At 63.8% G+C, this 54,493-nt stretch carries 62 protein-coding genes (2 of these 62 running past the window's edge); 32 read left to right on the top strand and 30 right to left on the bottom strand.

From position 1 onward, the window contains the following. The 3 genes in view from ACO07D_RS12595 to ACO07D_RS12585 are tightly spaced (each overlapping or abutting the next) and all read right to left on the bottom strand, a layout consistent with a single transcriptional unit that may run on beyond the window. Positions 1–950, bottom strand: the start of a protein-coding gene (locus tag ACO07D_RS12595) for a DUF4159 domain-containing protein (RefSeq protein ID WP_421705029.1). Its footprint begins 1,801 nt before the window's first position; the window shows 950 of its 2,751 coding nt (coding positions 1–950); it begins with the start codon at positions 948–950; its stop codon lies beyond the left edge, outside the window. Further along, positions 950–1,816 (bottom strand): DUF58 domain-containing protein, encoded by an 867-nt coding sequence (locus tag ACO07D_RS12590; protein WP_421703294.1) that lies wholly within the window; start codon positions 1,814–1,816, stop codon positions 950–952. Before ACO07D_RS12590 ends, ACO07D_RS12595 begins: the two co-directional genes overlap by 1 nt. Then, positions 1,813–2,814 carry an AAA family ATPase gene (locus tag ACO07D_RS12585; RefSeq protein WP_421703293.1) on the bottom strand — a complete coding sequence of 334 codons (1,002 nt, stop codon included), beginning with the start codon at positions 2,812–2,814 and terminating at the stop codon, positions 1,813–1,815. Before ACO07D_RS12585 ends, ACO07D_RS12590 begins: the two co-directional genes overlap by 4 nt. 61 nt (positions 2,815–2,875) lie before the next feature. Here ACO07D_RS12585 and ACO07D_RS12580 point away from each other — a divergent pair, with 61 nt between their 5' ends. The 6 genes from ACO07D_RS12580 (at position 2,876) to ACO07D_RS12555 (ending at position 7,080) form a co-directional block, all read left to right on the top strand. Then, positions 2,876–3,442: a DUF1285 domain-containing protein gene (locus ACO07D_RS12580; RefSeq protein ID WP_421703292.1), complete on the top strand. Its 567-nt coding sequence runs from the start codon at positions 2,876–2,878 to the stop codon at positions 3,440–3,442. 150 nt (positions 3,443–3,592) lie between these two features. Beyond that, a complete protein-coding gene (locus ACO07D_RS12575; protein WP_421703291.1) occupies positions 3,593–4,354 on the top strand; it encodes a hydroxypyruvate isomerase family protein in 762 nt (253 codons plus the stop codon). Further along, the gene (locus ACO07D_RS12570; RefSeq protein ID WP_421703290.1) at positions 4,351–5,388 is read left to right on the top strand and encodes a hypothetical protein; all 1,038 of its coding nucleotides are present in this window, start codon (positions 4,351–4,353) and stop codon (positions 5,386–5,388) included. Before ACO07D_RS12575 ends, ACO07D_RS12570 begins: the two co-directional genes overlap by 4 nt. Before the next feature lie 64 nt (positions 5,389–5,452). Beyond that, positions 5,453–5,836 carry a VOC family protein gene (locus ACO07D_RS12565; RefSeq protein ID WP_421703289.1) on the top strand — a complete coding sequence of 128 codons (384 nt, stop codon included), beginning with the start codon at positions 5,453–5,455 and terminating at the stop codon, positions 5,834–5,836. Continuing rightward, complete coding sequence (locus tag ACO07D_RS12560) at positions 5,836–6,525, top strand: helix-turn-helix transcriptional regulator (protein ID WP_421703288.1); 690 nt, start codon at positions 5,836–5,838, stop codon at positions 6,523–6,525. The genes ACO07D_RS12565 and ACO07D_RS12560 overlap by 1 nt, the downstream gene beginning before the upstream one ends. Positions 6,526–6,648: 123 nt before the next feature. Further along, complete coding sequence (locus ACO07D_RS12555) at positions 6,649–7,080, top strand: hypothetical protein (RefSeq protein ID WP_421703287.1); 432 nt, start codon at positions 6,649–6,651, stop codon at positions 7,078–7,080. A 3-nt stretch (positions 7,081–7,083) separates the two neighbouring features. Here the strand turns inward: ACO07D_RS12555 and ACO07D_RS12550 are convergent, their stop codons facing one another. The 5 genes from ACO07D_RS12550 to ACO07D_RS12530 form a co-directional block, all read right to left on the bottom strand. Beyond that, a complete protein-coding gene (locus ACO07D_RS12550; RefSeq protein ID WP_421703286.1) occupies positions 7,084–7,779 on the bottom strand; it encodes an SGNH/GDSL hydrolase family protein in 696 nt (231 codons plus the stop codon). Beyond that, on the bottom strand, positions 7,761–10,547 hold the full coding sequence (polA, locus tag ACO07D_RS12545) for a DNA polymerase I (protein WP_421703285.1): 2,787 nt from the start codon (positions 10,545–10,547) through the stop codon (positions 7,761–7,763). The genes ACO07D_RS12550 and polA overlap by 19 nt, the downstream gene beginning before the upstream one ends. 44 nt (positions 10,548–10,591) lie before the next feature. Then, the gene (locus ACO07D_RS12540; protein ID WP_421703284.1) at positions 10,592–10,786 is read right to left on the bottom strand and encodes a zinc-finger domain-containing protein; all 195 of its coding nucleotides are present in this window, start codon (positions 10,784–10,786) and stop codon (positions 10,592–10,594) included. Positions 10,787–11,134: 348 nt separating this feature from the next. After that, on the bottom strand, positions 11,135–11,518 hold the full coding sequence (locus ACO07D_RS12535; RefSeq protein WP_421703283.1) for an HIT domain-containing protein: 384 nt from the start codon (positions 11,516–11,518) through the stop codon (positions 11,135–11,137). Between the two features lie 20 nt (positions 11,519–11,538). Beyond that, on the bottom strand, positions 11,539–13,116 hold the full coding sequence (locus ACO07D_RS12530; RefSeq protein ID WP_421703282.1) for a DUF5928 domain-containing protein: 1,578 nt from the start codon (positions 13,114–13,116) through the stop codon (positions 11,539–11,541). 151 nt (positions 13,117–13,267) lie between these two features. Here ACO07D_RS12530 and ACO07D_RS12525 point away from each other — a divergent pair, with 151 nt between their 5' ends. Both ACO07D_RS12525 and ACO07D_RS12520 read left to right on the top strand, forming a co-directional pair. After that, positions 13,268–14,086 (top strand): sulfotransferase family protein, encoded by an 819-nt coding sequence (locus ACO07D_RS12525; RefSeq protein WP_421703281.1) that lies wholly within the window; start codon positions 13,268–13,270, stop codon positions 14,084–14,086. A 36-nt stretch (positions 14,087–14,122) separates the two neighbouring features. Next, entirely contained in the window at positions 14,123–14,539 is a 417-nt protein-coding gene (locus ACO07D_RS12520; protein ID WP_421703280.1) for an OsmC family protein, read from the top strand. 748 nt (positions 14,540–15,287) lie between these two features. On the opposite strand, the gene ACO07D_RS12515 is transcribed toward ACO07D_RS12520, so the two are convergent. Continuing rightward, entirely contained in the window at positions 15,288–16,280 is a 993-nt protein-coding gene (locus ACO07D_RS12515) for an adenosine kinase (RefSeq protein ID WP_421703279.1), read from the bottom strand. Beyond that, entirely contained in the window at positions 16,277–16,921 is a 645-nt protein-coding gene (gene nth, locus ACO07D_RS12510) for an endonuclease III (RefSeq protein WP_421703278.1), read from the bottom strand. The genes ACO07D_RS12515 and nth overlap by 4 nt, the downstream gene beginning before the upstream one ends. Before the next feature lie 99 nt (positions 16,922–17,020). On the opposite strand from nth, the gene ACO07D_RS12505 reads away from it, so the two are divergent. From ACO07D_RS12505 to ACO07D_RS12490, 4 genes are all read left to right on the top strand, one after another. Continuing rightward, positions 17,021–18,067: a Hint domain-containing protein gene (locus tag ACO07D_RS12505; RefSeq protein WP_421703277.1), complete on the top strand. Its 1,047-nt coding sequence runs from the start codon at positions 17,021–17,023 to the stop codon at positions 18,065–18,067. A gap of 66 nt (positions 18,068–18,133) precedes the next feature. Beyond that, positions 18,134–18,991, top strand: a complete 858-nt coding sequence (locus ACO07D_RS12500; protein ID WP_421703276.1) for a methylated-DNA--[protein]-cysteine S-methyltransferase — start codon at positions 18,134–18,136, stop codon at positions 18,989–18,991. Between the two features lie 132 nt (positions 18,992–19,123). After that, positions 19,124–19,768: an OmpA family protein gene (locus tag ACO07D_RS12495; RefSeq protein WP_421703275.1), complete on the top strand. Its 645-nt coding sequence runs from the start codon at positions 19,124–19,126 to the stop codon at positions 19,766–19,768. Positions 19,769–19,988: 220 nt separating this feature from the next. After that, complete coding sequence (locus tag ACO07D_RS12490) at positions 19,989–20,744, top strand: FadR/GntR family transcriptional regulator (protein ID WP_421703274.1); 756 nt, start codon at positions 19,989–19,991, stop codon at positions 20,742–20,744. A 3-nt stretch (positions 20,745–20,747) separates the two neighbouring features. Here the strand turns inward: ACO07D_RS12490 and ACO07D_RS12485 are convergent, their stop codons facing one another. The 6 genes from ACO07D_RS12485 to ACO07D_RS12460 form a co-directional block, all read right to left on the bottom strand. Then, on the bottom strand, positions 20,748–20,957 hold the full coding sequence (locus ACO07D_RS12485; RefSeq protein WP_421703273.1) for a YgaP family membrane protein: 210 nt from the start codon (positions 20,955–20,957) through the stop codon (positions 20,748–20,750). A 168-nt stretch (positions 20,958–21,125) separates the two neighbouring features. After that, on the bottom strand, positions 21,126–21,683 hold the full coding sequence (locus ACO07D_RS12480; RefSeq protein WP_421703272.1) for a F0F1 ATP synthase subunit B: 558 nt from the start codon (positions 21,681–21,683) through the stop codon (positions 21,126–21,128). A gap of 4 nt (positions 21,684–21,687) precedes the next feature. Next, positions 21,688–22,218, bottom strand: a complete 531-nt coding sequence (locus ACO07D_RS12475) for a F0F1 ATP synthase subunit B' (RefSeq protein ID WP_421703271.1) — start codon at positions 22,216–22,218, stop codon at positions 21,688–21,690. 80 nt (positions 22,219–22,298) lie between these two features. Then, the gene (locus ACO07D_RS12470; protein ID WP_093973261.1) at positions 22,299–22,535 is read right to left on the bottom strand and encodes a F0F1 ATP synthase subunit C; all 237 of its coding nucleotides are present in this window, start codon (positions 22,533–22,535) and stop codon (positions 22,299–22,301) included. Positions 22,536–22,597: 62 nt separating this feature from the next. Next, on the bottom strand, positions 22,598–23,398 hold the full coding sequence (locus tag ACO07D_RS12465; protein WP_421705027.1) for a F0F1 ATP synthase subunit A: 801 nt from the start codon (positions 23,396–23,398) through the stop codon (positions 22,598–22,600). A 37-nt stretch (positions 23,399–23,435) separates the two neighbouring features. Continuing rightward, positions 23,436–23,765, bottom strand: a complete 330-nt coding sequence (locus tag ACO07D_RS12460) for an AtpZ/AtpI family protein (protein WP_421703270.1) — start codon at positions 23,763–23,765, stop codon at positions 23,436–23,438. A gap of 229 nt (positions 23,766–23,994) precedes the next feature. On the opposite strand from ACO07D_RS12460, the gene ACO07D_RS12455 reads away from it, so the two are divergent. After that, positions 23,995–24,318 carry an ArsR/SmtB family transcription factor gene (locus ACO07D_RS12455; protein WP_421703269.1) on the top strand — a complete coding sequence of 108 codons (324 nt, stop codon included), beginning with the start codon at positions 23,995–23,997 and terminating at the stop codon, positions 24,316–24,318. Positions 24,319–24,400: 82 nt separating this feature from the next. Here ACO07D_RS12455 and ACO07D_RS12450 read toward each other — a convergent pair whose 3' ends face one another. The 10 genes from ACO07D_RS12450 to sucC all read right to left on the bottom strand — a co-directional run bounded on the left by ACO07D_RS12450 (position 24,401) and on the right by sucC (position 35,768). After that, entirely contained in the window at positions 24,401–25,258 is an 858-nt protein-coding gene (locus ACO07D_RS12450; protein ID WP_421703268.1) for a TerB family tellurite resistance protein, read from the bottom strand. A 205-nt stretch (positions 25,259–25,463) separates the two neighbouring features. Then, complete coding sequence (gene lpdA, locus ACO07D_RS12445; protein WP_421703267.1) at positions 25,464–26,849, bottom strand: dihydrolipoyl dehydrogenase; 1,386 nt, start codon at positions 26,847–26,849, stop codon at positions 25,464–25,466. Between the two features lie 3 nt (positions 26,850–26,852). Beyond that, the gene (locus ACO07D_RS12440) at positions 26,853–27,716 is read right to left on the bottom strand and encodes a class I SAM-dependent methyltransferase (protein ID WP_421703266.1); all 864 of its coding nucleotides are present in this window, start codon (positions 27,714–27,716) and stop codon (positions 26,853–26,855) included. 84 nt (positions 27,717–27,800) lie between these two features. Next, positions 27,801–28,388 (bottom strand): hypothetical protein, encoded by a 588-nt coding sequence (locus ACO07D_RS12435; protein WP_421703265.1) that lies wholly within the window; start codon positions 28,386–28,388, stop codon positions 27,801–27,803. 97 nt (positions 28,389–28,485) lie between these two features. Continuing rightward, positions 28,486–28,755 (bottom strand): hypothetical protein, encoded by a 270-nt coding sequence (locus tag ACO07D_RS12430; RefSeq protein WP_421703264.1) that lies wholly within the window; start codon positions 28,753–28,755, stop codon positions 28,486–28,488. 2 nt (positions 28,756–28,757) lie between these two features. Beyond that, on the bottom strand, positions 28,758–30,245 hold the full coding sequence (gene odhB / locus ACO07D_RS12425; protein ID WP_421703263.1) for a 2-oxoglutarate dehydrogenase complex dihydrolipoyllysine-residue succinyltransferase: 1,488 nt from the start codon (positions 30,243–30,245) through the stop codon (positions 28,758–28,760). A 3-nt stretch (positions 30,246–30,248) separates the two neighbouring features. Beyond that, complete coding sequence (locus ACO07D_RS12420) at positions 30,249–33,218, bottom strand: 2-oxoglutarate dehydrogenase E1 component (protein WP_421703262.1); 2,970 nt, start codon at positions 33,216–33,218, stop codon at positions 30,249–30,251. A 63-nt stretch (positions 33,219–33,281) separates the two neighbouring features. Next, positions 33,282–34,163: a succinate--CoA ligase subunit alpha gene (sucD, locus tag ACO07D_RS12415; RefSeq protein ID WP_421703261.1), complete on the bottom strand. Its 882-nt coding sequence runs from the start codon at positions 34,161–34,163 to the stop codon at positions 33,282–33,284. Between the two features lie 2 nt (positions 34,164–34,165). Continuing rightward, positions 34,166–34,570, bottom strand: a complete 405-nt coding sequence (locus ACO07D_RS12410; RefSeq protein ID WP_421703260.1) for a hypothetical protein — start codon at positions 34,568–34,570, stop codon at positions 34,166–34,168. 4 nt (positions 34,571–34,574) lie between these two features. Then, complete coding sequence (gene sucC / locus ACO07D_RS12405; protein ID WP_421703259.1) at positions 34,575–35,768, bottom strand: ADP-forming succinate--CoA ligase subunit beta; 1,194 nt, start codon at positions 35,766–35,768, stop codon at positions 34,575–34,577. A 220-nt stretch (positions 35,769–35,988) separates the two neighbouring features. Here sucC and ACO07D_RS12400 point away from each other — a divergent pair, with 220 nt between their 5' ends. Both ACO07D_RS12400 and ACO07D_RS12395 read left to right on the top strand, forming a co-directional pair. After that, a complete protein-coding gene (locus ACO07D_RS12400; protein WP_421703258.1) occupies positions 35,989–37,035 on the top strand; it encodes a glycosyltransferase family 2 protein in 1,047 nt (348 codons plus the stop codon). A gap of 68 nt (positions 37,036–37,103) precedes the next feature. Next, on the top strand, positions 37,104–38,141 hold the full coding sequence (locus ACO07D_RS12395; protein WP_421703257.1) for a glycosyltransferase family 2 protein: 1,038 nt from the start codon (positions 37,104–37,106) through the stop codon (positions 38,139–38,141). Positions 38,142–38,184: 43 nt separating this feature from the next. Here the strand turns inward: ACO07D_RS12395 and mdh are convergent, their stop codons facing one another. Next, entirely contained in the window at positions 38,185–39,147 is a 963-nt protein-coding gene (mdh, locus tag ACO07D_RS12390) for a malate dehydrogenase (protein ID WP_421703256.1), read from the bottom strand. A gap of 159 nt (positions 39,148–39,306) precedes the next feature. On the opposite strand from mdh, the gene ACO07D_RS12385 reads away from it, so the two are divergent. After that, positions 39,307–40,065, top strand: coding sequence for a sulfite exporter TauE/SafE family protein (locus tag ACO07D_RS12385; RefSeq protein ID WP_421703255.1), 759 nt, complete (start codon positions 39,307–39,309; stop codon positions 40,063–40,065). Positions 40,066–40,070: 5 nt separating this feature from the next. Here the strand turns inward: ACO07D_RS12385 and ACO07D_RS12380 are convergent, their stop codons facing one another. Then, entirely contained in the window at positions 40,071–40,400 is a 330-nt protein-coding gene (locus ACO07D_RS12380; RefSeq protein WP_421703254.1) for a hypothetical protein, read from the bottom strand. A gap of 333 nt (positions 40,401–40,733) precedes the next feature. Between ACO07D_RS12380 and ACO07D_RS12375 the strand changes: the two genes are divergently transcribed. The 14 genes from ACO07D_RS12375 (at position 40,734) to ACO07D_RS12310 (ending at position 50,039) form a co-directional block, all read left to right on the top strand. Further along, entirely contained in the window at positions 40,734–41,588 is an 855-nt protein-coding gene (locus tag ACO07D_RS12375; protein ID WP_421703253.1) for an HpcH/HpaI aldolase/citrate lyase family protein, read from the top strand. Positions 41,589–41,616: 28 nt separating this feature from the next. Continuing rightward, the gene (locus ACO07D_RS12370) at positions 41,617–42,174 is read left to right on the top strand and encodes an NnrU family protein (protein WP_421703252.1); all 558 of its coding nucleotides are present in this window, start codon (positions 41,617–41,619) and stop codon (positions 42,172–42,174) included. A gap of 4 nt (positions 42,175–42,178) precedes the next feature. Next, positions 42,179–42,382, top strand: coding sequence for a DUF1737 domain-containing protein (locus tag ACO07D_RS12365; RefSeq protein WP_421703251.1), 204 nt, complete (start codon positions 42,179–42,181; stop codon positions 42,380–42,382). Further along, positions 42,382–43,416: a MaoC family dehydratase gene (locus ACO07D_RS12360; protein ID WP_421703250.1), complete on the top strand. Its 1,035-nt coding sequence runs from the start codon at positions 42,382–42,384 to the stop codon at positions 43,414–43,416. The genes ACO07D_RS12365 and ACO07D_RS12360 overlap by 1 nt, the downstream gene beginning before the upstream one ends. 57 nt (positions 43,417–43,473) lie before the next feature. Next, the gene (locus tag ACO07D_RS12355) at positions 43,474–43,770 is read left to right on the top strand and encodes an NINE protein (protein ID WP_421703249.1); all 297 of its coding nucleotides are present in this window, start codon (positions 43,474–43,476) and stop codon (positions 43,768–43,770) included. Then, positions 43,770–44,000, top strand: coding sequence for a TM2 domain-containing protein (locus ACO07D_RS12350; protein WP_421703248.1), 231 nt, complete (start codon positions 43,770–43,772; stop codon positions 43,998–44,000). Before ACO07D_RS12355 ends, ACO07D_RS12350 begins: the two co-directional genes overlap by 1 nt. 46 nt (positions 44,001–44,046) lie before the next feature. Further along, the gene (locus ACO07D_RS12345; RefSeq protein ID WP_421703247.1) at positions 44,047–44,901 is read left to right on the top strand and encodes a DUF4344 domain-containing metallopeptidase; all 855 of its coding nucleotides are present in this window, start codon (positions 44,047–44,049) and stop codon (positions 44,899–44,901) included. A gap of 15 nt (positions 44,902–44,916) precedes the next feature. Further along, a complete protein-coding gene (locus tag ACO07D_RS12340; protein ID WP_421703246.1) occupies positions 44,917–45,612 on the top strand; it encodes a hypothetical protein in 696 nt (231 codons plus the stop codon). A 206-nt stretch (positions 45,613–45,818) separates the two neighbouring features. Beyond that, positions 45,819–46,202, top strand: a complete 384-nt coding sequence (gene sdhC / locus ACO07D_RS12335; RefSeq protein ID WP_421703245.1) for a succinate dehydrogenase, cytochrome b556 subunit — start codon at positions 45,819–45,821, stop codon at positions 46,200–46,202. An 11-nt stretch (positions 46,203–46,213) separates the two neighbouring features. Beyond that, the gene (gene sdhD / locus ACO07D_RS12330; protein WP_421703244.1) at positions 46,214–46,585 is read left to right on the top strand and encodes a succinate dehydrogenase, hydrophobic membrane anchor protein; all 372 of its coding nucleotides are present in this window, start codon (positions 46,214–46,216) and stop codon (positions 46,583–46,585) included. Positions 46,586–46,602: 17 nt separating this feature from the next. Continuing rightward, entirely contained in the window at positions 46,603–48,414 is a 1,812-nt protein-coding gene (gene sdhA / locus ACO07D_RS12325) for a succinate dehydrogenase flavoprotein subunit (protein WP_421703243.1), read from the top strand. A gap of 10 nt (positions 48,415–48,424) precedes the next feature. Further along, positions 48,425–48,688, top strand: a complete 264-nt coding sequence (locus ACO07D_RS12320; RefSeq protein ID WP_421703242.1) for a hypothetical protein — start codon at positions 48,425–48,427, stop codon at positions 48,686–48,688. 3 nt (positions 48,689–48,691) lie between these two features. Beyond that, on the top strand, positions 48,692–49,468 hold the full coding sequence (locus ACO07D_RS12315) for a succinate dehydrogenase iron-sulfur subunit (protein ID WP_421703241.1): 777 nt from the start codon (positions 48,692–48,694) through the stop codon (positions 49,466–49,468). Between the two features lie 151 nt (positions 49,469–49,619). Then, positions 49,620–50,039, top strand: coding sequence for a DUF3052 family protein (locus ACO07D_RS12310; protein WP_421703240.1), 420 nt, complete (start codon positions 49,620–49,622; stop codon positions 50,037–50,039). A 92-nt stretch (positions 50,040–50,131) separates the two neighbouring features. Here ACO07D_RS12310 and ACO07D_RS12305 read toward each other — a convergent pair whose 3' ends face one another. Both ACO07D_RS12305 and ACO07D_RS12300 read right to left on the bottom strand, forming a co-directional pair. Continuing rightward, the gene (locus ACO07D_RS12305) at positions 50,132–52,660 is read right to left on the bottom strand and encodes an ABC transporter permease (protein WP_421703239.1); all 2,529 of its coding nucleotides are present in this window, start codon (positions 52,658–52,660) and stop codon (positions 50,132–50,134) included. Beyond that, positions 52,657–53,325, bottom strand: coding sequence for an ABC transporter ATP-binding protein (locus tag ACO07D_RS12300; protein ID WP_421703238.1), 669 nt, complete (start codon positions 53,323–53,325; stop codon positions 52,657–52,659). Before ACO07D_RS12300 ends, ACO07D_RS12305 begins: the two co-directional genes overlap by 4 nt. A 40-nt stretch (positions 53,326–53,365) precedes the next feature. On the opposite strand from ACO07D_RS12300, the gene ACO07D_RS12295 reads away from it, so the two are divergent. Both ACO07D_RS12295 and ACO07D_RS12290 read left to right on the top strand, forming a co-directional pair. Further along, positions 53,366–54,022, top strand: a complete 657-nt coding sequence (locus tag ACO07D_RS12295; RefSeq protein ID WP_421703237.1) for an arylesterase — start codon at positions 53,366–53,368, stop codon at positions 54,020–54,022. A 251-nt stretch (positions 54,023–54,273) separates the two neighbouring features. Further along, positions 54,274–54,493, top strand: partial view of a DNA-binding response regulator gene (locus tag ACO07D_RS12290; protein WP_421703236.1) — the start only. Its footprint extends 386 nt past the window's final position; only the first 220 of its 606 coding nucleotides appear in the window; the start codon lies at positions 54,274–54,276; its stop codon lies off the right edge, out of view.

The following is a 54,493-nucleotide window of genomic DNA, read 5'->3' as shown; positions in this document are numbered from 1 at the left end:
AGCGCCACGCGGCGGCGGCGCAGGCTGTCATCAGCCAGGGCGACGGTGCCGGCACTGCGGATGCCTTCAACCTCGAACCGGGTCAGACGGTTGCGCAACTCGGGCGGCAGAGTCAGGGCCGTTTCCGCACGGGTTGCGCCGGGGGCAAGGGTCAACTCGGCGCGGGCCAGGGCGCGTTCGATGCCCGTTGGGTCCGGACCAATGGCCGAGATCTGCACCGAGCGTTCACCGCCATCGGCGCTGCGCAGAAGCTCCAGTTTCACCGCGCCATCCTCGAACCGCGGCGGCAAAAGGCCCAGGCGCGGCGCGGGCGGCTCGGCGACGCTCACCGTGCCCGCCTGTTCAAACATGGCCAGAAGGGTGGCGCGACCGTCCCGCGCAAGACCGTCGGAGAGCCACAGCGTCTCCGCGCCGGGCAGGTCCGACGCCCAGGCCATAGCCGCGCCATAGCTCGGCGCCCAGGCCACCGGGCCCAATCCGGTCAGACGGGCCCGCCATTCCCCTGCCGGGCGCAGCGGCAGCCCCTCGCCCGGCACGTCCGAGGCCAGAACAACCGCCACCGGGCGCGCATCCTGCGCGGCCTCGGCCAAGGCGGCGTCCACTGCCTCCATGCGCGCGGCCCAATCGGGTGCGGCGGCCCAGCCATTGTCGATGAAGACCAGCAGAGGACCGCTTTTCGCAGCCCCCGCCCGTTCCGGGTTCAGGACCGGTCCCGCCAGCCCGATGATCAGCCCGGCCACCGCCAGCATACGCATCAGAAGCAGCCACCAGGGCGTGCGGTCCGACTGCTGTTTGCGATCCTCCAGCCCCAGCAGAAGCACGACACCCGGGAAGCGCCGCCGGATCGGCGCGGGCGGCACGGCGCGCAACAGCCACCACAGAACCGGCAACCCGGCCAGAGCCAGCAGCAGCCACGGCGTGGCAAAGCCTATCGGGCCCAGCGCCCACATCAGCGCTGCCGCTCCATCGCGTGATAAAGCCACAGAAGCGCCGCCGCCGGGGCATCCCCGGTGTGATGGGTGTGAAAGCGCCAACCATGGCTGGCCGCCAGGGCCGCCAGCGCCGCCTTTCGCGCCGCCAACCGCTCCTGGTAGGCCTCCCGCAGGTCCGCCGCCTCGCGTGTCTCATGGCGCATCCCGCCGGACATGGAGTGGAACAGGGTGCGGCCTGAGAAGGGAAATGCCTCCTCCACCGGGTCCAACACCTGCAAGAGCGCGCCCGAGAGCCCGCGATCCGTGGCGCGAGCCAGCGCCGCTTCAACTGCCTCGATCGGGCCCAGGAAATCCGACAGGAACACCGCGCGGCCATGGCGGGGCAGCTGCGTTAGACGGGGTTCACCGTATTCCGCCTCCTCCTCGGCCATGAGTAACCGCGCCATGCGTTCGACCTGCAAATCCCCGGCCTGGGGCGGGTTCGGCATGTCCGACAGACCGACCCGTTCGCCGCCCCGCACCAGCAAGGACGCAAGCGCCAGCCCCAACACCGCCGCACGATCCGCCTTGGTCACGCGATCCTCGGCGGCAAACTGCATCGCCGCCGAGCGGTCGACCCAGAACACCACGGACTGCGCCGCCTGCCATTCCTTTTCCTGCACGAAATGCTGGTCCGACCGGGCAGACCGCCGCCAGTCGATCGCGCGCGCCGGGTCCCCCTGCATCGCCGGGCGATATTGCCAGAAGGCATCGCCCATGCCGGGGCGTCGTCGCCCATGTTCACCCAGTTGGATCGAGGCCGCGAGCTGTCGCGCCTCCGCCAGCAGGGGCGGCAGGGGTTGGGCCAGCGCCTCGGCCCGTGCGCGCAGGGCAGCTGGGCTCAAGCGGCCGCCTTCCCGGCCCGATCCGCCACCACGTGGTCAATCAGCGCGGCCAGGCTTTCGCCACGTGCCCGCGCGCCATAGCTCAGCGCCATGCGGTGGATCAGAACCGGCCGCGCCAGCGCATGAAGGTCCGCAAGCCCCGGCACCAGACGCCCGTCCAGCAGAGCCCGCGCCCGCACCAGCAGCATCAAGGCCTGCGCCGCGCGTGGCCCCGGGCCCCAACTGACCGCTTCGCGCACCGCCGCCGGCGCGCTGTCGTCATCCGGGCGGCAGGCGCGCACCAGATCCAGGATCGCCTCGACCAGCGCCTCGCCCACCGGCATGCGCCGCAGAAGGTGCTGTGCCGCCATCAACTCACCGGCTGTAAAGACCGGTTCAGCCTCGGCCTCTTCGGTGCCGGTCGTGGCCAGCAGGATGTCACGCTCCGCATCCCGGGTCGGGTACTCCACGTCGATCTGTAACAGGAACCGGTCCAGCTGCGCCTCGGGCAACGGATAGGTGCCCTCCTGCTCCAGCGGGTTCTGCGTGGCGAGCACATGGAAGGGCGCGGGCATCTCATGTTCATGCCCCGCAATGGTCACCGCGCGTTCCTGCATCGCCTGCAGCAGAGCCGATTGCGTGCGCGGGCTGGCGCGGTTGATCTCGTCCGCCAGCAGCAACTGACAAAAGATCGGCCCCTTCAGGAACCGGAACGCCCGCGTGCCGCCCTGGCCTTCCTCCAACACTTCCGATCCCAGGATATCCGCGGGCATCAGGTCCGGCGTGAACTGCACCCGTCCCGCGTCCAGCCCCATCACCGTCGACAGGGTCTCGACCAGGCGTGTTTTGCCCAAGCCGGGCAGGCCGATCAACAAGGCGTGGCCGCCCGACAGCATTGCCGACAGGGTCAGGTCCACCACTTCTTCCTGGCCGATGATCCGGCGCGCAATCGACGCCTTGGCCTGGGCCAGTTTCACGCCCAACGCCTCGATCTCGGCCACAAGCTCTTCGTTCGTCATGGAAATCCTCCGCCAGCCGGTCTATTCAGCCATTAAAGGCGCAAACCGTGGGTGGGTACAAATGACAAAAGCGCAATCCGGTGAAAAAACGCCGAAACTTGAAGGTTTGGCAGGGGCGGCGGAACAGGCCGCGCCCAAGGGATTGCCGCCCGTGCACCTGTGGACCCCCCCGCTGTCGGGCGTCATGAACATGGTCATCACCCGCGACGGGCGCTGGATCCACGAGGGTGGCGAAATCCGGCGCGAAGGGCTGGTCAAGCTCTTCGCCTCGATCCTGAAACGCGAAGGGGACGCCCATTTCCTGGTCACCCCGGTCGAGAAATGGCAGATTTCGGTCGAGGACGCGCCTTTTGTCGGCGTGGACGTGGATATGACCGGCATGGGCCGCGTGCAGGAAGTGCAGGTCACCACCAACCTGGGCGACGTGGCGCGGATCGACGCGGACCACCCGCTGCGGCTGGAGGGAGAGGTACCCTATGTCACCATCCGCCGCAATCTCGAGGCACGGCTGGACCGCAAGAGTTTCTATCGCCTTGTCGATCACGCAGTTAATTTCGACGGGCAGTTTGGCCTCTGGTCGGGCGGGATATTCTTCCCGCTGGCGCCTTCCGAGGCGCTGGAGGGCTGAACTGGGACGGGGAGAATTCGAACATTTCTTGGCTTTTTTGCTCGTCTATGCGCCTAGAGATTCCACTTTTCCAGCATTTGCCTCGTTTTTGCCCTCGCCATTGCTCCACATCCGCAGCCCGTCTATCCTCCGCGATGACAAGGAGAACCCATGCCCCGTTTCGCCGCCAATCTCAGCTTTCTCTTTCGCGAACTGCCCTTCCTGGACCGCTTCCAGGCGGCGGCCGAGGCCGGGTTCACCGCGGTCGAGGTGCTTTTCCCCTATGACGACGCGGCCAGCGAGATCACCCGACGCCTGACCATGAACGGGCTGACCATGGTGCTGATCAACACCCCGCCACCAAACTGGACCGGCGGCGAGCGCGGTTTCGCCGCCCTGCCCGGCGGCAGCGACCGGTTTCGCCACGATTTCAAACGCGCACTGCGCTTCGCCCAAGCCCTGCGCGCCAATCACCTGCATATCATGGCGGGCAAGGCTAAGGGGCTGGTCGCGCGCAAGACCTTCATCGACAACCTGAAATGGGCCTGTGAACAGGCGCCCGAGCAAAGCCTGACCATCGAGCCGATCAACCACACGGACATGCCGGACTATTTCCTGCACGGCTTCGACCAGGCCGCCGAAATCATTGCCGAGGTCGACGCCCCCAACCTCGGCCTGCAATTCGACGCCTACCACGCCCAAATGATCACCGGCGACATGTTGGGCCAATGGGAAGCCCACAAACACCTGGTGCGCCACATCCAGGTCGGCGGCTACCCGGGGCGCAATGAACCCATTCAGGGCGAAATCGACTACCCGGCCTGGTTCCGGCAGCTGGACGCCGAGGGATACAAGGGGTTCGTCTCCGGCGAGTACCACCCAACCGCGCAGACCGACGCCGGGCTGATCTGGTTGACGGACGGGTTGGAATGAAGCGCCACGCCTCTCTGCTGCCCTGGCGCAAAGGATCCCTCCTCCCCGTGGAAGTGCAGAAGTCGATCTATGACGCGGCAAGCCTGTCCCGAGTGAGTATCACCCAACGCGGTACGCTGAATCGTACCATTGAGCTCCTTGCGCCGTTGCCTCCCAACCTGGCACCGAACGCGGAACGTGAAATCCGAGAGCTTTGGTCCTACGCCCAACGCCAACAGCCCCTACATCCCAAGCGCCTATTGCTGCTCACGCCTGAAACCACCCTGTTCAAGTGGCCATCTGTTGCTCCCCTGTTCTTCGGCTACATCGATGGACGCATTCGCCAACGCGCACTTGAGCGCACGTCGCACCTCCCTCCAGGTGGCTTCTTCCTCGGCCTGCTCCTGTGGCGTCTTAACGACTGGGCCGCACCGGTCCGCGAAGCCGCCGAGGCCTGCCTGACACGCTGCCTGCCACAGATCCCACCCGAAGACCTGCGCGCGGCCCTGCCCTTGATGACCCTACGCATGCCCTCCTGGGCACGTGGCGCGGATACGGGCCGGGCTCTGCCCCGCCTGCTGCAACAGGGGCGCGGGTTGGAGGCGCTGCGCGATGCGCTCATGGCCGGTCACACCGGCCCCCTGCCGCGCATGTTCAAACAGGCGCTGAAGACCGATCTGCTGGACCGCGACCTGCCAACGCTGGCTCGTGACGCCCGCCACCCGCAAGTCCGCGAACATGCGGCGCGTTGCCTGTTGGAGGGCAAGGCGCGCTGGTGGGTCGGGCGAAGCTGGGAGTGGGTCGACAAATCAATGGGAGAGACACGGGAGTTCTCGGTCTTCGACAGCCGCCCAGTGCCCGCGCCGCCAGACCGCGCCGCCCTGATCCGCAACTGCGCCACCGACCGCCTGCCGGGGCTGCGCAAGCTCGCTGCCGACCGGCTGATCGCGGGGGATTGTCCTGCACTTCTGGCAGAACTCCTCCCTGCGCTGGCCGCCGACCGCAACACGGCCGTGCGGGATCGCGCCAATTTCCTCTCCCGCAAACACTCCTGACAGATAGCTGTCAGGAGCCCTGTGCGATCTTTGCCTCATCAACCTTGATGATGGAGAGTACAATATGTCCGACCAAGCCCCTCAAACCGCTGTTTGCTGGAATGAAATTCCCGTTTCCGATATGGATAAGGCCGTGGAGTTCTACAACGCCGTGTTCAAATGGACCCTGACAATCGACACCTCGGGCCCGAACCCGATGGCCTGGCTGGCCGGTGACATGAACACCGGCGGCGGGCATCTCTATCCGGGTAAACCGGCCTCGGGCGGCAATGGGCCGACCGTGCATATCGTCGTGCCCGACAAGGTCGAAGAGGCCGCCGAACGCTGCACCGCCGCCGGGGGTACGGTCCTGTCCGACGCCATCGAAATCCCGCCGGGACGGTTCATCTATGCGATCGATCCCGATGGCAACTCGCTGGGCCTGTTCGAGCCCAACAGGGCCGCCTGATGCGTAGGGCCGACCGTCTCTTTCGCCTCGTGCAACTGCTCAGGGGCGGTCGGCTGACCACAGCGCAGGCGCTGTCTGAGAAGCTCGAGGTCAGCCCGCGCACGATCTATCGCGACGTGGCCGACCTGATCGGCTCCGGCGTGCCGATCGAGGGCGAGGCGGGCGTCGGCTATATCATGCGCGAGGGCTATGACATGCCGCCGCTGATGTTTACCCGCGACGAGGTCATGGCCCTGGTCGCGGGGGCGCGCATGGTGCGCAGCTGGGGCGGCGCCTCCATGGCGCTGGCCGCCGAGGAGGCGCTGGGCAAGATCCAGGCGGTGCTGCCGCCGGGGCTCGCGCAGGGCGCCGAGCGGGTCGAGATCCACGCGCAGGGAAACTGGTCCCTGACCGATGCGGAACGCACCCTGATCGACCGGTTGGAGGCAGCGACCGATACCCGCGTAACCGTGACGCTCGATTACGAAGATGCAGAAGGCGCGGCCAGCACCCGCGTGGTGCGCCCTCTGGGGCTTCTCTTCTGGGGCAAGGTCTGGACCCTGGCCGCTTGGTGCGAGTTGCGCAATGATTTCCGCATGTTCCGCATCGATCGCATCCGCGACATGGCCGAAGGCCCGGCCTTCCGGCCCGAGAAGGACAAGTCCCTGGCGGCCTTTTATGCGGCCCATGAGGCACCTGATAGGCCATAACGGCCGGTGTCACTCAGCTCCAAAGACCCGCTGCACACCGCGCTATGGCATATCAACGCCGGTGCTGACTTTCTGGCCGAAAGCACACCGATCCCTTTTCATGTCCCGCTCAGGAGGTGCCCAATGACCTGGTTAAAACCCATCCTTCTTGCCATCCTGATCGTTCTGGGCTTCGCCGTGGAACGTGCCAATGCCGGGCCAAGCTCTCTTTTGATTTGTCAGGGGGGCGGAGATATGCAGGCTCTGATCGGTCGCGACTATGTCCGCATCGAGTTCACCCAGGCCCGCGTCGACGCCGAACGCCGTGCCCCGCGCGCCGGGGAATGCGCCTGGGCGGATCGCCCGATGCATCAGGATGAGCCCGCCCAACTGCTGTTCGTGGGCGGCCGATCCGGCCATGCCAGCACCAGTTGCAACGGCACCCTGTGCTACACGCGCATGAATGTCGGCACCCCGGCCTATCTTGCCGCGCAGGTGATGGAGGGGGGCCGGTTCCAGCTTCGCGTAAGGCAGGGCCGAGGCAGGGTCCTGCATGTGGTCGAGGTACTGCGTTAAGGCCTACTCGACGCCGATCACCCTGGCAATGCGCCGGGCGATCTCCAGGCTGGCCTTGCGCGAGGGATGGATCATGTCGACGCCGTGATAGCTGCGGTCGCCCTCGGGCACCATGTCGGCGATGGACAGGAAGACCATGCCCTCTTCGGCGTCGGCCAACCGGTCGATGCGCGCTTCCAGGATATCGCCCTCGTCCCGGCAACTGTCGATCGGGCTGTCCACGCCGGGGCTGCGCAGATAGCCGATCCAGAGCACCCTGGCCCCACCGGCCTGCAGTCGATCGACCAGTTTCGGGATCGCGCCCCGCCGCCCGTCTTCCGATATCAGCTTGCCCAGCTTGCGGTCGCATTTCTGGCAGCCGCAGCCGAACCACAGGTCATTGCCGCCGCCGTTGACCACGATCCAATCCCAGCCCGCATCGCGGTCAACCTTGCGGAACTGTTTCGGGATCGACAGTCCCAGTGCGCCGGTGACCGGCAGCTTGTAGAGCATGCGCGCGCCCCCGACCGACCGGTCCTTGACCTCGGCGCCCAGCAATTTCTCCAGCCGGTCAGCGACTGAGGTGCCCGACACCGAATGCCAGGCCAACAGGCTGTCGCCGATCACCAGGACGCGCGGCGCTTCCGCGAAGACCTTGACCGGAAAGGCCAGGGCCAGCGCCACCAGAAACGCCCGCAGGATCAATGCGCCTCGGCCCAATTGTCCCCCTGCCCGGCATCCACCACCAGCGGCAGGTCGAGCTTGACCACGGGCTCCGCCGCCCCCTCCATCACCGCGCGCACGGTCTCGATGGTGTCGTCAATGGCGTCCTCATCCACCTCGAAGATCAATTCGTCATGCACCTGCAACAGCATCTTGGCGGGCAGGTCGCGAATGGCATCCGGCATGCGGATCATCGCCCGGCGGATCACATCCGCCGCCGTGCCCTGGATCGGCGCATTGATCGCCGCGCGTTTGGCAAAGCCCGCATGGGGGCCCTTGGCGTTGATCTCGGGCGTGTGGATCCTACGGCCGAACAGGGTCTCGACACGACCATGTTCCTTGGCGAAGCCGACGGTCTCGTCCATGTAGCGGCGAATGCCCGGGAAACGTTCGAAATAGCGGTCGATGAACCCCTGCGCCTCGGCCCGCGGAATGCGCAGGTTGCGCGCAAGGCCGAAGCCCGAGATACCATAGATCACACCGAAGTTGATCGCCTTGGCCTGGCGGCGAATGTCCGGCGTCATCTCATCCAGCGGCACGTCGAACATCTCGGACGCGGTCATCGCGTGAATGTCATGCCCCGCCCGGAACGCATCCTTCAGGGCTTCGATCCCCGCCATCTGCGCCAGGATGCGCAGCTCGATCTGGCTGTAGTCGAGGCTGATCAGCTTCTTGCCCTCGGGCGCCACGAAAGCCTCGCGGATACGCCGACCTTCCTCGGTGCGCACCGGGATGTTCTGCAGGTTCGGATCGGTCGAGGCGAGCCGACCAGTATTCGCCCCGGTCTGCGCATAAGACGTATGCACGCGCCCGGTCTCGGGATGGATATGGGTCTGCAACGCGTCCGTGTAGGTCGATTTCAATTTCTGCAACTGGCGGTAATCCAGCACCCGCGCGGCGAAATCGTGTTCGGCCGCCAGGTCCTCCAGCACATCCGCCGGGGTCGACCATTGCCCGGTCTTGGTGCGCTTGCCGCCCTCCAACTCCATCTCGCCGAACAGGATTTCCCCCACCTGCGCGGGGCTTTGCACGTTGAACTCGCGCCCTGCGATCTCGTGCAGTTCGGCCTCATAGCCCGCCATCTTCTGGGCAAAGGCATTGGACATGCGGCTCAGCGTATCGCGGTCGACCTGGATGCCGTGCATCTCCATCTCGGCCAGCACCGGGACCAGCGGACGTTCCAGTGTCTCATAGACCCGCGTGACCTGGGCTGCATGCAGTTTCGGCTTGAACAGCTGCCACAGGCGCAGGGTGATACCCGCGTCCTCGGCGGCGTATTTCACGGCCTCGGCAATCGGCACCTTGTCGAAGGTAATCGCGCTTTTGCCGGTGCCCAGCAGTGTCTTGATCGAGATCGGCTTGTGGTTCAGATACCGTTCGCTCAGCGCATCCATGCCATGATTGTGCACGCCCGCATTCATCGCGTAGGACATGAGCATGGTGTCGTCGATCGGCGCGACGCGGACCCCATAGCGCGCGAAGATCTTCGCGTCGTATTTCATGTTCTGACCGATCTTGAGGATCGCGCCGTCCTCCAGCACCGGCCTCAGGATCGCCAGCGCCTCGTCGGTGGCCATCTGCCCCTCGGCCAGGGCATCGCCGCCAAACAGGTCATCCGTCGCGCTTTCACGGTGGATGAGCGGGATATAACAGGCCTCTTCCGGCTCCACGGACAGGGAAATCCCCACGAGGTCCGCCTGCATTTCGTCCAGCCCCGTGGTCTCCGTATCCACGGCCACATAGCCGCGTTCGCGAATGCGGGTGACCCAGGCGTGCAGAGCCTCCGCCTCCTTCACCCATTCGTATTTCTCCGGGTCGATGGGGGCTTGTTCGGGTTCGTCCGGCTCCGGCGTGACATCGCGGATTTCCGGCGCCTCCATGCCCAGCTTGCCCGCCACCCGGTTGGTGAGCGTGCGAAACTCCATATCCGCGAGGAAGGGCAGCAGGACCGACGGCTCCGGATCCTTCAGCTCCAGGCTGTCCAGGCCGAAATCCAGCTCCATGTCATCGACCAGCTTGACCAGGTCGCGGCTGATGCGGATCTGATCGGCCTTCTCGATCAGGGTCTGGCGGCGCTTGGGCTGCTTGATCTCTTCTGCACGGGCCAACAGGGTCTCAAGGTCGCCATATTCGTTGATCAGCAGAGCCGCGGTCTTGATGCCGATCCCCGGCGCGCCGGGCACGTTGTCCACACTGTCGCCCGCCAGCGCCTGCACATCGACGACGCGGTCGGGTCCGACGCCGAACTTCTCTTCGACCCCCTCGACGCCGATGCGCTTGTTCTTCATCGGGTCGATCATCTCGACCCCTCCACCGACCAACTGCATCAGGTCCTTGTCGGACGAGATGATCGACACCCGTCCCCCAGCCGCATCGGCCTGACGGGCCAGCGTGGCGATGATGTCATCGGCTTCGAAGCCTTCGACCTCGATACAGGCGATATTGAAGGCGCGGGTGGCGTCGCGGGTCAGGGGAAACTGCGGCACCAGATCCTCGGGCGCGGGCGGGCGGTTCGCCTTGTAGTCCGGGTACATCTCGTTTCGAAACGTATGGCCGGAGTAATCAAACACCACCGCGACATGGGTCGGCGCATCATCGCCCTTCGCATCCTCGACGAATTTGAAGAGCATGTTGCAAAAACCCGCCACGGCCCCGATCGGCAACCCGTCCGACTTGCGTGTCAGCGGCGGCAGCGCGTGATAGGCGCGGAAAATGAAGGCCGAGCCGTCGACCAAGTGCAAATGACATCCTTTGCCGAAGCTCATGCCCCGCCCTCCCCTGTTCGCATCATCTGTGGGCGGTTTCCGCCTCAGGCAGCCCCGGACATCACTGTGTCAGCCGCGTCCTTGTGCACGTATTTGGCGTCGCAATAAGGGCATTCGACCCAGCCCTGTTCCGCCGGGATCTGCAGCCAGACCCGTGGGTGACCCAGCGCGCCTTCGCCGCCGTCACAGGCAATCTTGTAGCTGTCCACCACCTTGGTTTCGGGTGCGTCCTGGCTCATGTCTTATCCTCTTTGTGACCGCGCCAACGCGCGTGCAAATCTGTCGCGCCATGATACCAGCGCGCGATGCGCCCGCAAGGTGATTCCCTGTCGGGTCAAGGAGGCCGAAGGCCCCGCGCAAACGCGCGACTTGTCCTTGAGGCGACAGGGAATCGCCCAACCATGGGCATGGCGCCTTGAGGGGCAGCCCTGCCCCTCAAGCGCTTCTCAGCAAGAAAAGCACCCTCTCAACCGGCACGCCGTCGAACCGACATGAAACGCCAACCACGCGCGCCAATCCCGAGCCAGGCCACCGCCTGGCGAGACATCAAGCGTGCGCGCAAGCGCGCTCCACCAGGAAACGCCGCCTCAGTCGAAACGCTTCAACATGCGCCCCAGCACACGCCCCGAGGCGATGTGCACATGCAGATGCTGCACTTCCTGCACGCCCGCCTCGCCCGAATTGGCGATCATGCGATAGCCCATGCCGCCCGCGCCGGGCTCCACGCCCATGGCGGCGCAAACCTTGCCGATGGCGCGGGTAAAGCCGACCACCTCGGCGTCCGAGGCCTCGGCGGCGAAATGGTCATAATTCACATAAGGTCCCTTGGGGATCACCAGCACATGCTGGGGCGCCTGGGGCTGGATGTCGCGAAAGGCCAGGGCAAACTCATCCTCATAGACCGTGTCATTGGGGATCTCGCCCCGCAGGATCTTCGCAAAGATGTTCTGGTCGTCATAGGTATAGGCCATGGGATCCCCCGGTCAGCAGGTCAGTCAGCAAACAGATAGTCGGTCGCGGCGATCTCGCGCGCCCTTTCTTCGGGGATCGACAGGAATTTCGCAAGGGGCTGGGCGTTTTCGTCCGGCCCGTCCGCCTCGCGCATGCGGTAATACTCCTCGAACCCCGCATCACGGATGCGGTCGCTTTCGAACCGCACATCGCGGCGGATCGCGGGCAACAGCCGGTCGATCGCATCCTGCGGCGTGCGCTCGCCCGCCAGGCCGATGCGTTTCGCGTGACCCAGCAGGTAGTCCTCGCTGAACTCGCTTTCGACCTCCAACAGTCGGGTCATCGAGCGGTCGGAAAAGAAGTCCTGCATCAGGTCCATGTTGTCCGGGTCCATGCAGATCAGCAGCCGGTCGGTCTCGTAATAATCAAACAGCATGCGCACCAGAGCGCGGCGGTGGCGGGTGCGTTTCTCCAGGCTGCCCTGAATGCCGCCCAGATCCGGCAGCGGAGTGCCTTCCTCGTCAAACAGGTATTCGATCACCGGCAGGTTCATCACCTGCTTGACCCGATCCGCCAGCCGCTTGCCCACGTGCCATTTCTTGGCCACGACGATCAACAATTCGCGTTCACGGCCCAGGCTGCTTTCCACCTCCCAGAAGCGCGGCGCAAATCGCCGCCCGATCCGTCCCCGTCCGGTCAGGAACTTGAACAGCGAGCGCCCTTCGTTCGAGATCTGGAAGTCCACACCCTCGGCGGCGTAAAGGTCACCCAACCGCGCCTTCAGCTCCTTGGCTTCCGGGCTGATCTTGCGGGCGAACAGGAAGTCCTGGCTCAGCAGCAAGTCATAGTGATCATTGTAGAATGTCACCGGCATGCCGTAGTCGGTGAACATCAGGAAGGTCAGGGTGCGGGTGCGGATTTCCGCCTCCGGCACCAGGTGGCGCACCAGGGTCTGAAAAAAGGTCTCATCCGGGATCCAGGTGGTGCGGAAGAAGCGCATCACGTCCTTGCGCTCCCGCGTCATGTTCAGGATCCATTCGATGGTGCGCCTACGCAGGCACCACCATTGGCTGCCGATCATGATCTGCAAATCCGCCGGGATCTTGCGCGTGAACCCCAGGCGTTTCTGCAGGTTGTAGCTGGCATAGAATCGCCGCGGCTGGCTGCGTTCATTGAAGAAATGGCGGTAGATCAGCCGCTCTTCCTTCATGCCGGTCTTGATCCAGTCGCTTTCGAAATAATCGAAGCTCTCGATGTAATCGACGTCTTCGGCGTCCAGAAAATCATGGGCGTATTCGGCCGATTTGATCGCCATGCAATCGCCCGAGACCATGTAGAAATGGGTGGCGCGCGGGAAGGCCTCGACCGCCGCTTCGACAGCGTACAGGGTCGCCTGAACCAGGCTCCACGCCCCCCAGCCGCATTTGATGCGTTTCTGGGCGAAGGCGACGTTGGGATTGTCCTTAAGCGCGGCCTGAATCTTCTCGTAATGTTCGGGCTTGGCGCGGGCATCGAAGTGAATCGAGATATAGTCGCCCACCGCCGTCAGGCGCGTGGCCTGATTGATGATCCCGTCCGGGTCCTTGTGACACAGCAGAATGAAGGCGATTTTTGCCATTTTGGAAACCAAAACCTCAGTTACGCGGCATTGTTGCCATAGATAACGTGAAGAACCATTGAATAAACACCGTTTTTTTGGTTTTTTCACCCACATTAACCCGGAGGCGTGTGAACAAGCCTATAACGGGTGCAAAAGGAGGCGTTCGAGTATGGGTTTTCCAGGAACCTGGATGACGGAAAGCGAAAGCGTGGTCTATCGCGTGGTGCCGAAATGCGCCTGCTCGTCCATTGGCCAGATCATGTTCTATTCCGATCATGGCGAGTTCTTCGACGGTGACATTCACGACAGCAAGGACCGTCTGCACAAGTGGTCGCAGGAGCACAGCCAGCCTTTGATCGAGGCCAATGTGACCGGCCACAAGAGCTATGCCTTCACCTGCGTGCGCAACCCTTACACGCGCATCCTGTCGTCTTTCTTCGACAAGATCTGCGGCATTCAACGCAATGGCCGCCGCTATCGCGGCAACCTGGTGCCGCTGTTGATCCAGAAATATGGGATCGAGGTCGGCAGCCCCGAAGACGAGTTCGACTTCGACCAGATCAAGAGCTTCCGCCGCTTCCTTCTGTTTGCCCGCGACACCATCCGGTGGCGCCGCCCGATGGACCCGGACATCCACTGGTCCGCCATGTCCGGCCATGTGTCGACCTTCATCCTGAACGGCGGCACCTATGACAACATCTTCTGGACCGAACAGTTCAACGACGGCATGCAGTCGGTGCTGGACGCGATCGAGACGCCGCACGCGGTCGACCTCTCCGCAATCCCGCGTTTCAACGAAAGCGAAGGCCACGGGCCCAAGCGTGCCCACCCGGTCGAGGACTATTTCGACGACTTGTCGATGCACCTGGTCTATGAGATCTACAAGCGCGACTTCGACCTGTTCAAATATGATTTCCACGACCCGTCGAACAAGATGCCGGTGGGGGAGATCGACCTGGACGAAGTGCACGCCAAGCTGGGCGAATGAGCGCCCGGCACCACCTCTGATCTGCGGAGACATGACATGAAAGCACGCGTGAAGTGGGCCGAGGGGCGCACCTTTCTGGGCACCTCCGGCACCGGCCATTCGATCGTCCTGGGCACCAGCCATGGCGAGGGCGGCACCCCGGGGCCGAGCCCGATGGAGCTTCTGCTGATCGGCACGGCGGGCTGTTCGGCCTATGACGTGGTCTCGATCCTGGAAAAGGGCCGCCAGCGCATCGAGGATGTCGACGTGGCGGTGGACGCGGTGCGCGCCGAGTCCGATCCCAAGGTCTTTACCAAGATCCACCTGCAGTTCACCGTGAAGGGGCGCGGCATCTCCGAGGCCAAGGTCGCCCGCGCCATCGACCTGTCGGTGGACAAGTATTGCTCAGCCTCGCAGATGATGGCCGCCGCCGCCGAAGTGACCCACGGGTTTGAGGTCGTGGATACCGAATAGGCCCTGTACCGGGGGAACGGGGGCCTCGGCTCACGCCTCGGCCCGCTGTCGGTGGCTCACTTCGTGAGCCTGAAGGGGCACGGTAAGAAGTGCGACCATTTGACTGCAACAGACAGTTGACCAGTTTCAATTGCGTGTGGAGTGTGCATCCAGAAATAAGCACCACTAAACGGCAGCGCGCTTAAATGCGCCGAAGGAGAGATCAATGAAATTGCGCAGTGCTTTTGTTGCCGGTATTTACACGACCCTTTGCGCCTGCGTCCCAACAACAAGCTACTATCTTTTTAACTCCAGGGCGGATGTCTCCGACGCACACCAAGCTGACTTCCAGTGTGAACTCGCCGCAGCCAGGGCAGTGCCGACAGCAACCAGGATTGCTACGACACCTAGGTACACAACTCCGGTTTCTACTAGCTGCTACGACACTGGATACTCGGTCCAATGCCGCACGACAGGTGGGCAGACCTATGGTGGGAATACCTACTCGTATGACGCCAACCGAGGGCTCCGAAATGAGTTCTACGCGCAATGCATGTTGGACCGAGGGTGGCGGGTTTACGAACTGCCTGACTGCGACCCTGCGAAAGTGCCCGCTGATCTCAAGGAACAGCTCAGGGGGAAGCTCAGAAAACCCGCTGACGGTGCCTGCTTTCTTCGCTTCACCGAACGCGCCGGGAACATTGTATACGCAAATGAGCTTCTAAATTGACCCGGATGTGGCGCTAAATTCTTTTTCAAGTGAGCTGGCTTACACCAGACCCTTATCGCGCAGCAACGCCAGCAGGTTCCGGTCGGCGCGCGGCCCCATGTGGCGGATGACTTCGCTGGCCACCGCACAGCCCATTTCGCCGCAGCTGCGGATATCGGCACCTGTGGCGAGGCCATAGAGGAAGCCCGCCGCGAACCCGTCGCCCGCGCCTGTGGCGTCCACCGGGGTGATCGCCTCCACCGGCACATCCACGCGCGCGCCGTTCTGGATGATCGTCGCCCCCGCACCGGAGCGGGTGCAGACCACCAGCGGGCAGATCGCAGAGGTCTTGGCCAGGGCCTCTTCCCAGTCGTCGGTCTCGAACAGCGATTTGATCTCATCCTCGTTGCCGATCACGTAGTCCAGTTCGTGCTCGATTAGCATCAGGAAATCGGTGCGGTGGCGTTCCACGCAGAACGGGTCGGAAATGGCGATGCCCGCCTTGCCCCCCGCCGCGCGACAGGCGCGGGCCATGGCGATGAAGGCCTCCTTGCCCTTGTCCTTGTCGAACAGGTACCCCTCGAGGAAGACGATCTCCGCCTCCGCCGCAACCGCCGGGTCCACGTCCTCAGGGCCCAGTTCCGCCGAGATGCCCAGATAAGTGTTCATCGAGCGTTCGCCGTCGGGCGACACGAAGATCATCGAGCGCGAGGTCGGAAGCTCGCCGCCCGGCACCGGCGGATTGACGAAACGGGTGCCATCCATCTCCATCGCATCGGCATAGAAATGGCCCAGCGCGTCGTCATGCACGCGACCCACGAAACCGGTCTTCAGACCAAGATTGCCGATGCCCGCCAGCGTGTTCGCCACGGACCCGCCAGCGGCCTGCTTGCGGTTCTCCATCGCACCATAAAGCACTTCGGCCCGGTCCTTTTCGACAAGCTGCATGATGCCCTTCTCGATCCCCATCAGCTCGAGGAAGGTATCGTCGGCGGTGGTCAACACGTCGACGATGGCGTTGCCGATGCCGACAACCTTGTAGGTCTTGGTCATAGTTGTTTGTCCTCATAGGGGCAGATGTCGCGGATCAGGCAGTTGCCGCAGACGGGTTTGCGCGCCTTGCACACATAGCGTCCGTGCAGGATCAGCCAGTGATGGGCGTGCTGTTGAAATTCGGCCGGGATATTGTCCTCGATCGCGCGTTCGACGGCGTCGACATCCTTGCCGGGGCAAATCCCCGTGCGGTTGCCAACGCGAAAAATGTGCGTGTCTACCGCCTGGGCGGGCACTTTCCACCACATGTTCAGAACCACATTGGCAGTCTTGCGCCCGACACCCGGTAGGCTTTGCAGGGCCGCGCGGGACGAGGGCACCTCGCCGCCATACTCCTCGACCAGAATGCGGGCGGTCTTCATCACATTCTTGGCCTTCTGGCGGTAAAGCCCGATGGTCTTGATATGCTCGATCAACCCCTCTTCGCCCAGGTCGAGCATCTTCTGCGGCGTGTCCACCTGCTTGAACAGTTCTTCCGTTGCCTTGTTCACACCAACATCCGTTGCCTGCGCCGACAGGGCAACCGCCACCACCAACGTATAAGCGTTGGTGTGGTTCAACTCCCCCTTGGGCTCTGGCTCTGCCGCGTGGAAACGGCGAAAGATCTCGTGGATCGTCTGATAGTCCATTTGCTTGGCCATGGCTCCGATATGCCTGCTTTGGAGCAAGGGGGCAAGCGTGGGAAACCCGGAATTAACCCTTGTCTGCCAGAGTGTCCGGGCGACCAACCGGGGGCCCAAATGGCGCAATATGAAATCTGGGGCTACAGCTCCAATGCCTTGGCGTATGATCCAATGACCGGCGGCTTCACGCTGGACGGCAGTTATGACTACACCGCCGACCGCATCCAGTTGGTGATCACCGATGACGATCCCTATCTGGACGGGGACTCCGCCTGGCCCGGTACCGGCGATGACACAAACCAATCCGGGGCGATCTACAGCCCGGATGGAACCCTGATTGCGTCGGGCGACGTCTATGTCGCAGCCTATGCGGATATCCAGCTTCCTGATGGCTCCATCGTCACCCTGCAACGGATCGAGGTGGGCGGGGTTCACGTGGGCTACCTATCCAGCGGACCACTTCCGACCGGTGTCGACATGCCGGTGGTCTGGTCGGACGATGTGGATTACTACAACGCGCCCAATATCGGCACGCATTACTCCGTGCCCTGTTTCGGCCCCGGCACCCACCTGATGACAACAGAAGGCGAGGTACCGGTCGATTGGCTGGCCCGCGGTGACCGGCTGATCACCCGCGACAGCGGGGCGCAGCCGGTGCTCTGGGTTGGGCGGTTTCGCGTGCCAGCCGCCGAGGCGCAGGCGGACGACAGCCTGCAACCCTTCCTGATCGAGGCGGGCGCCCTGGGCCCCGATTGCCCCACTCACCCGATGCAGCTCTCTGCCCAGCACCGTGTGCTGCTAACAGGCCATGCGGTCGAATTGCACACCGGCACGGATGAGGCCCTGTCTGCGGTCGCCCATCTGGAGGATGGCGGGCTCTTTCGCAAATTCTGGCCCACCCGCGACTTCGTCTTTACCCATGTCCTGTTGGAACGGCACGAGGTGATCATGGCCAACGGGCTCTGGGTCGAAAGCCTGTTCCTGGGCGAGAATGTCGAGCTGGACCTGCAGCGCCAGGTGCCTCACTCCGTACTTACCCGCCCCGAAGTGCGCCAGGGCCACCGCCAAGCCGCGCGCCTGTGTCTGAAGAAACACGAGGTTATGGCCGTTCTTGGCCGCCATGCCCCTGCCGCCCTGCCCGAACTTCTGCGCGCTGCGGGCTAAACGCGCAGGAAACGGGTCGATTTTCCCAGCCCCCTGCCCCAGATTGGATAGGGAAAGGAGGGCGCCATGGACGGGTCCGAGCAGCAATATCACTACCAGGTCATTCGCCGCGCGATTGACGAGATCGACCGGGCCGAGGGCACGCCCTTGTCGCTGGACGCGCTGGCCGGGCGCATGAACATGTCGCCCGCGCATTTCCAGCGCGTGTTTTCGCGCTGGGTCGGCGTCTCACCCAAGCGCTATCAGCAATACCTGGCCCTGGGTCACGCCAAGAGCCTGTTGCGAGACCATTTCACCACGCTCGACACCGCGCACGCGGTGGGCCTGTCCGGGTCGGGGCGGCTTCACGACCTGTTTCTTACCTGGGAGGCGATGAGCCCCGGCGACTATGCACGCCAGGGCGACGGCGTGACGATCCACTGGGGCTGGTTCGACAGCCCCTTCGGCCCGGCGATCACCATGGCCACGGACCGGGGCATCTGCGGGCTGGGTTTCGCCGGGGAGACTGGGGCGGAGGCGGCGATGGGCGACATGCTGGCCCGCTGGCCGCGCGCCGACTTCGTCGAGGATCCTATGGCGATGCGCCCGATGGTCGACGCGGTATTCGACCAGAAGGGCGAAGCGGCGCTACACCTGATGGGCGCTCCGTTCCAGATCAAGGTCTGGGAGGCGCTGCTGACCATTCCCACCGGCCATGTCACCACCTATTCCGAGATCGCCCAGGCGGTTGGCAACCCCAAGGCCTCACGCGCAGTGGGCAATGCGGTGGGGCGCAACCCCGTGAGCTTCCTGATCCCCTGCCACCGTGCCCTGCGCAAGTCGGGCGAGATGGGTGGTTATCACTGGGGCCAGCCGGTCAAACGTGCGATCCTGGCCTGGGAGGCCGCGCGACTGGATGACGAAGAGGCCATCGGAGCCGCTTGACCCGCGGCCGGATCCCACCACCCCTTCCCCAACAAAACAGGCGGTTTGCCGCGCATTTTCCCCCTTGTTATTCGATATCAACACCCTTTCATGTAAGCGACAACCGACGCAAACGTTTGAAGAGGCAGTATCATGCGCATGAAATCCACTCTTATGCTGGGCGCCGCCGCGACCCTGGCCCTGGCGGGCTGTCAGAGCGGGCTCGAGAACCTCGGCCCGCGCACCCAGACCGGTGCCGCCACCGGCGCGGTCATCGGCGGGCTGATCGGGGCCAGCTCCTCGAACAACCGGGCGGGCAAGGCCGTTATCGGCGCGGCCGTCGGTGCCGCCGTGGGCGGGCTGATTGGCCAAGAGCTCGACCGTCAGGCCGACGACCTGCGCGCCGCAATCGGCAATGACGACGTCTCGATCGTCAACACCGGGTCCGAGCTGATCGTGACCCTGCCCAACGACATCCTGTTCGCCACCGACAGCGCCGTGGTCTCGAACCTGTCGCGCGGCGACCTGGCCGCCCTGGCCCGCAACCTGCAGGACTATCCGAACTCCACCGTCGAGGTGATCGGCCACACGGATGACGAGGGCGACGCTTCCTACAACGTGTCGCTGTCGCGCCGCCGCGCCGCCTCCGTGGCTGCGGTGCTGTTCGACAATGGCGTGTCCTCGCACCGGGTCGTGACCATCGGCATGGGCGAGGATCGCCCGGTCGCCACCAACCTGACCCCCGAAGGGCGTCAGCAGAACCGCCGGGTCGAAATCATCATTCGCCCCAACGCCTGATCCGACCTGTAAGATCAATGTTCCAAGGCCGGGCCATGTGCCCGGCCTTTTTCATACGTTCCGCTGGAAACCTGTCTCACGCGGTTCCGCCGGAACGTGCACCACATTGAAAGGACGTACAGCGTCACGATTTTCGCTGATTTGGGAGGGATCGTGACGCTTTAGGTTGCGACCCTGCCGGAGCGGTCATATTCTTTGACCAATTGAGCACGAGGTCACGATGCCATTTCAGAAAATCCAGTCCGAGAAACTCAGCGCCGCCGTGGTGCGCCAGATCGAGCTTCTGATCCTGCGCGGCATCCTTCGACCCGGTGAGCGTCTGCCCTCGGAACGGGACCTGGCCGAGAAACTGGGCGTCTCGCGCCCGTCCCTGCGCGAGGCCATCGCGGACCTTCAGGAACAGGGGCTTTTGACCGCAAAGGCAGGGGCTGGGATCTATGTGGCGGACGTGCTGGGTTCGGCCTTTTCCAGCTCGCTGATCCGCCTTTTTTCACGCCATGACGAGGCGGTGACCGATTACCTGTCCTTCCGCCGCGACATGGAAGGTCTGGCCGCCGAGCGCGCGGCGAAATACGGCACGGACACCGACCTGCAGGTTATCGACGAGCTTTACCACAAGATGGAAGCGGCGGGCGACGGCATGGGTCGCGAGCTGGATGCCGATTTCCACACTGCCATCATCGAAGCCAGCCACAACGTGCTGATGCTGCACATGATGCGCTCGATGTATGACCTCTTGCGCGAGGGGGTGTTCTACAACCGCCAGGTCATGTTCAGCCAGAAGGTGACCAAGGCCGACCTGCTGGACCAGCACCGCAAGATCAACGCGGCAATCCAGGCGCGCGATCCGGTCCGGGCGCGGGCGGCGATCGAAAGGCACCTCGACCAGGTCTGCGAAGCCTACGAGGATCAGCGTCGCGCCGAACGTAACGAGGAAATCGCCCGCCAGCGGCTGGACCACGAGCGGGCAAAGTAAGCCTTACGCAGGGCGCAGGCCCAGGCGCACCAGGATCCTGGTCAGCGGGCAAAAGCCGGTCAGACCGGATTGGAACAGGTTCAACCCGACAAAGGCAGTGAACCAGAGCCAGCTGAGGTTGGACATGTCGATCTGTCCGGTCAGATGGGCCAGAGCCAGGCTGAGCATCACGAAAAGCCCGGCAAAGGACATGGTGGCACGTTGAGCGTTCATTGGGGTCTCCTGTCGCTTATGTGGCTTTTCTTATATTCATTTAGTCGAATATTTCAACACTCACGAGCAAGCCAGGATAGGTTTCCGTGACCAGGGCCGGCACAAGAAAAAACCCGGGTCACGCGGACCCGGGTTTCCTCACTGTCAGACTTGGCTGGCGCAAACCGCTTAATGCAGCTTCGCCTCCACGTCCTTGATGGCCGCGTCGATCAGCTTGTTGCCTTCGGTGGCGGTCATCTGTTTGGCGATGATGTCGCGGGCGGCGCCCACGGCAACCTGTGCGGCGGTGTCACGCACTTCCTTGACGGCAGCAGCTTCAGCCGAGGCGATCTGGTCCTGAGCCGCGGCCAGACGGCGCGCGATCGAGGCTTTCAGCTCTTCCTTGGCCAGCTCCGCGGCCGTGGCGGCCTCTTCCTTGGCGTGAGCGACGATGCGCTCGGCCTGATCGGCCACTTCCTTCTGCTTGCGCTCATACGAGGCCAGAACGGTCTGGGCCTCTTCACGCAGGGCACGGGCTTCGTCCAGCTCGGACTTGATGCCTTCGGCACGCTTGTCCAGCTGGCCACCCAGCAGTTTCGGCACACCCATGAAGGCCAGGAAGCTGACGAACAGCAGGAAGGCCAGCAGCACCACGAAGTTGGTGTTGCCCAGGCTCAGGAACGGGCCATCAGCGGCCAGCGCCGGAGACGCGGCAAGGATCAGGGCGGGGGTCAGAAGCTTCTTCATGTCCTTACCCTTTCATGCGCGCGTTGATGGCCGCGGTGATGGCCTTGGCATCCGCCTTGCCACCCAGGGCCGCAACGATTTCCTTGGTCGCGTCCTTGGCAACCGCCTTCACGCTTTCCACGGCCCCTTCACGGATTTCCGCGATTGCGGCTTCCGATTCAGCGGCCTTGGCGGCGATTTCGGCATCGGCCTTGGCAGCCGCAGCGTCCACGTCGGCCTGGATCTCGGCCTTGGCTTCGGCGACGATTTCATTCGCCTTGGCGCGGGCGTCGGCCAGAGCCTGGTTGTAGGCGTCTTCGGCCTCGATGGCCTTCTGCTTCAGCTCTTCGGCCGCGGCGATGTCATTCGTGATGGTGGACTGGCGTTCCGCCAGAACCGCCTCGATGCGCGGCAGCGCGATCTTGGTCAGCACGAAGTAGATCACCACCAGGGTGACGACGAGCCAGAAGATCTGGGTCCCGAACGCCGCCGGGTCCAGCTGCGGCATGCCGCCTGCGGCTTCCGCGTGACCGGTGTCATGCGTCGTGTTTGCCATGTCTTAATCTCCTGGAACCGGATTTACAGTGGGCAGGCCGATTGGCGCGACCTGCCCTCTCGTAAGGATGGTTCGTCGGATTAGACGGCGAACATCAGCAGCAGGGCGACCAGGAACGAGAAGATGCCCAGGGCTTCCGCGAACGCGATGCCGATGAACAGGGTCGCGGTCTGACCGGCAGCGGCCGACGGGTTGCGCAGAGCACCGGCCAGGAAGTTACCGGCAACGTGGCCCACACCGATGGCGGCGGCACCCGAACCGATAGCAGCCAGACCAGCACCGATGAATTGACCCATTTGAGCGATATTGCCTTCCATTTTCGTTTCTCCTTACGTTGGAATGCTTGAATTAGGGGTTGTTTGCGGGCTGCAGCCGCCGCTTAGTGCGACGGGTGCAGAGCGTCTTTCAGGTACACGCAGGTGAGGATGGTGAACACATAGGCCTGGATGAAGGCCACCAGCACTTCCAGAGCGTAGACCGCCGCGATGGCGAAGATCGGGAAGAAGCCGAACAGGCCCAGGGCCCCGGCGAAACCGGCGAACACCTTGATAACTGCGTGGCCGGCCATGACGTTGCCAGCCAGACGAATGGAGTGGCTGACCGGGCGCACGAAGTACGAGATCAGCTCGATCACCGCCAGGATCGGGCGCAGCGGAAGCGGCGCGGCCGAGACCCAGAACAGGCCCAGGAAACCGGCGCCGTTCTTCACGAAGCCCAGGATCGTGACGAAGAAGAAGACGATACCGGCCAGGATCGCGGTCACCGCGATGTGGCTGGTCGAGGTAAAGCTCATCGGAATGAGGCCCAGGAAGTTGGCGGTCACGATGAACATGAACAGGGTCATGATGCCCGGGAAGTATTTGACGGCGTCCTTGCCGGCCACGTCCTCGACCATCTTGTAGATGAAACCATAGGCCAGTTCGGCAATCGACTGGCTGCGCGAGGGGATGATCGCACGGCCACGCGAGCCCACCACCAACAGCAGCACGATGGCGATGACGGTCAGCGCCAGCCACAGGGTCTGGTTGGTGATGGTGAAGGCGCCCAGGTGATCCGCGAACAGCGGCGCCACGACGAACTGGTCCATCGGGTGGATCGCCAGGCCCGCATGCTCAGGTGCAAAGATTGCGCCCGAGATCACGACCACGGCCAGCACCGCGAAGAAAACGATCTTAGCCAGACCACCGCCCTGTTTTGCGCTCTGTTCAGCCACGTCTTTATCCCTCTTCCTTGTCGGACGGCTGTTCGCCACCCTGTTTTTCCTGCATCTGGGCCGCCGTCCCGAGCATGACCTTCACGCCCGCTGCGAACCCCAGCAATATGAACAGCACCATGAAGATCGGTTTCGTGCCAAGGACGGCGTCGATCCCAAATCCGATGCCAAATCCGATCGCCAGACCGGACACAAGCTCGATGACCATCTGCCAGGCAAAGTTCGCCTGGTTCAGGTCGGCGCCGCCGTTGTCCTTCCCCTCGTCCTCGCCCTTCAGCTTTTTCAGCTTCTCATCAAGCGCTTTCAGGCGCTCGGGATCGGGCTCGTTGGACATGGGAATTCACCCCGGTGACAGTTGCGGCCTTGCTAAGGGTCCGGAGGCTGTGAGTCAACGGGGTTTGGCGCTAACGGCGAGGCGCGCAACTTCCTGAAAACATGCGATTTTCCAAACCACCCTGCGACCCACGCCCGCCCGGAGCAGCCGGCCCCGCCGAAATAGGCCCAATTTGGCTTATTCAACCGTTTGGTTGACGATAACTTTCCGCCCCCGTAGGTCTAAGCCCATGGAAAACCGCCTCGACCTCGTCTTTGCCGCCCTTGGCGACCCGACCCGCCGGTCAATCCTGACCATGCTGCTCGAAGACGACATGGCGGTCACCGACGTGGCCCATCCGTTCGAGATGTCGCTGGCGGCGATCTCCAAACACCTGACCATCCTCACCCGGGCCGGGCTGATCAGCCAGGAGAAACGCGGCCGGGTGAAATGGTGCAAGCTGGAGCCCGACGCCCTGCGCGAGGCGTCTGTCTGGATGCAGGGGTTCGGGCAGTTCGAACCGGTGAACCTGGACGATTTCGAACGGTTCCTTGAGGCGGAACTGCGGGAATAGGCGCAGCCGCGACACCTCCCCCCAAAAACACAAAACGCGCCCCCGTCTCCGAGGGCGCGCCGTACTCGTTACTGAACCAAACTCAGCCCTGCGGCTGCTGCTGCGCGCCGACAACCTCGGCCAAAAGCGCGCTGACCTGCTCGCCGCTCATCTTCATCGCCCCGGCCAGCTTGCCGACCAACGCCTGTTCCTTGCCCGCCAGTTGCCCGTCCGAGGCCACCACGGTCAGAACCGCCTTCATCAACAGCCCCTGCTCGTCGGGCATCAGCTTGGCGGTCAGGCGTTTCACGTCCTTGTCCGACGGGTCAGCCTCGGCCAGGTCCGCCATGCGGCGCACATCTGCGGGGTCAAACCGCTGCCCGGTCATGCGCTCGGCAATCTCGGCGATCTCGCGCACTTCCTCATCGGCAATATGCCCATCCGCCTTGGCCGCGTGGCACATCGCATCCAGGATCGCCATGGCCGAGGGCGGGATGTCCCCCATCAGCCCCTGCCGCTCCGCCCGCCGCTTGCGGGTCTTCAACGCCCCCATGCCCGCGAAACCGATAAAGCCCAGGATGATGGCCCAGCCCCAGAAGCCGGACGCCTTCTGGGCCAGCGACAGAACCGGCTCGTCCGGCACGTCGGCAGGGATCAGCCCCTGCGCCTTGGCATCGGCAATATCGGCGGGTTCCATCGCGTAATAGCTGTCCGTGTCGCAACGGTTCTCGGCCAGGGCATAGCCCTCCAACGTGCGAAACAGCGGCACGAACAGCACGCCGCTGTCCTCGACCAGATGGCACAGCGTATGCGGCTTGCCGTCGATCACGATCTCGGTGTCGGCAACAAAGAGCATCTTCTGGCTGGAGGATCCTCCACCGCGCCGGGCTTCGGCGGGGTCGGCGGACAAGAGGGAAACGGCGGCGGCGGTCGCCGCCACAGTCAGAACGGGAAAGCGCATAAGTCAATTCTCCTGAAATGCGTATTGCTCGCATTCCTAGGTGAAACACTCGGAATTGACAGGGCAAAACCCGGGCAGATTCAACTCAGCATGGAGTCGTGACAATTCTGCCGCGCCGGACCTGGCACACTCGGGGGATCTTTCCCTGCAAACGCAAAACGCGCCCCCAACAGGGAGCGCGCCGCAATTTCAATCCTCCAGCCCCTTACGAGTGGATCGGACCATCGCCACAGGCCAGCGCAGCCTCGCGCACGGCTTCCGAGAAGGTCGGGTGCGCGTGGCAGGTGCGCGCCAGATCCTCGGCAGACCCGCCGTATTCCATCAGCACGCAGGCCTCGTGGATCAGCTCACCGGCGGCGGGGCCCATGATATGCACGCCCAGCACCCGGTCGGTGGCCTTGTCGGCCAGGATCTTCACGAACCCGTCGCCCATGAACACCGCCTTCGCGCGACCATTGCCCATGAACGAGAACTTGCCGACCTTGTAATCGACACCGGCCTCTTTCAGCTCCTGTTCGGTCTTGCCGACGCTCGCCACCTCCGGCGAGGTGTAGATCACGCCCGGAATGACGTCATAGTTCACGTGACCGGCCTGACCGGCGATGCTTTCAGCCACCGCCATGCCCTCGTCCTCGGCCTTGTGGGCCAGCATCGGACCTTCGGTCACGTCGCCGATCGCCCAGATGCCCGGCACCGAGGTCTTCCAGTGATCCGTGGCGATCTGGCCGCGCTCGGTCATCTTCACGCCCGCGCCTTCCAGGCCCAGCCCGTCGACGAAGGGGCGGCGGCCAGTGGCGACCAGCACCACATCGGCGTCCACCATCGCCTCGCTGCCGTCCTTGCGCAGCTGGTAGTGCACCTTGGCCTTGGTCTTGGTCTTGTCGACCTTCTGCACGGCGGCGCCCATGATGAACTCCATGCCCTGCTTTTGCAGCGTGCGCTGGAAGGTCTTCTGGATGTCCTTGTCCATGCCCGGGGTGATCTCGTCGAGGAATTCGATCACCGTCACCTCGGCGCCCAGACGCTTGTAGACCGAGCCCATTTCCAGCCCGATCACACCGGCGCCGATGACGACCATCTTCTTGGGCACTTTCGGCAGTTCCAGCGCGCCGGTGGAGGTCACGACGATCTTCTCGTCCACCTCGACACCCGGCAGGCTCGACGGCTCGGACCCGCTCGCGATCACGATGTGCTTGGCATTGTGCACCTCGTCACCCACCTTGACCTGACCGGCGGCGGGGATCGATCCCCAGCCCTTCAGCCAGTCGACCTTGTTCTTCTTGAACAGGAATTCGATGCCCTTGGTGTTCTGGCCGATCACGTCGTCCTTGTAGGCCAGCATCTGCTTCCAATCGACCGAGGGCGATTTGCCCTTCAGGCCCATGGCGGCAAAGTTGTGTTCGGCCTCATGCAGGCTGTGGCTGGCATGCAAGAGCGCCTTCGACGGGATGCAGCCCACGTTCAGGCAGGTGCCGCCCAGGGTCTCGCGGCCCTCGACACAGGCGGTTTTCAGCCCCAGCTGGGCGCAGCGAATGGCACAGACATAGCCGCCGGGGCCACCGCCAATCACGATCACATCATAGTCTGCCATGTCTCACTCCTTGGATTTCTGTGCTTGGGTCTGGTCCCCGTCGCCTTCGCGGGCAAGGGACAGCATGTAACTGATTTGCAGGCTGGCACGGCGGTCGCGCCAGGTTGGGTCGTGGCTCAGGTCTTGGCGGAACCAGGCTGTACCCAGTCGGGTCGCGCGTTCAGGCGCAACAAGCCCCAGGACCAGCGCCCATTTCGAGCGGTTGAACAGGCCTCGGCTCGCCTCCACCCGAAACCGCGTTTCGATCTGGCGCAGGGTGCGGGCGGTGAAAGGAAATTCCCAGTCTGCATCGGTCTGGAACGGGCGAAAGACGCCGCGCACGATCCGCGCGGGCCACCAGGCCTGCACCGGATCCAGTGTGATCACCCGCCCGCCAGGGGCCAGCAAGGTCTCTACCCGATCAAACAACACCTCGATAAAGCGGAAATGGTGAAAGATCGACTGGGCATAGATCAGGTCGAATTCGGTCTCAGCGAACTCGTCGGACAGCACGTCGGCCACATGCAGATGCAGCCCCTCACGCGCCCCAAGCCGTTCGCGCAGCTGGCGGATCTGATCCTCGGACAGGTCAATCGCGTGGTATTCGCCCGCGTGGTCGGCCAGGTGTTCGCTGAGCGCACTGCCGGACCCGCAGCCCAGCTCCAGCACTTTCTTGCCCGCCGGATCGCCGATCCAGTCCTTGTGAATATCGTAAAGCCCCTCGCGCACCTCATGGGGAACCGCCGAGATCAGCCGGTGGCGCAACACCCGCCACAGATTGGTCATGCGCCCGTTGATTGCCGCAACGGTGCCGCCGTCGGTCGCATCGTAATAGGCGGCCTGATCGGCATTGGTGTCCAGCATGGCGCGGGTCCGGTCATCGCTCATGCCACACCCCTTCCGCCCCAAATGGCCCGGCCGCTTTTGCGACAGCCGAGGCTGGCCGGGCCTATGGGATCCAGATAGGCCATGTTACCCCTTGCCCCAGCGATAAGGCGACATCCAGGGTGCCAGGGGAAAGACGCGCATCTGTTCATCCGCTGACAGCTCGTCCCATCGCATCGGGTTCGTTGCCCGCGCGCGCTGCACTTGAGCGGTGATAGGAAAGCGCATGCCGCTGAACGCGGCAACAGCGGCAATCGCGAAGAACAGGGTCTTGAGCCCGGCCAAGGCAGGTCCGTAAAGCGTGGCATCCCCGGGGACGGCGATCAGAAGCCCCCCCGCGCCCAATACGAAGACAGGGGTGATCCAACGTGCCCACAGCTCTGTCAAAAGCGGCAACTCGCGCATCGCCGAAAAGGCACATATACACGCGGCAAACAGCAGGCCGGTTCCAATCAGGCGCGGAAGCGCGACGACGCCCGTCGCCGACAGCAACCCTTCGCAAATCACGACCAGAAATAGCGCAAGTGCAAACGCATAGGTGCGGCGGACCCGCCCGGCGACCTGGCGGCGCGGACCCAACAGCGCGGGGTGACGGATCTGCTCTCCGGCCCGCTCCAGCGAGACGTCGGCCAGTTGCGCGAAACGTGCCACCTCTTTGTCCAATCCGTCCGACATCAAAGCCTCGCGAGTTCCCGGCGTGGACCCGGGCGACCCCGCCCGGGCAGTTGTTTCGTGTGACCTGGCCGCCCCCAAAAGGCGGCCCGGCAACCGGTCAGGCCGGGGTCAGCAGCCGGGTCTCCACATGGGCCACCCCGTCGCGCTCCATGTGCATGGCCAGTTCCTCGCTGTCGAAGAAGGCCTGGGCCTTCTCCAGGTCCAGGATCTCGAACAGGGCCACCGCGCGGTTCTTCTGCGCGGGATCCCGCCAGACATGCAGCGCCTTGATGCCGACGGCACGGCGGTTCATGCGATCTTGCTTGAACACACCGTACCAGGCGTCGAAATCGGCCACGTCGGCCTGCCAGAGGACATGTGTCGCCATGATTACAGGTCCATCAGCAGGCGGCGGGGATCTTCCAGCGCTTCCTTGACGCGCACCAGGAAGGTCACGGCGCCCTTGCCGTCGACGATGCGGTGGTCATAGCTCAGCGCCAGGTACATCATCGGGCGGATGACGACCTCGCCATTGATGGCCATCGGACGGTCCTGGATCTTGTGCATGCCCAGGATGCCCGACTGCGGCGGGTTCAGGATCGGCGAGGACATCAGCGAGCCATAAACACCACCGTTCGAGATGGTGAAGGTGCCGCCCTGCATTTCCTCCATGCTGAGCTTGCCGTCACGGGCGCGACGGCCCTTTTCGGCGATGGCTTTCTCGATCGCGGCAAAGGACATGCTGTCGGCGTCACGGATGACCGGAACGACCAGGCCGGTGGGCGTACCGGCGGCCACGCCCATGTGCACGAAGTTCTTGTAGACGATGTCGGTGCCGTCGATCTCGGCATTGACCTCGGGCACCTCTTTCAGCGCGTGGCAGCAGGCCTTGGTGAAGAAGGACATGAAGCCCAGACGCACGCCGTGCTTCTTTTCGAACTCGGCCTTGTACTGGTTGCGCAGGGCCATGACCTCGGTCATGTCCACCTCGTTATAGGTGGTCAGCATGGCGGCGGTGTTCTGGCTGTCCTTCAGACGACGCGCGATGGTCTGGCGCAGGCGGGTCATCTTGACCCGTTCCTCGCGGGCGGCGTCATCGGCGGCAACCGGGGCGCGGGCCGCAACCGGCGCGGGGGCGGCGGCGGCGGGTTTCGGCGCAGCCAGTGCGGCGGCAACATCATGTTTCATCACGCGACCATCGCGACCCGTGCCTTGCACGTCGGCGGGGTTCAGACCGGCCTCGGCCATAGCCTTCTTGGCCGAGGGCGCATCTTCGACGCTCTTGCCGGTCGCGGCAGCGGCGGGTGCGGCAGCAGCGGCAGGCGCGGCGGCCACGGCGGCGCCTTCACCGGCGGACACGACAGCCAGCTTGGCGGCGGCTTCGACCGTGGCACCTTCGGCGGCCAGGATTTCGGTCAGCACACCGGCGGCGGGGGACGGCACTTCGACGGACACCTTGTCGGTTTCCAGCTCGCAGAGCATCTCGTCCTGGGCGACCGCATCGCCCACCTGCTTGAACCAGCTCGACACGGTGGCCTCGGTCACGCTTTCGCCCAGCGCGGGCACCATGACGTCGACCGCCTGAGCGGCGGCGGCGGGGGCAGCAGCGGGGGCGGCGGCGGGGGCCGGAGCAGCACCGGCACCTTCGCCGATCACCGCCAGCAGCGCGTCGACACCCACGGTGTCGCCTTCGCCCGCGACAATCTCACCCAATGTGCCCGCAGCAGGCGACGGCACTTCGACGGTCACCTTGTCGGTTTCCAGCTCGCAGAGCATCTCATCCACCGCGACCGCATCGCCCGGCTTCTTGAACCACGTGGCCACGGTGGCCTCGGTCACGCTCTCCCCCAGCGTGGGGACCCTGACTTCAATGCTCATGGTTTAGTTTCCTTCCAAGTTGAGCGCGTCACTCACCAGCGCTTCCTGTTGTGCCTTGTGCTGGCTTGCAAGACCGGTGGCCGGCGAGGCCGAGGCCGGACGGCCAGCGTATTTGGGACGGGTGATCTTCGCCTTGAGGCGGGTCAGCACCCATTCGATGTTGGGTTCCATGAAGAACCAGGCGCCCTGGTTCTTGGGTTCTTCCTGACACCAGACGTAATCGGCGTTCGGGAAGCGTTCGAGCTCCTTGACCATCGACAGGGCCGGGAACGGATAGAACTGTTCGACCCGCATCAGGTAGACATCGTCGATACCCCGTGCGTCGCGTTCCTCCAGCAGGTCGTAATAGACCTTGCCCGAACACATCACCACGCGCTTGATCTTCTCGTCCTTGACCAGCTTGGTGTCCGAATTGCCCTTCTGCGCGTCATCCCAAAGGACACGGTGGAAGCTCGACCCGGTGGTGAAGTCTTCCGCCGTCGAGATGCACATCTTGTGGCGCAGAAGCGACTTGGGCGTCATCAGGATCAGCGGCTTGCGGAACGACCGGTGCATCTGGCGACGCAGGATGTGGAAGTAGTTCGCAGGCGTCGAACAGTTGGCCACGATCCAGTTGTCGCCGCCACACATCTGCAGGAAGCGTTCCAGACGGGCCGAGCTGTGCTCCGGGCCCTGCCCTTCGAACCCGTGCGGCAGCAGAACCGTCAGGCCCGACATGCGCAGCCATTTGCTTTCACCCGAACTGATGAACTGGTCGAACATGATCTGCGCGCCGTTGGCGAAGTCGCCGAACTGGGCTTCCCACAGGGTCAACGCATTGGGTTCGGCCAGCGAGTAGCCGTATTCGAAGCCCAGCACCGCGTATTCCGACAGCATGGAGTCGATGACTTCATACTTGGCCTGACCCTCGCGGATGTTGTTCAGCGGGTAATACCGCTCCTCGGTTTCCTGGTTGATGAAGCCCGAATGGCGCTGGCTGAACGTACCGCGCGTGGCGTCCTGACCGGACAGGCGCACCGGGTAACCTTCCAGCTGCAGCGAGCCGAAGGCCAGCGCCTCGGCGGTCGCCCAGTCAAAGCCCTGGCCGCTTTCGAACATCTTCGACTTGGCGTCCAATAGACGACCCACGGTCTTGTGCAGCGGGAAACCTTCGGGCGCGGTCGACAGCGCCTGGCCGATCTCGCCCAGCGTCTCGGGCTTGATGGCCGTCGCGCCGCGCTGGTATTCCTCGTCCTTCTTGTCCAGATGCGACCAGCGTCCGTCCAGCCAGTCGGCCTTGTTGGGCTTGTAATCCTTGCCCGCCTCGAACTCTTCGTTCAGATGGGCCTGGAAGGCGGTCTTCATGTCGTCGATCTCACCCTCGGGGATGAGGCCATCCTTGACCAGCCGCTCGGTATAGAGCTGCAGCGTGGTCTTGTGGGTCTTGATCCGCTTGTACATCACCGGGTTGGTGAACATGGGCTCATCGCCTTCGTTGTGACCGAAGCGGCGATAGCAGAACATGTCGATGACGACGTCCTTGTGGAACTTCTGGCGGAACTCGGTCGCGACCTTGGCGGCATGCACCACGGCCTCCGGGTCGTCGCCGTTCACGTGGAAGATCGGGGCTTCCACCATCAGGGCGATGTCGGTCGGATAGGGCGACGAGCGGCTGAAGTGCGGCGCGGTGGTGAACCCGATCTGGTTGTTCACCACGATATGCATGGTGCCACCGGTCTTGTGACCGACCAGGCCCGACAGGCCAAAGCCCTCGGCCACGACACCCTGACCCGCAAAGGCCGCGTCGCCATGCAGCAGGATCGGCAGGACCTGATCGCGGTCCGTATCGTTCATCTGCTCCTGTTTGGCGCGCACCTTGCCCAGCACGACCGGGTTGACGGCCTCCAGGTGCGAGGGATTGGCGGTCAGCGACAGGTGCACCTTGTTGCTATCGAACTCGCGGTCCGAGGAGGCGCCCAGGTGGTATTTCACGTCGCCCGAACCATCCACGTCCTCGGGCTTGAAGCTGCCGCCCTGGAATTCGTTGAAGATCGCGCGATAAGGTTTGGCCATCACATTGGCCAGCACCGACAGACGACCGCGGTGCGGCATGCCAATGACGATTTCCTTCAGGCCCAGCGCACCGCCGCGCTTGATGATCTGTTCCATGGCGGGGATCAGCGCCTCGCCACCGTCCAGGCCGAAACGCTTGGTGCCCATGTATTTGACATGCAGGAACTTCTCGAACCCTTCGGCCTCGACCAGCTTGTTCAGGATCGCCTTGCGGCCTTCCCGGGTAAAGGCGATCTCCTTGCCGAAGCCCTCGATCCGCTCCTTCAGCCAAGCGGCTTCCTCGGGATTCGAGATATGCATGTACTGCAGCGCGAAGGTGCCACAGTAGGTACGTTTCACGATCTCGATGATCTGACGCATGCTGGCAACTTGCAGCCCCAGCACATTGTCGATGAAGATCGGGCGATCCATGTCGCCATCGGTAAAGCCGTAGCTTTTCGGATCCAGCTCTGGATGCGGGGTCTGGTCGCGCATGCCCAGCGGGTCCAGATCGGCCACCAGGTGGCCCCGGATCCGATAGGCGCGAATGATCATCAGGGCGCGGATACTGTCCAGCACCGCGCGCTTGATCTGCTCTTCGCTGACCGACACACCCTTTTCAACGGCCTTCTCGGCAATCTTCTTGCCGGCGGCCTTGGCCTCCTTCGCGGGGGCTTCCTCGGGCCACATGCCATCCAGGCTGTGCACCCAGTCGCCGCCCGGCTGCGGCGGCCAGTCACCGCGCGACCAGCTGGGGCCAGCGGCCTCGGCCTTCACGTCCTGCTCATGGTCCCCCAATTCAGCAAAAAAGGCCTGCCAGGCCTCGTCCACCGCTGTGGGGTCTTTCGCATATTGTGCATAGAGCTGTTCGAGGTATTCCGCGTTATGCCCCTGCATGAAGCTTGAGGCGTGGAAGATCTCGTTCGGGCTTTGGTCCGTCATGGCATCACCTGAAAGGTTGGAAAACGCGCGCCCAGCATAGACCGGGCGCGCGCGGAAAGTGTATTAGCCGATCGCCTTCAGAACGGCTTCGCCCAGGGTGGCGGGGCTGTCGGCGACGACGATCCCGGCGGCTTTCATCGCCTCGATCTTGTCTTCCGCACCGCCCTTGCCGCCGGCGACGATGGCGCCCGCGTGGCCCATGCGGCGGCCCGGAGGCGCCGTGCGACCGGCGATGAAGCCCGCGACGGGCTTCCAACGGCCCTTCTTCTTCTGTTCGGCCAGGAATTCGGCGGCTTCTTCTTCGGCCGAGCCACCGATCTCACCGATCATGATGATCGACTGGGTCTCGTCATCGTCCAGGAACATGTCCAGCACGTCGATATGCTCGGTGCCCTTGATCGGGTCGCCCCCGATGCCGACGGCGGTCGACTGGCCCAGGCCGATGTCGGCGGTCTGCTTGACGGCCTCATAGGTCAGGGTGCCCGAACGCGACACGACGCCGACCGAGCCACGCTTGTGGATGTGGCCGGGCATGATGCCGATCTTGCAGGCGTCCGGCGTGATGATGCCGGGGCAGTTCGGGCCAATCAGGCGGCTCGACGAGCTTTCCAGCGCGCGCTTCACGCGCATCATGTCCAGCACCGGGATGCCTTCGGTGATGCAGACGATCAGCTCCATCTCCGCATCAATCGCTTCCAGGATCGAGTCCGCGGCAAACGGCGGCGGCACATAGATCACCGAGGCATTGGCTTCGGTCTTGGCCTTGGCTTCATGCACCGAGTCGAACACGGGCAGGCCCAGGTGGTCCTGACCGCCCTTGCCGGGGGTCACACCGCCGACCATCTTGGTGCCATAGGCGATGGCTTGTTCCGAGTGGAAGGTGCCTTGCGAGCCGGTAAAGCCCTGGCAGATCACCTTGGTGTTTTCATCTACGAGGATAGCCATTTTTAGCCTCCAAAATATTCGTTCATTAAGCGCGCTTCGACTTCACTCGAAACCGCAAAGAAGCGTGTCCATGAAATGCGGCGAACTTCTGCAAGCTCGACAATCACTCCATCATTTGGGTCGATCACATCTTGGTCCAAGTCATGCGAAAACAGATCTGCTCTCGGCTCTTGGTGGATCATCATTGAAAAGCGCCAATGCCCATTTGGCTCACGCGTAGCACCGTTGATTTCCCCAACCCCATAAAGTCGACCATCGGAAGCTCCATTTCGAGTATCCTTGCGGAACACGAACACACCGCAAGGAATTTCGATTGTGGTATCATTCCTTTTCCCGTTTACAGTCACTTCATACGACTGATTGGGAAGCCAGTCTTCGACTTCGTTGGGTTTGAGAACGACGGCCAAAGAGTTACCCCTTCACCGCTTTCACGATCTTCTCGGCACCGTCCGACAGGTTGTCGGCGGCGATGACGTTCAGGCCGGAGGTGTTGATGATCTCCTTGCCCTGTTCGACATTGGTGCCTTCCAGACGCACGACCAGCGGGACCTGCAGGCCGACTTCCTTCACCGCGGCGACCACGCCCTCGGCGATGACGTCACAGCGCATGATGCCGCCGAAGATGTTCACCAGGATGCCTTTGACGTTCGGGTCCGAGGTGATGATCTTGAAGGCTTCGGTGACCTTTTCCTTGGTGGCGCCGCCACCGACGTCCAGGAAGTTGGCCGGTTCGGCACCGTAGAGCTTGATGATGTCCATCGTCGCCATGGCCAGGCCCGCGCCGTTCACCATGCAGCCGATTTCACCGTCCAGAGCGATGTAGTTCAGGTCGTATTTCGACGCTTCCAGCTCTTTGGGGTCTTCTTCGGTCTCGTCGCGCAGGGCGGCCACGTCCTGGTGGCGGTAGACGGCGTTTCCGTCAAAGCCCAGCTTGGCGTCCAGCAGTTTCAGGTCGCCGTTTTCCATGACGATCAGCGGGTTGATCTCCAGCATCTCCATGTCCTTCTCGACGAAGGCCTTGTAGAGCTGGCCCAGCAGCTTCACGCATTGCTTGACCTGGGCGCCTTGCAGCTCCAGCGCAAAGGCGACGCGGCGGCCATGGTAGGGCATGTAGCCGGTGGCCGGGTCGATCGAGAAGCTCAGGATTTTCTCGGGGGTCGATTCCGCAACCTCTTCAATATCCATGCCGCCTTCGGTCGAGGCCACGATCGAAATGCGCGAGGTCTGACGGTCCACCAGGAAGGCCAGGTACAGTTCGCGGGCAATGTCCGAACCATCTTCGATGTAGATGCGGTTCACCTGCTTGCCGACCGGGCCGGTCTGATGCGTGACCAGGGTGCGGCCCAGCATCTTCTTGGCTTCCTCGGCGGCTTCCTCGACCGACTTGGCCAGGCGCACGCCGCCCTTTTCACCGGCATCGGCTTCCTTGAAGGACCCCTTGCCGCGGCCACCGGCGTGGATCTGGGCCTTCACGACCCAGAGCGGGCCGTCCAGCTCGCCAGCAGCGGTTTTCGCATCTTCGGCTTTCAGCACGACGCGGCCATCTGACACCGGCGCACCGTACGACTTCAGAAGAGCCTTGGCCTGATATTCATGGATATTCACGAGCAGTCCCTCGTCCTGTTGTGGTTTCACGCAGAATGCACAACAGGAATCGATGAAGAAAACCTTTTCTGCCGGAAAACGGCATTTCGGGGGATTTTCCCGTCTTTTGTGATCACACTCTGGAAAACTGTGATCACATACGTCAAGCCTTGTGTGATTCGGCTGCGTATGTTCACTACTCCGTAGGAATTTAAGGTAACGCAAACATAACGGATCTCACATGAGCTGGGGCATTGTCTCGATGATCAGCGAGCCGGACCCGTTGGTCCTGGCCTGGGTCGCTCATCACCTGCGCCTGGGACCGGCGCGCATCGACATCTATCTGGATACGCCCTCCCCTGGGCTGCACGACCAGCTCGCCGCCTTGCCCCAGGTGCACCTGCACCGGATCGACGGCGCGCGTTGGCCAGACAAGCTTGGCCCGCGCCCGGCGCAGGTCGGGAGGCGCCAGCGCGTGTTGATCCAGCACTGTTACGACCGGGCCGCGGTCGGCTGGCTCTTGCATATCGACGCGGATGAATTCCTGCGTCCAGCCCCGGCGGGCAATTGGGCTGCAGCCCTGGCCGCGCTGCAGGACAAGGTGGACTATGCCTCAGTCCGGGTGCTGGAGCGCACTCATATCGGCCGCCCGGATCCGGCGAACATCTTCGACGGGGTATTCCGCAGGCCCTACCCGCCCGACGCCACCGAAGAGATGGCGCGGATCGAGGGCGATGCGGCACCCTTCCTCGACCGGGGCTTTGCAGCCTATGCCAGCAGCAAGCCCTTCTTTCGCACTGGACGGAACCTGCCCCTTGGCGTCCATGGACCGGTCAATCCGCGCGACTTTGAGAGCCACACGTTCCCGGGACGCCTGCTGCTGCACTACGACGGGTTGACCGCGCAGAGCTACATTCAGAAGAAGCTACGCGCGATCGATCAGAACCCTGCCGCCCCCCTGGCGCGCATTCCCAACTGGCGGGAGCAGAACCAGGCCGTCCTGCGTCATCGCGAGGACCCGGACGCGCTGAACACCCTGTACGCCCGGATCAAATGCCTTGACCCGACCCGCCTGGCCCGGCTTGACGAGCTGGGGCTGATCCTGCGCCATGATCTCGACCTGCCTGCGGCGCTGGAGGCGACCTTTCCCGGCCTCTCCGTTGACCTGAGCGTGGCGCATTACGACAGCTATCCGTTCACCTGGCAGAAGCACGCGACCCCGCCCCTGCATTGGCGGGTGCGTTTCGGCGCCCGGATGCTGGCCTACCGCCTGGGGTTTCGGGTCTGACGCAGCCCCTTGGCCTTGTCGGCGCACACTGCTAGCGTGCGTGCCAGTTCCTTCAAAGCGATTGCGACATGGCCCAAACGGCACCCAATCACCCCACCGCGCCAACTGACTGGGCCGTCGTGTCGACGGTGCGCGAACCTGCGGTTCTGGTGCTGGCTTTCGCCTGCCATCACCTGACCTTGGGCGCGCAACGGATTCACCTGTTCTTCGACAACCCCGAGGACCCGGCGGCAGAGGTTCTGGCACGTGTGCCCGGGGTCGAGGTCACGCTCTGCGATGCGGCCCACTGGGCGCAATTCGGCGCGCCGCGAGCGAACTACCAGACCCGCCGCCAGACCCTGAACGCGAACCTTGTCGTCGCGCAGGAGGCGGCTGCGGGCCGCGCGACCTGGCTTCTGCACGCGGATGCGGATGAGTTCCTCTGGGCGCCGGATGGGATCGCGGCAGAGATTCCCAAGGACCAGGACCGGCTGCATCTGCCCAACATCGAACGCTGCTGGACCAGCGCTGATGCGCAGCTCTTCGGCACGACCTTTCGCGCCCGGGTGAAAGGCCGGGCGACCAGTCGGCGCATCCATGGAGACACTGCGCAATACCTCTCTGGCGGGCTGAGCGGACATTCCAGCGGCAAGGCGATGATGCGCTGCGGCAGCACCGGATTCCTGGGCATCCACATGGTGCGTGACAAACGCGGCGGACGCGATCTGACGCATGCCACCGCCAGTCGCGCGCGCATCCTGCATTTCGACGGGCTGACCCCGCGCCACTGGGCGTTGAAGACCCTGCGCTACGCAAGCCGACCCGGCACGCTGCACCACATGTTGCATCCGGCCCGGCGCCGGGCCGTCGATCGCATCCTGGCCGCGGACGAACCGCTGACCGAGGCGCTGGCCCTGGACGAGGCCATGTTTCGCCTGTCCTTGGTGCGCGCCGCGCAATTGACCGGTTTGGGCGCGCTCGGCGAGTTCCCTCTCGACCTCGCCGGAGCGATCCGTGCCCATGCCCCCGGGGCGACGGTTGACCTGAGCGCCGCCGCCTTCGATGCCCTGCACGAGGACGAGCTGCAGGCCCTAAATACACAGCTGAAACGCAAAAGGCCGAGCTGACGCCCGGCCTTCGCTGTCTTCACTGTCCGATGAGTGTCGCGGCTCAGGCCAGCGACGGGTCGATACCCTTGCAGGCCTCGACCAGGCCGTTCACGGCTTCGACCGACTTGTCGAACATGGCCTGTTCGTCCTTGTTCATCTTGATGTCGACGATGCGCTCGATGCCGTTCGCACCGATCACGGTCGGCACGCCCACATACATGCCCTTCAGGCCCAGCGCGCCGTCCACGTAGGCGGCACAGGGCAGCAGGCGCTTCTGGTCTTTCAGATAGGCTTCGGCCATTTCGATCGCTGAGGCTGCCGGGGCGTAATAAGCCGAACCGGTTTTCAGCAGGCCGACGATCTCGGCACCACCGTCACGGGTGCGCTGCACGATGGCGTCCAGTTTCTCCTGCGTGGTCCAGCCCATGTCCACCAGGTCGGGCAGCGGGATACCGGCGACGGTCGAATAACGGGTCAGCGGCACCATGGTGTCGCCGTGGCCGCCCAGCACGAAGGCGGTGACGTCCTTCATCGACACGTCGAACTCTTCCGACAGGAAGTGGCGGAAACGGGCCGAGTCCAGCACGCCGGCCATGCCGACGACTTTCTCATGCGGCAGGCCCGAGAATTCGCGCAGCGCCCAGACCATCGCGTCCAGCGGGTTGGTGATGCAGATCACGAAGGCGTCGGGGGCATGCTGCTTGATGCCTTCGCCAACCGATTTCATGACCTTCAGGTTGATGCCCAGCAGATCGTCGCGGCTCATGCCCGGCTTGCGCGGCACACCGGCGGTGACGATGCAGACATCGGCGCCCGCGATATCGGCGTAGTCGGTGGTGCCCGACAGGGCCGCGTCGAAACGCTCGACCGGGCCGCTTTCGGCGATGTCCAGCGCCTTGCCCTGCGGGATGCCGTCGGCAATGTCGAACAGGACGATATCGCCCAGTTCTTTCAGGGCTGCCAGGTGGGCAAGGGTGCCGCCGATCATGCCGCTGCCGATAAGCGCGATTTTGGGTCTGGCCATGGGTCAGGTCTCCGGGTCAGGTTGAAATTCGCGTGAATGCCTAGTCCGAATGCGGCGGCAAAGCAAGTGTGCCGCGCTGCGGCATGGGTGAAGGCTTGTATCCAATCGCATACACAGGTAGCGCTAAACCGCAACAAATGCGACGTTTTCGGAGCGGATATGCCCGAGGTTCTGGACCTGACATTCTTTGCCTTCGCGATTCCCGCGGTGATCTTTGCGGGGGTGTCCAAGGGGGGCTTCGGCTCTGGCGCGGCCTTTGCGGCGACGCCGTTGCTTGCTCTGATTCTGGACCCGGGCGCGGCCATCGGGCTGATGCTGCCGCTTCTGATGCTGATGGATGTGACCGCGCTGAAACCCTACTGGAAAAAATGGGATGGGCCCTCGGCCTGGGCCCTGATCCTGGGGGCGGTGCCTGGCGTGGTGCTGGGTGGGCTGATCTACAAGGCGGTGGACCCGGACCTGTTTCGCCTGTTGATCGGACTGGTGGCGCTGGGGTTCGTGGCGTTCCAGGCGGCGGTGAAACTGCGGCTCTGGACGCCTTCCGGGCGGCACCTGTCAGACCGTGCGGGGCGGCTCGCCGGAGTGGTGGGCGGGCTGACCAGTTTCATCAGCCACGCGGGCGGGCCACCGGCGGCGGTGTTCCTTCTGTCGCGCGGGCTGGACAAGACCACCTACCAGGCCACGACCGTGATCGTCTTCTGGGCCATCAACCTGATGAAATTCATCCCCTATGCCTTCCTGGGCATCTTTACCTGGCAGACGGCGAAGGCGGATCTGTTCCTGATCCCCTTCGCCGTAATCGGTGTCTGGTTGGGCGTCTGGGCGCATCGGGTGTTTTCCGAGCGCGCCTATTTCGCCCTGACCTATGCGCTTCTGGTGGTGACTGGCGGCAAGCTGGTCTTCGACGCGCTTACCTGACCGGTTCAGACCGGGTCGCCCAGCATCGCAGGCGTCAGTTCCTCGTCCACACGTTCGAAGTTCTGACCGGCGGCAACCAGGCACATCATGCCATTGGGCAGGGTCACGGTAATGGTCCAGGAGCCTTCCTCGCTGGCAAACACCTCGACCACCTGGTTGTTGGCGGCCAGGCCGATCGACTGGCGGGTCTCGCCATAGGTGCCCGACAGGCGTTCCAGCACGCGGCCGCGCTCGGCGCAGTTGTTGTTCTGTGCGGCCAGCTGGCCGGCCGAAAGAAGGATCGCGCCGATGCCGAGGCCCACCAGACGAACATGAGCAAGCACTTGCTGTTTCATGGGTCTTTCCTTTTGCTAGACGGACACAGCTCCACCGGGCCATCCAGGCGCGCGTCAGGCGTCTGGCGGTCAAACCGTCCCCGTTGTCGTCAAGGTGCCGAGCCTGTTCCCGTTTCAAACGGCGGCCATCCGCGGGCCCTCCCGTCACTCGGCGCGTCTTCAAAGCCTGCGGCAAAGAGGCAAAGAACTGGTTAATGCGCCGTTCGGCCGCATTTTGCGTCATAGCCCGCGCCGGAACGCAGCGTAAAATTTCTGCAGCGCGGCAAAATTGCCCTTGCAGATTCATGCGCAACTGTGATCCCTTGCGCAACAATATTGCGGAGATACAGAATCATGACCCAGACCCTGCGCCCCTACCGTTCGGTTCTCTACATCCCCGGCTCGAAGGAGCGTGCGTTGGAAAAGGCGCGCGGCCTGGCCACGGATGCGATCATCTTCGACCTCGAAGACGCCGTGGCGCCGGACGCCAAGCTGGAGGCCCGCGCCACGCTGCGCGCCGAGCTGGACAAGGGCGGGTACGGCAACCGGGCCAAGATCGTGCGCATCAACGGGTTCGACACGGACTGGGGCAAGGGCGACGTGGCGGCGATGATCGGCGCAGATATCGACGCGATCCTGATGCCAAAGGTGGACTCCGCCGCGCAGCTGGATGACCTGGCCGCGCTGATCCCGGACGTGGACCTCTGGGCGATGATGGAAACCCCTCTGGGCATGTTGAACGCGGCCGAGATCGCCGCTCACCCGCGCCTCAAGGGCTTCGTCATGGGCACCAATGACCTGGCGAAGGAGCTCAACACCCGCTTCCGCGCCGACCGCCTGCCGATGATGGGCGGGCTGCACCTGTGCCTGCTGGCCGCCAAGGCGCATGGTGTCGTGGCCATCGACGGGGTCTACAACGCCTTCAAGGATGCCGATGGCCTGAAAGCCGAATGCGATCAGGGTCGCGACATGGGCTTTGACGGCAAGACACTGATCCACCCGGCCCAGCTGGACGTGGCCAATGCCGCCTTCGCCCCTTCCGAGGCCGAGGTCGACCTGGCCCGCCGCCAGATCATCGCCTTCGACGAAGCCGAGGCCGCCGGTCAGGGCGTCGCCGTGGTGGATGGAAAGATCGTCGAAAATCTGCATATCGTCACCGCGAAGGCGCTGCTGGCGAAAGCAGATGCCATTGCCGCCCTGGAGGGCTGATCCCTCCCGGGCCGATATGGAGGCATAAATGACCTGGCTGATTATCGGCATCTCCCTGTGGTATGCAGGGCATTTCTGGAAACGTATCCTGCCCGGGGCCCACGCGGGGCTCGGGGCCAAGGCCAAGGGGATCTCGGCCGCGGTGATCGGCATCGGGTTGATCCTGATGATCATCGGCGTGCGCGGGGCGGAGTTCATCCCGCTCTACACCCCCCTGCCCGGCATGGGCCACCTTGTGAACCTTCTGATGCTGGTGTCGGTGTTCCTGTTCGGCGCGGGCGAGGCCTCGGGGGTGGCGAAAACCAAGCTACGTCACCCGATGCTGACCGGCATGTTCATCTGGGCGGGCTCACACCTGCTGGTGAATGGCGACGTGGTGACCGTGGTGCTCTTCACCTCCATGGCGATCTGGGCCGTACTGGAAATGATCATCATCAACCGCGCCGAGCCCACCTGGCAGCGCCCCGAACGCGGCCCCTTCACCAAGGACCTGAAACTCGTCCTGGTCACCGTCATGCTCTACGCGATCATCTCGTTTGTGCATTTCTGGCTGGGCTACCACCCGTTCCTCGGAACCTACGGCTAGGCACATGAAGCTCTATCGACTGCTGACCGAGGAGGACACCGCCGCCTTCTGCCACAAGGTGACCCAGGCCCTGAACAAGGGCTGGGCGCTGCATGGCGGCCCGCAATACGCCCACGACCCGGTGACCGGCACCATGCGCTGCGCGCAGGCGGTCACCAAGGAGGTCTCGGGCGACTATACCCCCGACATCAAACTTGGAGAGCAGTGATGGCCAAAACGAACCCGGGCCGCTTTTTCGAAGACTATCGCATTGGCGAGACCATTTCCCACGCCGTGCCGCGCACCGTGTCAGGCGGCGAACGCGCGCTCTATCACGCGCTCTACCCGGCCCGCCACGCGCTCTACAGCTCGGATGAGTTCGCCCGTGACTGCGGGTTGGACGGCGCCCCGATCGACGATCTGGCCGCCTTCCACCTGGTCTTTGGCAAGACCGTGCCGGACGTCTCGCTGAACGCGGTCGCCAACCTGGGCTATGCCGAAGGTCGCTGGCTGAAACCGGTCTATCCGGGGGACACGCTGCGTTCGACCTCGCAGGTGATTGGTCTGAAACAGAACTCCAACGGCAAGTCCGGCGTGGTCTGGGTACGCACCAAGGGCATGAACCAGAATGACGAGGTCGTGCTGGACTACATCCGCTGGGTGATGGTGCGCAAACGCGATCTGGACGCCCCGGCGCCCGACACGCTGATCCCCGAGCTGAAGCCGGCGCTGGAAGCCTCCGACCTCGTGATCCCCGAAGGCCTGGACTTCGGCCGTTACGATTTCACCCTGGCCGGTGAACGCCACCGCTGGGGCGACTACGCAGTGGGCGAGAAGATCGACCATGTCGACGGCGTCACGGTGGAAGAAGCCGAACACATGATGGCAACCCGCCTGTGGCAGAACACCGCCAAGGTGCATTTCGACGCCACCAACCGCCCGGACGGCAAGCGCCTGATCTACGGCGGCCACGTGATCTCGATGGCGCGCACCCTGTCCTTCAACGGGCTGGCCAATGCGCAGATGATCGTCGGCCTCAACGCGGGCGCCCATGCGAACCCGTGCTTCTCGGGCGACACGATCCGCGCCTGGTCCGAGGTGCTGGACAAGGCCGAGACCTCCGCCCCCGGCGTCGGCGCCATCCGCCTGCGCCTCGTCGCCACCAAACACGGCGCGGCCCCCTTCGCGCTCAAGGGCGAAGACGGGAAATACCTGCCCGAGGTGATGCTGGACCTTGACTACTGGGCGCTCATGCCGGTTTGACTTGACGCCTCCGGCCCGTCATGACCATATGCCACTACTTTAACGAGTGGGCAAAACATGACGGGCAGAGACGAGATTTCTCCGAAATCCTATGGCATTGCTGTGGCTTTATGCGGGGTTTTCGGCACCCTCGGTATCCACCATTTCTATCTCAAGGACTACCTGCACGGTCTTGCAGACTTGGCGTTGGTGGTGCTGTTCTTTACCTTCCTGTCTCAGGACATGGTGGGAACGGCCCTGCTGACATTGCTGATCGACGGGGTCCACACAGTCTTTGTTTTCTACCTTCTCATCATCGGGAAATGGCGTGACGGCGACGGGCTGCGCGTCGCAACACCTACAGGAGCTTATTAATGACCGATACAACCCCCCAGGAATTCAGCCGCAAGGAATTCGTACCCGCTATTTTGCTATGTTTCTTCCTTGGCGGCCTGGGTGTGCACCGGTTTTATCTGGGCAAGACCGGCACCGGCATCCTGATGCTGCTGACCCTGGGGGGCCTTGGCATCTGGACCCTGATCGACTTCGTGCGCATCGTGATCGGCTCGATGACCGACAAGGACGGGCTGCCGCTGCGCCGCTAAGGCAGGACAGGCTTGACCACACGCGGTTTATCGCCACGATGATGGTATGAAACTGCGTATTGTTCTATCCGTTTTGACCGTTTTCGGTCTGTCCCTTGCCGCCCCTGCGTTTGCGGGCGGCAAGGGCGATGAGGTCGCCCCGCGCGAACAGGTCCCCGGCGAGGACCTGCTGCCGCCCACAGTCACCTTCGAGGATGACGGATCCGTCGCCACCGCGACCCGCGCCGTGGTGACGCCGCGCCAGCGTTTCGTGCAATCCAACATCATCGAAACGCTCTATCACGAGCTGGGCCATGCGGTGATCGACATCATGGATCTGCCCGTCTTCGGGCCCGAGGAGTTCGCCGCCGACGTCTTCTCCGTGATCCTGATGAACCGGCTGCATGACGAGGACAAGGCGATCCGCCTCGCCTATGACGCCGCAGGTGCCTATTCCGAGGATGCCGAACGCGCAGAGGCGCGCGGCGAACGCTATGCCGAATGGGACGTGCACGGGTCGAACCTGCAGCGCTATTACAACCTGGTCTGCCTGTTCTACGGCGCCAAACCGGATGAACGCGCGGACCTGGCCGAGGAACTGGGCCTGCCCGACCAACGCGCCCGCACCTGTGCTGATGAGTTCGAGCTGGCCAACCGCTCCTGGGGCGGCGTGCTGGACGATCTGGCCGCAGACGCCCCCGGCAACTCGATCAAGATGGACTGGATGCTGCGCGAGGATGACGCGCTGACCGTCTTCATCAAGGGGGAGGTCGACCGGCTGAACCAGGTCATGGTCCTTCCCGAGGACCTGGCCGTGTCGGTCATCCCCTGCGACGAGGTCAACGCCTTCTATGACCCCGGCAAGCGCGAGATCATCATGTGCACCGAATACGCCACCCATCTGGGTCGGCTGTTTGACTGAGCCATGCCGGGCGGGATGCGCAGCGATATCGCGGCGGTCCTGCGGGTGCTTTGGGGCAGCCTGGAGAAATATGTGAATGGCTGGCGTCGACCGCTGCTACTGCTCCGCCATGGGTCCCGGTTTTCCGTCGAGAACACAACCGATGACCTGACCCGCAGCTTCGCGGGATTTATCGAGCTTCTTCTGCTTCTGTTCGCGGTCAAGAAGGTCTCGCTTGCCACGGGCCTGTACGCCCCCTCACCGGAGCGATCCGGAGGCGCCGAGCCCGTCATGGAGTTTCTTGGCGGCGTTCTGGGGGATTTCATCGCCCTTGGAGCCGGGATCTATGCGCTTCTCTTCGCAGTGATCGCCAAGGGGACGGCCAACCGCTTTCTCGGTCGGCACGTGCCCCCCTTTGCCTTGATGTCGATTGCCCTGACCCTGGCCATGGTGGTGGTCGGAGCGGAACTCTTCGCCACGCTTACACAAGGGGCCGCGCGGCTGCTGCAAGACCTGCTCGCCATTCCCGAAACGGTGCTCGATGGTGTGGCCATGCTGATGGTGATCCTGCTCATCGTCATCCTGGTGCGCGGCACCACCGTCGCGGTTCGCTTGGCGCTGCGTGATCTGGATGTGGGCCCGTGGCGCGGCGCATTGTGCCTTATCGTGGCCTTTCTCGTGCCGATGTTTCCCATCGCCGGCGTGCAAAGTCTGCTGGGCACCGGTGAATAATGCCGCATTCACCATCATTTCAGAGTGAGTCTCCACCCTTGGGCGGCTTTTGTGATCACAGCTGCGCAGGTTGTGATCACGAAACTGGACAAAGCGTCGCTGTTAGCGCAAATAACACCCCTTTGCGACCTCTTCCTGCGTGACTCCGTCATAAAAACCGTTATTCCTGTCACAAAGCCGAAACAGACAGAGAAGGGGGCTACTTCATGGCCGACGTGAACCGGGGCAATCGCCCGCTGTCACCCCACCTATCCATCTACCGCCCGCAACTGACCTCCGTGTCCTCGATCATGGTGCGAATTACCGGGATCGGCATGTTGGTCATGTCCGTGCTGGTGGTGCTCTGGCTGTTGGCTGCGGCCTCTTCGGAAAGCGCCTTCGCCATGATCGACGGGCTGATGCGCAGCCTGATCGGCGACATTGTCATGACACTCGCCGCCTGGGGCTTCTTCTACCACATGCTGGGCCGCCTGCGTCACCTGATCTGGGATCTGGGATATGCCATCGAAATCCCGATCGCCGAGAAGATGGCCATCGGCATGTTCGCCGGTGCCACCATCCTGACCATCATCACCGTCATTGTGGTCTGAGGAGAGCTGACATGAGATATCTGACCGATCGCAAACGCGCAACCGGCCTGGGATCAGGCCGCGCCGGAACTCACCACCACTGGCAGATGATGGTCAGCTCGGCCGCTCTGGTCGTGCTGGTGCCGCTCTTCGTCATTACCTTCGGCATCGGCCTGGGCGGCAGCTTCGAAGAGGTCCAGGCCTATTACGCCCGCCCCTTCCCGGCCCTGATCACCGCCCTCACGCTGATCGTCGGCGTGTTCCACCTGACCCATGAGGCCCAGGCCGCGGTTGAGGATTACATGCACGGTGCCGCGCAGAAGCTTACTCTCATCGGGCTCCAGGCCCTGGCCTATGTGCTGATCACCACGGGCCTTTTCGCGCTCGCTCGCATGGCGCTCTAAAACAGGAAGAACGACAAATGGCTGCATACGAATACGAGACGCATGAATATGACGTCGTGGTCGTCGGGGCTGGCGGCGCCGGTCTGCGTGCCACGCTGGGCATGGCCGAACAGGGGCTGCGCACCGCCTGCGTGACCAAGGTCTTCCCGACCCGCTCCCACACCGTGGCCGCCCAGGGTGGCATCGCCGCCTCGCTGTCGAACATGGGCCCGGACCACTGGCAGTGGCACATGTATGACACCGTGAAGGGCTCGGACTGGCTGGGCGACACCGACGCGATGGAATACCTGGCCCGCGAGGCGCCCAAGGCGGTCTATGAGCTGGAGCACTACGGCGTTCCGTTCAGCCGTACCGAAGAAGGCAAGATCTACCAGCGTCCCTTCGGTGGCCACACCACCGAGTTCGGCGAAGGCCCCGCCGTGCAGCGCACCTGCGCCGCCGCCGACCGCACCGGCCACGCCATCCTGCACACGCTCTATGGCCAGTCGCTGAAAAACAACGCCGAGTTCTACATCGAATATTTCGCCATCGACCTGATCATGTCCGAAGACGGGCAGTGCCAGGGCGTGGTCTGCTGGAAGCTCGATGACGGCACCTTCCACGTGTTCAACGCCAAGATGGTCGTGCTGGCCACCGGCGGCTATGGCCGCGCCTATTTCTCGGCCACCTCGGCCCACACCTGCACCGGTGACGGCGGTGGCATGATCATGCGCGCGGGCCTGCCGATGCAGGACCTCGAGTTCGTGCAGTTCCACCCGACCGGCATCTACGGCTCGGGCTGCCTGATCACCGAAGGCGCACGTGGCGAGGGTGGCTACCTGACCAACTCCGAAGGCGAACGGTTCATGGAGCGTTACGCGCCCCAGTACAAGGACCTGGCGCCGCGCGACTACGTTTCCCGCTCGATGACGATGGAGATCCGCGAGGGCCGCGGTGTGGGCGCCGAGGGCGACCATATCTTCCTCAACCTCAACCACCTGCCCGCTGAGGCCCTGGCCGAACGCCTGCCGGGCATTTCGGAAAGCGCCAAGATCTTCGCCGGTGTCGATGTGACCAAGGAACCGATCCCGGTCCTGCCCACGGTGCATTACAACATGGGCGGCATTCCCACGAACTACTGGGGCGAAGTGCTGAACCCGACCAAGGACGATCCGAACGCGGTCGTGCCCGGCCTGATGGCTGCGGGCGAGGCCGGCTGTGCCTCGGTGCATGGCGCCAACCGCCTCGGCTCGAACTCGCTGATCGACCTCGTGGTCTTTGGCCGCGCCGCCGCGATCCGCGCCGGTGAGGTGGTCGATGCCGCCGCGCCGAACCCGGAGCCGAACCAAGCCTCGATCGACAAGGCCTTCGAACGTTTCGACGGGCTGCGCCACGCCAATGGCGCCATCGCCACCGCCGACCTGCGGCTTGAGATGCAGAAGACCATGCAGCGCGACGCCGCCGTCTTCCGCACCGCCAAGACCATGGCCGAAGGTGTCGAAGCGATGACCGAGATCGCCGGCAAGATGGGCGACCTTAAGGTCACCGACAGCTCGCTGGTGTGGAACTCGGACCTGATGGAAACGCTCGAGCTGACCAACCTGATGCCCTCGGCGATCTCGACCATCGTCTCGGCCGAAGCGCGCAAGGAAAGCCGCGGTGCCCACGCCCACGAGGATTTCCCGGATCGCGACGACGAGAACTGGCGCGTGCACACGATCAGCCGCGTGGACGAGACCGGCACCAAGGTCGAGCTGTCCTATCGCCCGGTCGTTCTGGATCCGCTGACCACCGAAGACGAAGGCGGCATCGCCCTGAAAAAAATCGCGCCCAAAGCGCGGACGTTCTAAGGAGCCAAGAATGACTAGCTACGTTCTTATGGAACTCCAGCCATCGGGAAATGTCGAGAACCGGGGAGAGTTGTCTAACGGTACAAACCCGGCACCTGGGGATCTTCTCATTGATAACGACCTCGAAGGTAACCCAATTTACTTTGAAGTAGTTACTCGCGTTTTTCCCATGGAAAATGGCCCGGATCACGGGGACCTAATCATTATCAGACTAGATGATGGTGAAGGTCGCCTAGAACATTATCAACGCCGTCTTAGCAAACTAGGAGCGTAATAAATGGTACAATTCAAGCTCCCCAAGAACTCGACCGTTCGCGTCGGCAAGACTTGGCCCAAGCCCGAGGGTTCCAATGTGCGCAAGTTCCAGATCTATCGCTGGAACCCCGATGATGGTGAAAACCCGCGCGTCGACACCTATTTCGTCGACATGGACAATTGCGGCCCGATGGTCCTGGACGCGCTGATCAAGATCAAGAACGAGATCGACCCGACCCTGACCTTCCGCCGCTCCTGCCGCGAGGGCATCTGTGGCTCCTGCGCGATGAACATCGACGGCGGCAACACGCTGGCCTGTATCTTCGGCATGGACGAGATCAAGGGCGACGTGAAGATCTACCCGCTGCCGCATATGCCGGTGGTCAAGGACCTGGTGCCGGATCTCACCCATTTCTACGCCCAGCATGCCTCGATCATGCCGTGGTTGGAGACCAAGACCAACCAGCCTGCCAAGGAATGGAAACAGTCGATCGAGGATCGCAAGAAGCTCGATGGCCTCTATGAATGCGTCATGTGCGCCAGCTGCTCGACCTCCTGCCCGAGCTACTGGTGGAACGGCGACCGCTACCTCGGCCCGGCCGCACTTCTGCACGCCTACCGCTGGATCATCGACTCGCGCGATGAAGCCACCGGCGAGCGCCTGGACGAGCTGGAGGATCCCTTCAAGCTCTACCGCTGCCACACGATCATGAACTGCGCCAAGACCTGCCCGAAAGGCCTGAACCCCGCGAAGGCCATTGGCGAGATCAAGAAGATGATGATCTCGCGCACCGTCTAAGTGCCACGTTGACCGATCCGAAAAGCCCCGCCAATCTGGCGGGGCTTTTTGCATTGATCCAAAGGAGCGCCTTCGGCGCACGCGATACCTCGGTGTCGGCTGCGCCGCCGCCTCGGGCAGGCACCCGGGATCAAGCTTGGGGAGAACGTTGATGGCAGGCTATTCCGGCACACCGCTTGAAAAGAAACTCGGTCTCAAGGACGGGCAGCGTGTCTGCTGGCTGAACCGTCCAGCGTCCCTGGCCACGCTGACCACCTCCCGCGCCTTTCTTGTCGTCGAAGACAGCCTGGGCCCCGGCCCCCATGACGTCATCCATCTCTTCACCGACAGCCGCGCCTGGTTGGAGGACACCCTGCCCCAGGCCCTCGCCGCCCTCGACAAAGACGGCATGATCTGGGTGAGCTGGCCCAAGAAAGCCTCCAAGGTCCCAACCGACCTCACCGAAGACGTGATCCGCGCCCTGGCGCTGACCACCACGCTGGTCGACGTGAAGGTCTGCGCCGTGGATGACATCTGGTCCGGGCTCAAACTGGTCATTCGCAAGGAACACCGCCCCGCTCACGGAACATAAGCCCCTTTCATCTTTCCAAAAAATATCCCGGGGTGCGCGAGGGGCTGGCCCCTCGCTCCGACGTCACCAGCAGGCGGTACGCGAAAGGCGTATTACTCCCGCGCCCTGAGCACCCGTGCGGGCCGTGCCGCCAGCGGCCGCCAGGCAAAGGCAAGCCCGGCCAGCACCGTCACCAGCACGCCGCCGGTGACGATCGCCACCGCGCTGACCGGCTCGAAGGCGAACTCGCCTTCCATCACGAAATGGGTCACCGCCCAGCCGGCAAGCCCCCCGGCAAAGACCGCGACCAGCCCGGCCGCCCCTCCCAGGATGGCCGAGCGCAGAGCGAAATTGGCCAGCACCGATCCGCGCGAGGCGCCCAGCGTCTTCAGCACCGCCGCCTCCCAGGTCCGCGCCCGTTCCCCGGCGGCCGCAGCGCCGATCAGCACCACGAAGCCGGTCACCAGCGAGGCCAGCGCGCCATAGGTGATTGCGGCGGCCACCTGCCCCATCAGCCCGGTCACGCGTCCGATGGCGTCGCGCACGGAAATCACCGTGATATTCGGCCAGCCCCGGCTCAGATCCCGCAGGATAGCCGCCTCGGCCGCCTGATCGGCATAGATCGTCATGATATGCGTATGCGGCGCACCTTGCAGCGCGGCGGGGTTCATCGTCATCACGAACCCCATGCCCGCCGAGCTGAAATCCACCGCGCGGAAGCTGGTGATCGTGCCGGTAATGTCGCGCCCCAAGATGTTTACCGTCATCGTGTCGCCCAGCGACAGGCCCATCTCAAAAGCCTCTTCCTCGGCAAAGCTGATCTGCGGATCTCCAACATAATCCTCGGGCCACCATTGCCCCGCCGTGACCGTGGTGCGGTCGGGCTTGGCGGCGGCATAGGTCAGCCCCCGGTCGCCCCGCACCACCCAATGATCGCCTGCCACCTCACTGGCCGGTCGCCCGTTGATCCCGGTAATCACCCCGCGCAGCATCGGCGCGCGGTCGATACGGCTGACTGCCGGGTCGTCTTCGACCCGCGCCAGCACGTCGGCCACCTGGTCGGGCTGGATATCCACCACGAAGAAACTCGGCGCGACTTCGGGCAGCTCGCGGTCGATGGCGCCGCGCAGGTTGTTGTCGATCTGACCCACGGCGGCCAGCACCGACAGGCCCAGCCCGAGCGACAGCACGACCGAACCCGCCTCGCCGCCCGGCCCGCCAACCGAAGACAAGGCCCCGCGCAACACGGGTCGCCCGCGCAAGGCCCTGCGGCCAGCCAACCAGCGTGCCAGCAGCCGAATGCCCGCCCCCGCCAACAACAGCACCACGAAGGCGCCCAGGATGCCCACCGCCGACCAGAAGGCCAGCACCGCCACCCCAGTCAGCCAGGCTGCCAGGCCCACGAGCGCCACCAACAGCACCGCCGTCACCACAATCCACGGCCAGCGCGGCAATCGCCTGCGCCCCAGCGAGGCATCGCGAAACAACGCCGCCGCGCGCAGCTGTTCGGCCTGCGCCAGCGGCCAGAGCGTGAACAGCAAGGCGGCCAGCAGCCCGTACAGGGCCGCCTCCCCCAGCGGTGCCCATTGCAGGGTGAACTCCGCCGGGATCGGCAGGCGCGCTTCGATGATCGGCGCGAAGGCCAGCGGCAGCGCCGCACCCAGTACCAGCCCTATCCCCAGCCCCAGCGCGGTCAGCACGCCGATCTGCATCAGGTAGACGGTAAAGATCGTTCGCCCAGTCGCACCCAGCGTTTTCAACGTGGCAATGGTCGCGGTCTTCCCATCCAGAAAGGCGCGCACGGCGGCGCTGACGCCGACCCCGCCGACCGCCAGCCCGGCCAGGCCCACCAGCACCAGGAATGCCCCCAGCCGTTCGACAAAGACCCGCACCCCCGGCGCCCCGTCGCGCGCGTCACGCCAGCGCGCCCCGGCGCCTTCGAGCCCGCCCAGAACACGCGTCTCAGCGGCGGCCAGGTCCGTACCTTCGGGCAACTCCAGCCGGTAATGCGTATCAAACAGAGAGCCCGGCGCGATCAGACCGGAGCCCTCCAGATCCGCGCTCGCCACCATCGTCCGTGGCCCCAGGCCAAAGCCTCCCGAGGCATTATCCGGCTCGCGCACCAACGTGGCAGTCAACACGAACCCCTTGCCGCCCAAGGCAAATTCATCCCCCACGGACAGCTCCAACCGCTCCACCAGCAGCCGGTCCATCACCGCGCCCGGAGTGTCGCCCCGGCCCGCAAAGGCATCAGCCAAGGGCATCGCAGGCTCCAGCATCGCCTGCCCGACCAACGGGTAAGCCGCATCCACCGCCTTCACCTGCGTCAGGGCCCGGTCCTCGGTCTCGCCAGCGCCCACCACGGCCATCGAACGGAATTCGATGACCTCCGACAGCGCATCCGAGGCCGCCTCCAGCGCCGCCAGCTCCGCCGCATCCGCCCGGCGGTAGGTCAGCGTGACCTCGGCGTCCCCGCCCAGCAAGGCCGCACCCTCGGTCGCCAGCCCTGCGCGAATGCTCTCACGCACGGTGCCAACCGCCGCAATGGCGGCCACGCCAAGCGCCAGGCAGGCCAGGAAGACACGGAACCCCTTCAGCCCGCCGCGCAGCTCGCGCCGGGCAATGCGCCAGGCGACGCTCACACCAGCACCCCATCGGCCAGGGACACCACCCGGTCGCAACGTTCCGCCAGTTCCGGCGCGTGGGTGACCAGCACCAGGGTCGCGCCGTGGCGGTCGCGCAGCCCGAACAAGAGCTCCATGATCGCGTGCCCGGTGGTTCCATCCAGATTGCCGGTGGGTTCATCGGCCAGCAGGATATCCGGGCGCGGGGCGGCGGCGCGGGCGAGCGCCACGCGCTGTTGCTCCCCGCCCGACATCTGCGCCGGGTAATGGTCCATCCGATCCCCCAGACCGACCGCTTCCAGCTCCTCGGCCGCACGGTCGAAAGCATCCTTCGCGCCGGCCAGCTCCAGGGGCGTGGCGACATTTTCCAATGCGGTCATGGTCGGGATCAGGTGAAAGCTCTGAAACACCACCCCCATATGGTCGCGGCGAAAGCGCGCCAGCTGATCCTCGTTCATCGCGCCCAGGTCGCGACCCAAGGCGCTGACCGTGCCTCCGGTGGCCCGCTCCAGCCCGCCCATTAGCATGAGCAGCGATGACTTCCCGGACCCCGATGGGCCGGTCAGCCCCAGGCTCTCGCCCCGTGTGACCTCAAGATCAATCCCGTTCAGGATCTTGACGGGGCCAGCATTGCCCTCCAACTGAAGACGGGTATCTTGCAATGTCAGCACGGGGTCTGTCATGAATGGGCCTTTCTGATCGGTATCAAGGGGATATGGGGCCATGCGCGGCATTCTCAAGACGGCAATTGCATTGGTTTTGACGGGTCTGACCCTGGCGCTGCCCGCCCGCGCGGAACCGGTGACCATTCTGGCCCTTGGCGACAGCCTGACCCATGGCTACGGGCTGCCTGCCGATCAGGGGTTCGTACCTCAACTGCAGGCCTGGTTGGCAGACAACGGGGCCGAGGTACAGCTGATCAATGCAGGTGTGTCGGGCGACACCACCGCGGGCGGGGCGGCCCGGTTGGGCTGGTCGCTGACCGACGAAGTCGACGCGGTGATCGTTGCGCTTGGCGGCAATGACATCCTGCGCGGCATCCCGGCCCCGGCAGCCAAAGCGAACCTGGCTTCGATCCTCGATCAACTCACCGCACGTGACCTGCCGGTGCTTCTGGTCGGGCAGAAGGCCACCGGCAACTTCGGCACCACCTACCAGCAGAGTTTCGATGCCATCTACCCGGCGCTTTCGGAACAATACGGCGCCGCATTGTTCCCAGATTTCCTGCAAGGTCTGAGCAACCTGCCCAACCGCGAGACCGTCGTCGCGACCTACCTGCAAGCCGACGGACTGCACCCGAATGCTGAGGGCGTGCGCCTGGTGGTCGCCGCGATGGGCCCCGCCGTGCTGGAGCTGATTGCCCGAACCGAGGCGCGTTAGGCACTGATTCTCTTTGCGAAATCCATGTGAAACTCTCGGGTTTGGCCTGACGAGGGGGAAACCTTCGCATTCTGCACAGACTTCCCGCCGGATCGTCGCAATTCAGGGAAAAACCTCTGAACAATCGCTAAAAAAAGCAATAAAACCTTATCCTTATTGATAGGTACACCTCACCTTGCCGTTGTGCCAATCATGCAACCAGTGGTTGGCTGCCCGACGGACGATTGTCCTTAGGGGAAAGGGTGTAAGATTTGAAAGTACTCGTCGCAGCGAGTGAGGAATGGGGCGGTGCAAGCATCGCCGCGGTTGCCGAAGCGCATCCGAACATCCAGATGACGCAGGTTAACAGCGCTGAGGCCCTGGCAAAACACGGGGTGAACGGGGTCGAATGGGACGTCGTGCTGATGGAGTTCGACCTGCCCGGCGCAAATGGGCATAGGGGCATTCAGGCCATCAGCCAGGCCCTTGGCC

This window comes from Aliiroseovarius sp. (assembly GCF_965228805.1).
Lineage (GTDB): Bacteria > Pseudomonadota > Alphaproteobacteria > Rhodobacterales > Rhodobacteraceae > JASBTN01.
This window is presented reverse-complemented; position numbering and strand designations above follow the sequence as displayed.

Coding starts and splice junctions, on each gene's coding strand:
- ACO07D_RS12585 (WP_421703293.1), bottom strand. CDS start 2,814: ATGACGAACGAAGAGCTTGTGGCCGAGATCGAGGCGTTGGGCGTGAAA.
- ACO07D_RS12580 (WP_421703292.1), top strand. CDS start 2,876: ATGACAAAAGCGCAATCCGGTGAAAAAACGCCGAAACTTGAAGGTTTG.
- ACO07D_RS12575 (WP_421703291.1), top strand. CDS start 3,593: ATGCCCCGTTTCGCCGCCAATCTCAGCTTTCTCTTTCGCGAACTGCCC.
- ACO07D_RS12570 (WP_421703290.1), top strand. CDS start 4,351: ATGAAGCGCCACGCCTCTCTGCTGCCCTGGCGCAAAGGATCCCTCCTC.
- ACO07D_RS12565 (WP_421703289.1), top strand. CDS start 5,453: ATGTCCGACCAAGCCCCTCAAACCGCTGTTTGCTGGAATGAAATTCCC.
- ACO07D_RS12560 (WP_421703288.1), top strand. CDS start 5,836: ATGCGTAGGGCCGACCGTCTCTTTCGCCTCGTGCAACTGCTCAGGGGC.
- ACO07D_RS12555 (WP_421703287.1), top strand. CDS start 6,649: ATGACCTGGTTAAAACCCATCCTTCTTGCCATCCTGATCGTTCTGGGC.
- polA (WP_421703285.1), bottom strand. CDS start 10,547: ATGAGCTTCGGCAAAGGATGTCATTTGCACTTGGTCGACGGCTCGGCC.
- ACO07D_RS12540 (WP_421703284.1), bottom strand. CDS start 10,786: ATGAGCCAGGACGCACCCGAAACCAAGGTGGTGGACAGCTACAAGATT.
- ACO07D_RS12535 (WP_421703283.1), bottom strand. CDS start 11,518: ATGGCCTATACCTATGACGACCAGAACATCTTTGCGAAGATCCTGCGG.
- ACO07D_RS12530 (WP_421703282.1), bottom strand. CDS start 13,116: ATGGCAAAAATCGCCTTCATTCTGCTGTGTCACAAGGACCCGGACGGG.
- ACO07D_RS12525 (WP_421703281.1), top strand. CDS start 13,268: ATGGGTTTTCCAGGAACCTGGATGACGGAAAGCGAAAGCGTGGTCTAT.
- ACO07D_RS12520 (WP_421703280.1), top strand. CDS start 14,123: ATGAAAGCACGCGTGAAGTGGGCCGAGGGGCGCACCTTTCTGGGCACC.
- ACO07D_RS12515 (WP_421703279.1), bottom strand. CDS start 16,280: ATGACCAAGACCTACAAGGTTGTCGGCATCGGCAACGCCATCGTCGAC.
- nth (WP_421703278.1), bottom strand. CDS start 16,921: ATGGCCAAGCAAATGGACTATCAGACGATCCACGAGATCTTTCGCCGT.
- ACO07D_RS12505 (WP_421703277.1), top strand. CDS start 17,021: ATGGCGCAATATGAAATCTGGGGCTACAGCTCCAATGCCTTGGCGTAT.
- ACO07D_RS12500 (WP_421703276.1), top strand. CDS start 18,134: ATGGACGGGTCCGAGCAGCAATATCACTACCAGGTCATTCGCCGCGCG.
- ACO07D_RS12495 (WP_421703275.1), top strand. CDS start 19,124: ATGCGCATGAAATCCACTCTTATGCTGGGCGCCGCCGCGACCCTGGCC.
- ACO07D_RS12490 (WP_421703274.1), top strand. CDS start 19,989: ATGCCATTTCAGAAAATCCAGTCCGAGAAACTCAGCGCCGCCGTGGTG.
- ACO07D_RS12485 (WP_421703273.1), bottom strand. CDS start 20,957: ATGAACGCTCAACGTGCCACCATGTCCTTTGCCGGGCTTTTCGTGATG.
- ACO07D_RS12480 (WP_421703272.1), bottom strand. CDS start 21,683: ATGAAGAAGCTTCTGACCCCCGCCCTGATCCTTGCCGCGTCTCCGGCG.
- ACO07D_RS12475 (WP_421703271.1), bottom strand. CDS start 22,218: ATGGCAAACACGACGCATGACACCGGTCACGCGGAAGCCGCAGGCGGC.
- ACO07D_RS12470 (WP_093973261.1), bottom strand. CDS start 22,535: ATGGAAGGCAATATCGCTCAAATGGGTCAATTCATCGGTGCTGGTCTG.
- ACO07D_RS12460 (WP_421703270.1), bottom strand. CDS start 23,765: ATGTCCAACGAGCCCGATCCCGAGCGCCTGAAAGCGCTTGATGAGAAG.
- ACO07D_RS12455 (WP_421703269.1), top strand. CDS start 23,995: ATGGAAAACCGCCTCGACCTCGTCTTTGCCGCCCTTGGCGACCCGACC.
- ACO07D_RS12450 (WP_421703268.1), bottom strand. CDS start 25,258: ATGCGCTTTCCCGTTCTGACTGTGGCGGCGACCGCCGCCGCCGTTTCC.
- lpdA (WP_421703267.1), bottom strand. CDS start 26,849: ATGGCAGACTATGATGTGATCGTGATTGGCGGTGGCCCCGGCGGCTAT.
- ACO07D_RS12440 (WP_421703266.1), bottom strand. CDS start 27,716: ATGAGCGATGACCGGACCCGCGCCATGCTGGACACCAATGCCGATCAG.
- ACO07D_RS12435 (WP_421703265.1), bottom strand. CDS start 28,388: ATGTCGGACGGATTGGACAAAGAGGTGGCACGTTTCGCGCAACTGGCC.
- ACO07D_RS12430 (WP_421703264.1), bottom strand. CDS start 28,755: ATGGCGACACATGTCCTCTGGCAGGCCGACGTGGCCGATTTCGACGCC.
- odhB (WP_421703263.1), bottom strand. CDS start 30,245: ATGAGCATTGAAGTCAGGGTCCCCACGCTGGGGGAGAGCGTGACCGAG.
- ACO07D_RS12420 (WP_421703262.1), bottom strand. CDS start 33,218: ATGACGGACCAAAGCCCGAACGAGATCTTCCACGCCTCAAGCTTCATG.
- sucD (WP_421703261.1), bottom strand. CDS start 34,163: ATGGCTATCCTCGTAGATGAAAACACCAAGGTGATCTGCCAGGGCTTT.
- ACO07D_RS12400 (WP_421703258.1), top strand. CDS start 35,989: ATGAGCTGGGGCATTGTCTCGATGATCAGCGAGCCGGACCCGTTGGTC.
- ACO07D_RS12395 (WP_421703257.1), top strand. CDS start 37,104: ATGGCCCAAACGGCACCCAATCACCCCACCGCGCCAACTGACTGGGCC.
- mdh (WP_421703256.1), bottom strand. CDS start 39,147: ATGGCCAGACCCAAAATCGCGCTTATCGGCAGCGGCATGATCGGCGGC.
- ACO07D_RS12385 (WP_421703255.1), top strand. CDS start 39,307: ATGCCCGAGGTTCTGGACCTGACATTCTTTGCCTTCGCGATTCCCGCG.
- ACO07D_RS12380 (WP_421703254.1), bottom strand. CDS start 40,400: ATGAAACAGCAAGTGCTTGCTCATGTTCGTCTGGTGGGCCTCGGCATC.
- ACO07D_RS12375 (WP_421703253.1), top strand. CDS start 40,734: ATGACCCAGACCCTGCGCCCCTACCGTTCGGTTCTCTACATCCCCGGC.
- ACO07D_RS12370 (WP_421703252.1), top strand. CDS start 41,617: ATGACCTGGCTGATTATCGGCATCTCCCTGTGGTATGCAGGGCATTTC.
- ACO07D_RS12365 (WP_421703251.1), top strand. CDS start 42,179: ATGAAGCTCTATCGACTGCTGACCGAGGAGGACACCGCCGCCTTCTGC.
- ACO07D_RS12360 (WP_421703250.1), top strand. CDS start 42,382: ATGGCCAAAACGAACCCGGGCCGCTTTTTCGAAGACTATCGCATTGGC.
- ACO07D_RS12355 (WP_421703249.1), top strand. CDS start 43,474: ATGACGGGCAGAGACGAGATTTCTCCGAAATCCTATGGCATTGCTGTG.
- ACO07D_RS12350 (WP_421703248.1), top strand. CDS start 43,770: ATGACCGATACAACCCCCCAGGAATTCAGCCGCAAGGAATTCGTACCC.
- ACO07D_RS12345 (WP_421703247.1), top strand. CDS start 44,047: ATGAAACTGCGTATTGTTCTATCCGTTTTGACCGTTTTCGGTCTGTCC.
- ACO07D_RS12340 (WP_421703246.1), top strand. CDS start 44,917: ATGCGCAGCGATATCGCGGCGGTCCTGCGGGTGCTTTGGGGCAGCCTG.
- sdhC (WP_421703245.1), top strand. CDS start 45,819: ATGGCCGACGTGAACCGGGGCAATCGCCCGCTGTCACCCCACCTATCC.
- sdhD (WP_421703244.1), top strand. CDS start 46,214: ATGAGATATCTGACCGATCGCAAACGCGCAACCGGCCTGGGATCAGGC.
- sdhA (WP_421703243.1), top strand. CDS start 46,603: ATGGCTGCATACGAATACGAGACGCATGAATATGACGTCGTGGTCGTC.
- ACO07D_RS12320 (WP_421703242.1), top strand. CDS start 48,425: ATGACTAGCTACGTTCTTATGGAACTCCAGCCATCGGGAAATGTCGAG.
- ACO07D_RS12315 (WP_421703241.1), top strand. CDS start 48,692: ATGGTACAATTCAAGCTCCCCAAGAACTCGACCGTTCGCGTCGGCAAG.
- ACO07D_RS12310 (WP_421703240.1), top strand. CDS start 49,620: ATGGCAGGCTATTCCGGCACACCGCTTGAAAAGAAACTCGGTCTCAAG.
- ACO07D_RS12300 (WP_421703238.1), bottom strand. CDS start 53,325: ATGACAGACCCCGTGCTGACATTGCAAGATACCCGTCTTCAGTTGGAG.
- ACO07D_RS12295 (WP_421703237.1), top strand. CDS start 53,366: ATGCGCGGCATTCTCAAGACGGCAATTGCATTGGTTTTGACGGGTCTG.